This window comes from Pedobacter sp. Leaf176, assembly GCF_001424305.1.
In the GTDB taxonomy this organism is placed as follows: Bacteria; Bacteroidota; Bacteroidia; order Sphingobacteriales; family Sphingobacteriaceae; genus Pedobacter.
The window spans coordinates 461,372-519,042 of the sequence record NZ_LMPD01000003.1; the positions used below are offsets into that span (position 1 = coordinate 461,372).

Sequence of the window (57,671 nt, forward strand, 5' to 3'; positions counted from 1 at the left end):
TTTTGATTTATATATTGAAGAACCGCTCGTAACCTTTCGTTTTTCGGAGACAGCAGGCCTTTAAGTTTTAGCTCATGTCCTTTTGCCAGATCGGGTAGATCTAAGAACGCCAGAATAAAGTTAAATAAACCCTGGTCGCCCAGTATGGTGATCGTTTGCTTTTGTTTGCTAATGTAGCGTATGGTCTCTAAAATAAAATCATTCGTATTCAGAATCTTAAATCTCTGATCTACGTATTTTGGAAAATAAAGAAGAAACATCTTTACCCGGATATTCTTACTCTCCAGCCTATGATAAAAGCCCGCCGGAATGACTGCAATATGTCCTTCCGGCAAAAAAAAATCATCATTTTCTAATGCGATCCTTAATGTGCCCTTAAGCGAGTAGATTAGCTGATGGTGATGAGGGTGGGCATGGTTCTCAATATTCAGATATTCCACATCTGTCGTTATGGTTTTAATAGTGTGCTCAGTTAAATCTAAATCAACCATTTTGTCCTTTTTTGTCAAAAACTTGTCTGTTATTGCACCGTAAGATAAAGAAATAGAACCTAGTTTTATCCTATTAATCAAATCAAATATGGAAAACACTAAGAAGTTATCTGACTTTCTCGGAGCACACTTTATCTACACTTATGCCAACGGGTGGAAATATGAATTATACGTAAAAAACGAGGACACAATAGATTATAGAATCCACACCGGAATGGTTGGAGGAAGGTGGGTGAAGGATCAAAAAGCAGATATTGTGGAGTTGACAGCAGGTATTTTCAAACTATCGTGGACCGAACCCACGGGCACGGATGTAAGCCTGGATATCCTACCAAATGAAAATAAACTACACGGCGTAATATTTTTTCCAAAATGGGTGCACGAACATCCCGAAATCACTGTCAGATTCCAAAATGACTTTTTAGACCTGATGTATGAATCGCGTTTAAAGTACGACACCTATCCAAAATATGTGGTGCCTGAATTTGGTAAGATCACATTTAAAAAAAACGAGGGAATGAATAACGAAAAAGTAATCGCTGTAGCACCTTATGATGGAATGATCGAGGAAATAGAAAATGGCAAATTAACATTTAATTAGAAAATATATGAAAAAATTGATTTTAGGGCTTTTGCTTTCTCAGTCCTGTTTTGCTCAGGATTTACCGTTAAAAGATATGATACAGTCAAAGCAAGAAGAAATAACCGTTAGTGTGAAGCGCGGACAAATTGATATGCTAACCGGCGTGGTTTATGGACAAATCTTATCAACAAGATCTGCCAGGCAGTTAAAAATGACCATTCTCGTTCCCAGGAACAATGATCTTAAGCCCGCTATTGTCTATTTTCCCGGCGGGGGATTTACGTCTGCCGACTATGACAAATATTTTGAAATGAAAGATGCACTGGCCAGGGCGGGTTTTGTTGTTGCCGCTGCTGAATACAGGGTGATTCCTAACGTTTATCCCGCATTGGTAAACGATGGTAAGTCGGCAGTAAGATATCTTAGGGCACATGCAAAGGAATTGGGCATAGATCCCAATAGGATTGGCGTTCTTGGAGATTCAGCGGGAGGATACGTTTCTCAAATGGTGGGCAGCACGAATGGCGAGAAAGAACTTGATAAGGGGGAATACCTGGACCAAACCTCTGATGTACAGTCTGTTGTAACCTTATATGGAATCAGTAACCTCCTGAATATTGGTGAGGGATTTGCTCAAAAAATAGTCGACGTACACCATTCGCCAGCGGTAACTGAAGCCTTGATATTAAACGGAACTGCATTTGGCGAATTCCCTGGAGCGTCCGTTACCTCCAATCCTGAAAAGGCATTAAAGGCAAGTTCAATGGGGCATATCAGGAAAGGCCTACCTCCTTTTTTAATTATGCATGGCACCGCCGATAAACTTGTTTCGCCACAGCAAAGCGAGCAGCTTTACAATGCGTTAATTGGTGCAGGTAACAAAGCACAATATATTGTAGTTAAAGGAGCAGACCACGGTGGATTAATGTGGTTCCAGGATGATGTAATAAACAGAGTGGTAGACTGGTTTTTAAATACACTGGGAAAACCCAAGCCCAATCCTGTAGAAAATAAGCCGAAAAAGTCTAATTTGTAAATCGCTTAGGAAAAGATTTGGCGAACGAAGATTGAATTGTAATAGTCTATTATTCCGGCAATTCTAATCAAATCAGGGAGTTCGCGGTTTACCCGATTAGAAAAATGTTAACTAAGTCTAGGATATCTGATCGATATCCTAGACTTAGTTAACTTCATTAACACTACATCATGGGCTTTGCAAACCCAAAAAGTTAATGTTTCATTAAGATGTAATCGGTCAGAATTTGCCCGGCTTCCCTTTTAGTAAAATCAAGGTCTTCTGTTCTGGTTGCTACCTGCCCCATTTTCAAATCGGGGAGATTCATTGCCCTGCGTAATAGGTTATCCCGGAGTAAGCTCTTTGTTTCATTGGCCTCACGTTGCTTTCTTAATTGCTGCTCATCCAAAACGACCATCGTTATTGCTTCGTTTTTCCTGAACTGAGCAGCAAAATCTGCAAAATATGCATTTGCCGGACTCTTTTGCGCCCTTAAACGGTGTAGTTTTTGCAGCTGCGGTATCGTGGTGGAAAAACCTCCTATTGCTGTGAAACCGCTTTTTGCAATAGTATCCCATGGCAACGCAGCGGGTTCGGTGTTTTCACCGTAGTTTGCTATTGGTATGAGCGAAGGCAACTGTATGTCTGGAATTACGCCTTTAAGCTGGGTTGAACTTCCGTTGATCCTGTAAAATTTACCTACGGTGAGGTTAAGCTGACCGAGCAGGCCTAAGGATCCCGCAGCGACCTTGGCTTTATTGACAAGCTTATCCAAATCAACGGGGGTCTGCACGGTTCCTTTTCCGTAAGACTGCGTACCAAGAATAATTCCTCTGCCATAATCCTGGATCGCACCTGCAAATATCTCTGATGCAGAAGCACTGAAACGATCTAAAAGAACGGCCAATGGCCCATCGTATGATATGCTGTTATCTTCATCATTATCTATCCTGACTTCATTCTTACTATCCCTGACCTGAACCACCGGCCCATTTCTTATGAAAAGTCCGGTAAGCGAAATGGCCTCATGTAACGACCCTCCACCATTATCCCGCAGATCGACGACCACGCCATCAACCCCAGTCGCTTTTAAAGTATCCAGAATCAATTTTACATCACGGGTGGTGCTCTTGTAATTGGGATTGCCAGACTGAAAATCAGCGAAGTCAAGATAAAACGATGGTACCTTGATGATACCAATTTTTACTTCCTTTCCATTGGAGAAGTAGGTTTTAACTTCTTTTTTTGCAGACATCTCCTCCAGAATGATCTTTTCTCTAATCACCTCTATAATCTTCGGCACATCAGAATTACTCTTTCCCTTCGAAAGCACCTTCAGCCTGACTATCGTACCCTTTAACCCTCTAATCAGATTAATGGCGTTATCCATCCTCCAGCCCACGATATCCTGAAACTCGCCTTCTTTTCCCTGCGCAACGGCAAGTATTCTGTCTTCGGCTTTTAACAAGCCGGTCTTGTAAGCAGGTCCTCCAACAGTAATAGACTTGATGGTGATGTATTCATTTTCAGAAGCCAGTGTTGCTCCTATTCCTTCCAATGCTCTGGCCATTTTTATTCCATACTCTGCAGATTTGGAGGGTGTAAAATAATTCGTGTGTGGATCTATAGCTCCCGTAAAGGCATTCATCAACATCTGAAAAACGTCCTGGCTATTGAGTTTATCTGATTGGTCAAGAAAATTTTGGTAGCGCTTTCTTAGTACCTCTTTGTTTTTAGCAAGATCCCCACCAGCGAGCTTCAGGTTCAACAAATCGTATTTCACACGCATTGCCCACTGTGCATCCATTTGTTCCGCAGAGGTAATAAATGGCAAATCCTTTCGGTTGTAGGTATAAGTTTCCTTTTTGCTTAGGTCAATGTTACCATCAAGTAAAGAAAGCGCATAAACCCACCTATCGTTGTAACGTCTTCTAAAAGTGTTAAACATAAAAAAAGCATCATCCAAATCCCCTGTTATAAGGTCGTCATCCAGTTTGGAACGCAGCTTCTCGAATTCAGAGACGTCGGTATTCAGCAAATAGATGTGGGTGCCGTCCATACTTTTCAGGTAACGATCAAAAATAAGTGAGGATACCGAATCATTAAGGGTAACCTTTTTATAATTCGCAGTTGTAATCATTTTGACAACCAACCGGCTGACGTTGGCCTGGCTATCATCTGGTTTAAGGTCAACGTAAGGTTGATCTCCTTTAAATGAGATCAATAAGAAAAAGGCCAGTATTGGCACTAAGATGTATGCTTGCTTTATTTTTTTATTCATAATGTAATTTGTTGTACTGATCAGCATAAAGGGCTATGCTGTTATTGAGTGCTGGTAATTAATGTAACTACTTGATTTCTTATGTATGTTTTACGGAAACAATTCCCTGAGTTTCTTTTCCAGGGCAGCTCCCCGAAGGTCCTTTCCAATGATGTTCCCATTGGGATCAACCAATAAACTGCTGGGAACAGCTCGTAATCCATAATATGTGCACAATTCATCATTCCAGCCCTTTAAGTCCGACAACTGAGTCCAGGGCATCTTTAACACGCCCAGGGAAGCCATCCATTTATCCCGGTCTCGGGCTTCATCCAGAGAAATACTGATCACTGTAAAGTTATGCGCTTTAAGCTCCTCATACATCCTGATCAGCTCGGGGATTTCCTTACGGCATGGCACGCACCAACTTGCCCAAAAATCAATCAATACATACTTACCCTTGAAGGCAGAAAAGCTTACAGGATTACCTTTTTCATCATTTTTGGTGAAAGAAATCACTTTTTCTCCCAGCGCACTTCTTTTCAGTACTGCAAGACGTTCAACAATCCGGATTCCTTGTGCAGTTGCCTTCGTGCTCCTGCTCAGCCCATCATACATCGAACTGACCTCTTCATAACTTCCCGTGCGCCCATGACTTTCAATCAGATCTAAGCTAACTGCACTTTCTGGATGGTTTGAAATGAATTCCTTGGTAAGCAATTTTTTACGGTCTCGAAGTAATTCCAGTTGCTTCTCTAACTGTCTTCTTTCGTTTATGCCAGATTGATTTTGTTGCCCGAGAACCTTCTCAGATTCATATAAAGGCAGCAGTGTATGTGTGAATGCAACAAATTCGTCATTGGTTCTTGAGCCTGTGATCTGAAGATGGTCCAGGGAATCTCTCCGTCCATTAATGCTCATTTTACCCGGCTCAATGAACAAATATATTGCCCTGCCTGGAAAAATCATGGTGATTTTCTGTGCTTCTGTCACCTGCGCCTCCCAGGTAAACTTACCGTCGAGCACTTTAAGGTTATCAGTTTTTGGTATACTTCCCTGATAATAATTAATAATCACACTTGAGTTGCCTAGAAAATCAATCTTCGCGTCTAGGCGAACCTGTGCAGACAGTCTGAAAGCAAGGCTACAAATAGCAATTAATGCACAAATTAAAAGAAATCTCATTATAAGTTTAGGTTTAAAGCCAGGCAGCTGTCAAACTGCTGCCTTTATTTGTTAACACTTTTTTCCAAAAGGGATTTTATTGATGCCACAGGAATGGTCGTTTTAATTACCATCTGTAGATTAACCTGCGGACGATCCTGTGCATAGATAGAGTGCGTTGATGACACCATCGCGACCATGTTGCCGCTCTCATCCAATATTGGCCCCCCACTGGATCCCTTAGCATAATCTGCACTGATCTCCATCCTGTTCCCCATAAACCCAACTTTATTATTGGCAGTATTTCTGGTTACTATGCCTTTGCTGTAGTAATACGCATAGCCATCTGGATGGCCAATTGTGTAAACTGTCTCACCCACATCCAGGGCAGATCCCAGTGGAATTGGCGATAGCGGTTTTTTTGTCACGCTAACCCTAAACAAGGCTGCATCTGCTTCTTTACTATAGTTTAAAATCTTCGAAATCGGGTAAATATCACCAGAGCTGGAAGCTACAAATGTAAGGCTGTCGCTAGCAGAAAGCGTCACTTCAGGCTCCAGAAAATCCCTCATTACGTGCCAGTTGGTAACGCATAGACCGTCGCTACTTAACGCAGTAGCTGTTGCAAAAATTTCGAGGTGTGCCGGTTTCGCGTTTGTTGCACTGAAATATTTACAGATCATTAGCACCCCCTCTTTACGTAAATGCATCACCTGGGCGGGAGTAAGTATCTTATTACCGGCTTTGGGAAAGTTGCTGGTCATTGAACGCACATCAGACTGCATCAGCGTTTGTCTCCGGAGCTCCGAAGATTTCAGCAGGGGCCTGATTTTATGTTCCGTGTTGAGGTTCTGTTCAACATCGATCAACAATTGCTTGTAATCCACGTAATCAACCTCTTTTTGCGCGCGCACAGATAGGGTAAATAGTTGAACAAAAAACAAAATGCCAAGCGAAACCAAAACTGGCCCGTTGATTTTTTTGCAAAAAAAACTTGTGTTCTGCATGCTATCTTAAAGTATAGAGGAAAGCTTATTTTCCAGTTCAATTCCACGAAGATCTTTTGCAATAATTTTCCCTGTTGGATCCAGCAAGAAGTTTGCTGGTAGCGAGTTGACGCGGAAAAGTGTGGCGACATTTGTTTCCCAGCCTGCCCCCTGCTCCCAGGTGAGGCCATCCTTGGCGATTGCGTCCATCCAAAGTTTTTTCGCATTTTCTCCTCTCTCCAAAGCGACACCAAGAATGGTAAAGTTTTTGCCTTTAAATTTTTCGTATGCTTTTATAAGGTTAGGATTTTCCCTTCTGCACGGACCACACCAGCTCGCCCAAAAATCTATCAGAACATACTTTCCTTTGAACGAGTTGAGGCTTATATCCTGATCCTTAGAATTTTTTAATGTAAAGTCTGGAGCTATGCTTCCAATCGTTAAGCCTTTGGCTTCCTCTAATTTTTTTGCATAACCTTTTCCGAATGTGCTTTCTTTTAGCTCAGTACTAAGACTATTGAACAGCGCTGAAGCCTTTTCTAAATACTGGTCAGGGCTGACAGCAGCACGCAAGGTATTTAAACTAACTAATGAGTTCGGGTGCTTTTCAATAAAGCCTATCTGCATCTGAAGTTTGGCCATCGCCATAGATTGATAAACCTCGGTGAGCTGCTGTTGTTGCTCCGGTTTGCCCTGCAGTTTTTTCATGTCTGCATTTAACTGCGCTTCAGTTTTTTTGAAAGGGGCGAGCAAAGTAATTAATTCCTGCTGATCTTTATTCAACTGTGTTCCACCTATCTTGGCCCTAAACAGTGAATCAGGGGTGTTTACCTCTATCGTACCATTTTCAAGATAAATCGCCACCTGGTCTGGACTGGGTTTGGAGTTAATCTTTTCTCCATTTTGTGCAAGCATTAAAAATGCCTTCATTGGATTGGTAACATTGCCGCTTATCAAGAACTTGCCATCGTTCTGCACTTTGGCAGAGTCGAAATTGGTTTTTCCTTTATCCTGATAAGCCAGTTGTACGGTTGCCGGAAGCTTAACATTATTGATCGTTCCTTTGACAGTGTATTGTTGTTGCGCTAATGCAGTAAAAGGCAAAGCTGCAAGCAGCGTAATAATAATTTTCTTTTTCATCGTTATATAATTTTTTTTAATGGTAATGAAGCTATCTGATTCATCATCCTACTGTGCGGTTTGCAAATCATGATGGTTTCATAGAAATTTAGTTATGTTATTTATTAATATCAGAGGTGGCTAAAAAACCGCCTATCCATATCAAAAGAAAATGGTCTTTAGTTTTCGGTTGAGGTCATCTCCCCGCAAGTCTTGGGCAATAATCTTTCCGCTGGGATCAATCAGAAAATTTGCTGGTATCGCACTGATGTTGTAAAGCTTTGCAACTGCACTTTCCCAGCCTTGCAGATCTGATACCTGTTCCCAAATCAGGCCATCCTTTGCAATGGCGTCTTTCCATTGCTGTCTTCCTTTCGTTCCCTCGTCAAGCGATACACCCAGGATATCGAAATTCCTGTTTTTGAAAAGATTAAAAGATGCGATCAAATTTGGATTTTCCCTCCGACAAGGAACGCACCAGCTTGCCCAAAAATCCAGGAGTATATATTTCCCCCTAAATGAGGAAAGTGAAACTTCCTTACCATCTGGATTTTTTAAGGTAAAGTCTGGCGCCAGACCACCTACTTTAATCATCCTGGACTGCTTAATCGCATTTTTATAAACGATTCCGTTAACAGAATTTTGCACTTGCTTACTTAGGGTATTGAAAAGATCAGCGGCCATCTCAACGTCTTTGACCGGATCAATATTGGCAAATAGCATGCTTAAACTCACTAATGAGCCTGGGTGCATTTTAACAAAGTCCTTAATTTGTGCTAATCTGCGGACCTGTAGCTTGGCATATTCAGATTTGATCTTCTCCTGCACAACCTTATCTCCATTAGCGTTGTCGTATTCTTTTACCATTGTCGTGGTCGCCTTCTTAAAGGGTTCCAAAAGGTCGATCATTTGCTGTTGTTCATCATTAAGAGGCGTCCCTACTACATTCGCATATTTTAATGAATCAATAGCATTTACTTTAATCTCTCCCTTTTCAAGATAAATCGCAACCTGATCCTGACCAGCCAGTTCACTGATAGGCGCCCCTGTGTGGCTCAATAAGAGAAAGGCTTTCATCTTGTTCTTCTGGGAACCTTTAAAAACGAACTGGTTATTTTCCAGGACGGCAGAGTCCTGTTTCACCTGCTGGTTTACCTTATAATTGAGGTAGGCTTTAGCCTTTGGGGAAACTTTTTCTACGCGGAGCGAAATGGTATAATCTTCCTGTGCCAGTGCAGCGAACGGCAGTAATGCCAGCACACCCAATATGATTTTTTTCATCATTATATTCTTAATATTTTTTCTATGGCTAAATTCCGTCGAGTTGATTGAGCTGCTGGGCCAGCTCCGGATGTGATGGCATCGGTAAATTCAGATTTAAGACTTTACCCATTTTATCCAACAGGATAAAGCGTGGAACGGTAGTAATGCCGAATGCCTTTTCAAAAGTTTTATCTTTCACCATCCATTGGAGGCCGGCCAATTTTGCCAGGTACGGCCCTTTCCATTTCCAGCTTTGTGTATCTATCGAAATGCCTACGAAGGTGATGTTCTTGTCTTTCAACTTTCTCTCCAAATCGACCAAATGTGGTTGCTGGGCGCGGCAGGGGTAACACCAGGTAGCCCACACGTCAATAACCACATACTTTCCTCTTAGGTCGCTTAATTTCTTACCATTTCCTATATGTCCTGTTGTATCCCTGAATACAATATCGGGAACACTATCGCCTACCTTTAACAAGGTAGTGTCAGCAGTAAGTTTATTTATGTTTTGGGCCTTTGCCTTAATCGCATATCCGCTCAACAGCAAGGCTGAACAGATGATAATGGCGACGATTTTTATGATTTTCATATCTTTAGTTTTAGTTGGCTAAGAAGAAACGGATATAAACCCTTGCGGAATCATTGGCTACCGGCGGAACGCCAAAGGGGGAGCCTGTGTATGTTTTGAGTTTTACTCCCATAACGTACCAGCGTTGCTTAAGCATGAGTGCTTTGTTGGGAAACTTTAGAGTCAGACTATCTTTACTGAATAAAGATTTGGCTGTTACAGTGGTCAGGTCCTTCACAAGGTTGTAAGCGGCACCAGGTACGGGCACAGGCGCAGGCACACCTGTGAATTTCTCCTTTGTTATGCCCGCCCTAACTTCATCATCGGTAAGTGCGATACCCTGCACCCTAACATCGTTTGCAGGGAATTGGGTGTTCAAGGTTAACCTAAACTTTACTGAGTCAGGTACGGTAGTATAGTAAAGTGATAATGCTCCGCTGGACAATCTTCCTGCCGTGACACCACCGATTATGCTGGCACTGGACATTTTCGCTTTAAGTTCGCCTTTGGTTACGAATACTTTGAAAAAGAAAACTGAATAATTAAGTTTAGCACCGTTGCTTGAAGAAAGAGTTACCGGAACAAGATATATTGTACTGTCTTTTAACTGACTTCCATCATTCAACAAGACATAGAGCGAATCTTTGGTTTGTGTCGAGCCTGAAGTAAGGTTAAATACACCCTTATTAGCCACAGTAAATGCTTCGGCAGAAATGGCTGGATTAGTTTCGCGATAGATGAGGTTATATTGGGCAACGAGGCTGGGATCGACTACTGCTGTGATGAGATCATCAGATTTAACGCGCTCCTTTACACCAATCGGTACGCCCTTATAGTAAGGTGTAAAACTGTAGTTGATGCCATTTAAAGCTACCACATTGCTACCCTGTACATAAGAAACCATTCCGCTGCTCATTCTAGATTGCAAATCATCTGCCTCACTCATTTCCTTTTTACAGGCAGCGAGGGTTATAACCGCTATAATAATCCCCAGCAGGCATTTTGGGATGAAAAAATTTGATAAACTGTGATGGTAGTTTTTAGTTGCCATGATTGTTTTTAATTAATGGATCAAATGAATAGTGGCTTTTATCTTGGATTCTGAATGATGTTAGGGTTTGCAGCCAAAACAGTAGGACTAAATGGCACCAAATAACGAGGAGAGCCTGCACTCAGTGTAGCTATCGGCACACCCGCATTATTCAGGCGTCTGATATCCTGTTTCAATGCAGCATCCTTATTTAATCTCTTGAGATCGAACAAACGCAGTCCGCCGTGATAGAACAATTCCCGTCTGCGTTCATCCAGTACATAACCTAACGTGTTGGCCGCGGTGTAGGTACGATTGTCTACGATTGAGGTTGGAAGACGATTTGCACGGAGCCTGGCTAGCAGGGTTCCCGCAGCAGCAAAAGATCCGCTACGTGCCAGGCATTCTGCCTTTATCAGCATTACTTCGGGTACACCAACGCTATGATCGAAAAACATGCCCAGTCCCAATGCAAGGCGGTAGGTGGCAGGAGAAAATCTTGAAGGTGAGAAAAACTTTTTGGTGTATCTCAAATCAGACGTTGTTAACGTGGATGTTAGCGTTGCGCTCGGCATAATCGTATTGACGTAAAACGAGTAAAAAGCAAGGTCGAAAGATGCCCGACCTAACAGTATCTCCGGGTTTGAAACCAGATCTGGCAATTGCGAAGGATTAAGATAAGTGGTCGCATTATAATTTTGTAAAGCACTCTGGGTGGCAAGCGTTGAATCTGCATAATTCGATGCGGCAACATAATCGCCCTGATATAAATAAGCTCTGGATAATAAAGCGTAACCTGCTGACTTGCCGGGATGAATAACATCTGACCCTTTACTACCTAGATAAGGATTGCTAATGGCAGCTTTAAGGTCTGCAATGATCTGGCTATATACCTGTGCTACGCTGGCACGGGCTGGCAGGGTATTCGTGCCCGCAGAAAGGACAAGTGGCACACCATTATCTGTTGTGGCCGTTGCCGGATCATAAGCCGGGCCGTAGGCATTTACCAGCTGAAGGTAATACCATGCCCTGTTGATGAGTGCCTGGGAAATGACTACACTTTTATTTTCAGGTGTATTAAACTGATCGGCGGGCGCAGCATTTACCCTATCCAGGATCACATTCATCTGCAGGATGCGCGTGTAAGTGGAATTGTACATCACATCTGCATCAGAAGGATTCCAAATGAGACTCTGCCAAAGGTAACTTCGCTGATAGAAGTTGGATGGCGCAGTTACCTGGGCATCAGAAAATGTGAGGTCGTCGCTCATGATGTCCAACAAGAAGAAATGGCATAAGCTTAATGAATCGCTGTTCAACATCTCTTGAAAGTCCTTGATAGTAGTCGGATTGATACTGGTAGAAGAAGGCGATACATCTAAAAATTTTTTGCAGGACTGAAGCGAATAAAGGCCAAAGATTGCAAGGAGAAAAAATAGTGTTCTTTTATACATCATTATATTTCTTTAAAAATTAACACTTAGGTTACAAGAGTAGATTTTCGGGAGCGGCATGCCAATTCTTCCATCCACACTAACAGTCGCTGGGTCGATCTTATATTTGTTGCTTGCCCAGAAGGCCAAATTTTGAACCTGGAAAGTCATCGTCATGTAGCTTAAACCGTATTTTTTCAAGCGTTTTTCCGGTATACTGAACCCGACCATCACCTCAGAAAGCCGAATGTTATCAGCAGGTATAATACTGTTGCTGGAATAACGCGAAACGAATTCTCTATAAGTATTAGCCCCGGATGTACTGATTACAGGTATATCTGTGAAAGCTTCGTCACCCGGTTTACGCCATCTATCCGCTAAAAGACTACTGTTCTCCTGAAAATTTCCGGGATAGGGTAAATAGTACCTCATAACGTGACCTAGATTGAAGGTCACGGCAACACGGGCGAAAAACTGATTGAGTTTAAACTCTTGAATAAGGCCACCTGTCCAGGGTGCTTTTGTGACCCCCTGGCGTATCAGAGAAGATACGAGTGTTGCGCTATCTAATACTGCTGTAACCTGTCCGTTACTGTCAAAAATTTGTGGATTACCCGTATTATTTAAGCCTGCCCATAGTGGCGCATAAATACTGCTGACATCGTTACCCTCCCTTAGGGCAACCGTATAATCATTGGTTGCAGTGAAGCGGGTTAGCGGCACATCATTTGCTCGGTTGGTATTGCGAGCGCCATTAACAGTTAGGATGTAGTTAAAAGCAGCTGTTTTGATCAGTTGTGTATTAAAGAAAAACTCTACCCCCCTGTTGGTGATGCTACTAAAGCTCACCTGATTGGAAAGTCCGGTACTCGGATCTGTCAAAACGCTCAAGTTATTGTTTAACCCATTTGATGTTTGGTTATAATAACGCAAATCCATACTGTACCTATCTTCGGCAAAGGCTATCTTGCCATGCGCCTCAAATAGCTTACTTTGCGCAGGAAGTAATCCGAAATCGCTACTTGTTGCCTGGGTGTAGGAGCCATTTGTCGCGACGTTGGTACTTTGCATAATGGCTAGTCCCTGATAGGGGCTGATGTCCTGAAAAAGCATATTAAAGGAAAGATCATTAATCTTGTCCGATCTAAAAAAGCTTTCTTTGCTAATGTTGTAATTCAAGCTTCCATTAAATTGCTTATTACCTTCGGGCGATTTAGCATAGCTGAAATGCGCATCCAACAATCGTTTTCTTAAAAACAAATCAAGCCCTGCGCTCAGGTATTTAAGTGTTCTACTGCCTCTATCAATTGTATTGGATGTTAGGTTTGATGAAAGATCGCCATTAATTAACTGCGTGTTATAGGCTCCGTTGGCTACAATAGTACTATCAGCAAATGCCAACGTAAGTTTTTGATAATAAAGTTTTGAGCTCTGCCCTTGTTGCTGTGTAGGTATAGCGCCGTCTACAATAATGGCGTAATTGTTCCAGTAGTTCTGAAGATATCTTTTGTTGTTATACTTACCCGGTAGGTTGGGCATTTGTATGCCATTAGTTCCCACAGAAACTAAAACATCTTTTAAAAATCTACCTGCGTCCTTAACTACACGTCCGGTTACATCACCTGAATAAGATGAAAGTGTGGAATAGGTTTCTGATTGTCCATAAAGCGGATTTAAAACGGCTGTATATAGCCCATACGCCTTGATCCTGTCCGAAAAATTATAAGTGACCGATGCATTACCATTTAAGTTCCGCACTACTGAGGTATCTCCAATAGTATTCTGCGTCAAAGAAGCCGGGAAGGCAGTGGATGACGTTCCCGGAAAAAGTGCATAAAAATTTCTGATGGCAAGCTGCGTTGGATTTGTTGCCAAATAAATAGGTGTACTAGTTTTTGTCTTGTCATTGTACCCGTATAGAGTGCCGTAGGAAGGCATACTTCTTGTGATGCTTGCACCTCCGGCGCCCACACCAATGCTAATCGAGTGCTTACCGATAACTTTAAGGTAAGTCAAACCGGTTCTCAGGTTTGCATCATCAACTGTCCGTTCACTTTCTCTCATAATGTCCCCATAAGGAACATAAAAGTTTACACCAGAAGTGTTCAACTGCCCATAGCTGTTTGCAAATTGCCTTACGTAACTTGATTCAGCACCAAATAGGGTTCTGGAGGTTTCCACCCGATGGTTATATAACATAGATGTAGCCCACTGTAGACCAGGAAGCAATTCCCAATTCATATTGAAATTAGACTGCTTACCCGCAGAAACAGAAGAAAGGTTGTTCGCCCTCGCATCTTCCAATAAATTCACTCCAGGGTTTTTGTATCCACGGGATTGAATAAGCTGATTGGCAGAAGTGGAGAGTGTGGTGTAATCATACACATAGTTGCCTTGCGGATCTAAGAGCATTTGATAAGGGTCGATACCAATGTTGTTCGAAGAAAAAGAGTATCCCGATTTTGTCCTTTTATCAGAAAGGTTAATCAGCCAACGGATCCGAAGCTTGTTGTTTAACAAATTAAAGTCATTATTAACCCTTAATGATAACTCATCGTTCCTGCTGTTTATATTGTTGGTTGTACTTCCTATATAGTTCCCTAAAGCGGTGAACCTGTAGATGCTATTTCCCCCACTTACTGTTAAGCTATGGTTCTGGCTGAAAGCATCTTGCTGTAACAGTGCTAATTGGTCTTGATTATCCAGACGGGATAGAGAATCCCATTGCAGGTCAAAGGAGGAGGCACTGATTAGTCCGCTTCTCTTTTTATTGAGCAGCTCCCTCGCAAAAGAGAGGCCGAACGTAGAACTGCCATAGGCATTCTTTGTCAGCTCATCCAGTTCACTCAGGTAATTCAGATAAGTCGGTGTATTAGCCAACCTCAAATTTTCCCTGTTAAATTTTGGTGCGGGGGATAGATACAGACTAGTGGTATAGTTAAACTCTAATTTACCAGCTTTCGCCGCCTTCGATTTGATCAATATAGCGCCGCCCGCTGCTCTGGCACCCCATTTAATCAGTTCTTTAGGATCTTTTATAACTTCAATGGATTCGACATTGTTCATCGGATAATTGGCAGGGAAACCATCCTGAGGAAAACCGTCTATCACCACAAGCATATTAGATACATTGCTACCAAAATTGCTGGCTCCTCTAATCTCCGGCACTAATGTGTTGGAAATTGTAGTGGTCACATTCAATTTATTGAAATTGCTGATAGAGGCAGGAATGTTTGTTCCTTTTAGAAGGATGTCAATAATCTGTTGTCCCTTTGTCTTACCCACAATGTTTAAAAAGTCCTCAACCGAAGAACGCATAAAGCGTCCATAAGGCTGTCCATTTAAAAACTGCACGTAATGGTCTATACTCGTTATAGTTTTTGTGCTTGTGTTAACTATCTGTAAGCTCAATCCAGGAATGGTTCCCTGCAACACCTGAGACAGGTTCATGTAACTCCTGTTTTCAAGATTAATAAATCTTGTAGGATTCGATAATACATTATTGCTTTCAATCTTAACTTCCGCTAGATCAATTGTCTTGTTCGAGCCATTCTCCATCGTAATAGTCAAAAATGCGGTGTCGGCATATAGCACATTTTTTCCAACAAATCCTGTTGCGGACAAGACAAGAATCCCTTGGTTGCTTCCCTCTATCACAAATCGACCATTATTGTCCGATAGCGTGCTTGTATTTAACTTTGGTTCCTTTATACTTACATTTTTTAATGGGATCTTATGTTCGTCCATCACTAAACCCCTGATAACGATCGCATCCATCTTCTGGCTCATGACCTTTTGATTGGGCTTTACGTTTTTTGAAACATCCCTTTTAACCAGAATGGTATTCGCTGTGATTTTATAGGTTAGCGGAACGTTCCTTAATATCTGGTTCAAAGCTTCCTTCAACGATTTATTGCTGAGATTGACTGTTAAAGGCATAATGCCGTTGATATCCTGACTATCATAGAGAAAAGTAAGTTTAGATTGTTGCTCAATCAACTTAAATATCTTCTCTATATCAACGTTTTTTTCTTGGATGGTAATCTGCGCCTGGCTTTCGCTGGTGAAAAGTAGAGCAGAAAGGCATAAAAATATCGTGAGTAAATTAATCCGCATAGCATACCTCCATTATAACCATTTGATTTAGAGTTAATTTTGAAATTTCATAAAGAGAGGAGCTTATTTTTTTTGCAAAAAGTTGCAATACCCCAGGCAAGGGTTCATATAAACCATTTAAATACATATTTTTGTGGTGTTTAGGTTAAACTTTAAGATTGATTGCCAAATTGCTTTTAATGGGTTAATCTAGATTTGTGCCGGGTAAGTGCTTCAACACTTCCCGGTTTTTCCTATTAACCAGAATGGACTGATTGCCGGACACTGAGGTACTTTTAAGATAATTCTTCATTTTTGTTTGTTTGTTTGGTTTAGTAGTTTGGTTGGTTATTTAAGAAATTAAGTCATTCCCTATTGCTTAATTCTTGACGATAATTTTTCGGCCCTCGATGCTGAAACGGACATTGAAAAAGGTTAACATCTCCAAAAATTCCGAGGCCTTAACATCACGTTTGATCTTTCCTGAAAACTTTCTCCGAGGTATTTGGCCCTGATACTCTATGTCGACATCGTACCATCTGGCCGCCTGTCTCATGATGGTTTCGATGTCAGCATTGGTAATTTGGAAAAGACCAGATTTCCAGGCGACCACTTGTCCAATATCAGCAGACTGAACCCGGATAGGACCCGAATGAGTATTAACGGCCTGCTGGCCAGGCTTCAATAATGCGGAGAAACCATTATTTAGCTGACGGATCCGGACCGCCCCTTCAAGCAGGGTCGTTTTAGTATCTGGCTCATCAGAATAACTGTTTACATTAAAATGCGTACCTATTACTTCAACAATCTGTCCTCCGGATTTAACATGAAAAGGCATCGACTTATTCTTTGACACCTCGAAATAAGCCTCTCCGGTGATTTCCACCTGGCGCTTATTTCCGCTAAAATGGGCGGGAAATTTTAGTGAAGAGAAAGAATTCAGCCAAACTTTACTCCCGTCTGATAATACCACCTGGTATTGTCCGCCCCTAGGGGTAGATATCGTGTTATAGGAAGTCTGACCATTTGTATCTGTCGCTTCAGCCCCAGAAATATCGTAAACAATCTCTCCAGAGTGCGTTTTGTTTACCTTGACACCACCTTGATTGGAAAGCATACCATTTTGCGCACCACTCAGATCAATAGTAGATCCGTTGCTTAAGGTAAGAATGGCTTTATCACCACCTGGATTAAAATCATTTTCTGCCAGCTGGGTATATGGACTTTTTAAATTAACCAGCTTATATGTGAAAATTCCGAGGCAGATTAACAACGATGCAGCGGCGGCATAACGCCATATTCTAACTGCCGGTATCAAGCGTTTCCAAAGGCTTTTTTCCTGAATCGGATTAATACTAAGCGAAATCTGCCTGTACATCTTTTCCTTTTGTCCTTCAGAAAAGGGATCTGTTTCAGGTACATGATTGAGATACTGCTCTTGCATCATTTGCAGGAGTTTCTGCTCTGATTTTTCCCGGGAAATCAGCAACATCAATTCTTCACGTTCTGCATTGGTAGCCGTCTTATCAAAGTACTGTTTGAAAAGGTGGGCAAAGCGTTTGTCTGGCATAAAATTTTATAGTGGCATTTTTTTAACACCATCATAACACTAAAGACACATGAACAATTGAAAAGGGGTAACCGAAAGAAAATATTTTTAAAAAATAAACAGAGGAGTGGTTAAAATGAGAATTATAACCGCATCATCTGCAGAAGAAAGTTCGTTTTTTATAAACTTTAATGCAAGCTTGATGTGCTTTTTCACAGTTTCAGGCGACAAACCTAATTGTTTTGCGATTTCATCGTGTTTTATACGATCCTCACGACTCATCTTGTATACTTTTTTCTGCTGAGGAGGTAATTTTTCCACTGCAATTTCCAATAATACCCGAAATTCTTCAATTTGAACATCATTATCCGGGGAATCGATCTCATTTTCAAACTCTTTTAACCACTCTATTTGCCGCACTTTGTCGTTGGCACTTTTTCTAAGATGGTTTAAAGTTTGATTTTTTGAAAGAATAAAGAGATAATAGGTGAAATTATCAAGCGTTGGAAGCGTTTCCCTTTTAAGCCAAATTTTGACAAATACATCCTGAACAATTTCTTCTGTAACTTCTAATGATTCTGTCATTTTAAAAACGTAATCTCCCAGCTTCCGGTAATAGGCATCAAAAAGCCTTGCGAAGGCGCGTTGATCACCCTTTGCAACCAAAGCAAGCAGATCAGATTCGAATTTTACAGTAGTAAGGGCCAATATTGATGATGATGTCTAAAGTTAACCAATTTGCGAGTCGAATTTACAAAAAGATTGCTGACATTCACATTTTAAAGCTTTATAACCGAGCAGCATACCTCAAGGCTACGCTGATATATTATTTGTTTGGCTAAGTGAACGTCCACAAATTAAAACCACCTGGAAGTAGAATTATAACCCGGTTGAAAATAGTTAAGATCCTCTATTTAACAACTGTTGCTCAGAATATTTTTTTTATGAAACCACTAGTTGTCCAGTAGTAATAATCGCCTGACTGCTTGTCAGGAAACGTCTACATAAACATTGGGGTGGTTGAATAAATGACAGGACTTATCGCATAAGCCTTACCTGGTAAATATCGGCAATTTTCGCTTCCTTATTCGCTTCAAACCTGACAGTTATTTCCTTCTCTAATAAAGATACCGGAATCAAAATATCTTTGGAGAAAAATGTGGAGCCATCATTGCCATTCATTACAATTTGCTTGATAAGTTGACCATTGATCAATACATTAAAGTTTCTATTTTTATCGGCTCCATATAACAAAATCCTAAGTTTTCGGGCTTCCAGATCCTTATTCCTCAAAACATAACTGAACCAACCAGATCCACTTCTAAAATGCTGCTCCTTAAAAGTACCATTATCTGTTTTCTCGCCTTTAAAATTGTGGTCAGATTCTGGTTGTTGCTCACCAGTATTTACCACATCAATGGTTGCCAGCTCCAATTCCTGCTTCTCATTTTCAGCAAGCTGAATGGCTTTCACACGTTCCGGCAAGCCCTCTACTGAAGTGAAAGGAAAATAGACTACATATCGTTTCTCCTCTAAATTATAAAACGGAACAAGCTTCAAATTTTTGTACTTATTTTGGTAAATAAGAGGTGATGCACTGAAAGACAATGTTTTGTTTGATGAAGATTTTACCTGGTTTGCAAGCGTCGTTTTACTTCCGGTTACCAAGGGCGCTTCGTTCATCGCCAGAAGCGTTCCTGAAGCAATGTGGCCCATGCGGCTTCCATCTGCAATCATATTCGGCTGAGTAAGCGTATCCAGTGCTGCTGCCAAAACTACCGGACCGTGTACAAAGGCAACCCAATCAGATCCATCGGGCATAAATTCGGCTGAGGTATGCATCGGTAGGATCACTTTAATCTTGTCGCCTGTTGACCATAGTCTATTAATAGCCAGATATCCATTTTCCGCATCTATCACTTTTACAAGCTTTCCATTGACAAATACCTGCATTTTACTCTTTTCCACCCAGGCAGGACGGCGTATTCTCAAGTCAAATTTTTGTTTCTTTTTCAATGAAAGTTCAAACACGGTAAAATCTGTTTCCGGAAAAGATGTTTTTTGAATAAGCTGGATCCCACGATCCTTCCATTCCAGTTTTGATGCGATGAACAGGTTTACATATAGGTTTCGTTCATCATGGGCATAAATCATTTCACCGTATTTACCATGATTCTCCAGTCCCGATCCTACACAGCACCAAAAACTTTCCTGGGGATTTGAATATGTTCGGTAATGCCCCGGACGCATAGGTGTGAAATACACGAATCCGCCTTTGCTGCGTTGTGAGGTTAGAATATGGTTATATAAGGTTCGTTCGTAGTAATCCAAATAGGTATTAGATGGATTAGATAGAAAGAGTTGCTTTGTTAACTTTAGCATATTATAGGAGTTACAGGTTTCCGGACCTTCCCTTGATTCGAGCATTGATGAAAAGTCATTTGAAGGATGAAAATGTTCGCGAACGCTGTTACCACCGATGGCTACTGTCCGATGATTTACAACTGTTTTCCAAAAAAAATCTGCAGCCTTGCCCATAGCGGTATCACCATCTGCCAATGCGATTTGCTCAAAACCAATCACCTTGGGGATCTGAGTATTAGCATGCAAACCGTTTAAGGCATCTGTATGATTTTCAAGGGGATTCAAAATCGATTGATCTGAAAATTGCCTGGCCAGCTTAAGGTATTTCCTATCTCCGGTAATCGAATATACATTGGCAAAAACCTCATTTAATCCTCCATGTTCGCTCTTCAAAAGTGTTTGAATCTGCTGATCTGTTAACCCTGACACCAAATCAATGCACCAATCGGTAAGCTTAATGAGCATTTTTTTTGCTCTGGCATTTCCAGCAACTGCATAAGCATCATATAGGCCGGCGTAAATTTTATGAATGTTGTACAGGGGAACCCACTTACCGTTAAGTGAAAAACTTGATGACTTTATATTTCCCGATTTAATTTGCTCCCAGATTTTTTTTCCTTCAGGAACTCCGGAAAGGTAGCCATTACCATTTTTGTTCTGGCATTTCTCCAGTTCATCAATCATGTAATCCAGTCGCTGCTTCACTTTTAAATCGCCTGTTGAGGCATACATTAATGAGAGTGCCGAAACATAGTGCCCCCCAATATGCCCATCCAAACCCGTATTTTCCCAATTTCCATAAGCACTTGATTTGGGAGTCAAACCTGCCTCAGCCAGGTAAGGTGCCAAAAGTTTATCGGCATCAAGAGAGAGCATGTAGGCTTTGTCTGTCTCTTGAGCAGCCAAGAAAGGACTTTCCAACAAACGGACATCAGCTAAATTAAATGCGGTAAGTGTTTTCTGTGCCAGACAACTTAAGGCAACAAATAAAAAACACATAAGGGAAAAGATAAATTTCATTATTTTGTTAATAGTAAATAATTATAGGTTAATCAACATTGGGTATCAGTAGTTTGAGCTGACACGACTTTATCCAGGGAGAGGTAAAACGGACATTAATCTCTTCAAATGCTTTTCCAGTCGCTTGAATATAAACAATCATCTTTCCGTGGAATACCCTTTGCTTATTATCAGTATAATTGCTCATATCCGAATTGTTTCCAGCTTCCATTCCCAGTAATCTGGCATTACCTATTATTTCACAGATAATTTCATCATCCGAATGCATAACAGGGATACCATCATCATCCACAATTTGAAGTTCAATTTGCACAATCCCGTCCTTCCTTTCAAAACTGACTCCTTTACTATTAACGATCTGAATTGCCGATTGACGTCTACTGGATTGCAATTTTTTACGCGTAATATCCATTCCCTCTTTGTCCATCCCAATAACTTCTAAACTTCCCTGTGCATAAGCAATGTCCCAAAAAATAATCCCGGTTTTAGTATCGTAAGGTTTGGTTTTCCCAACTATTTTCCCATTAAGTTCCAGCCGTGCTTGCTGTGTATTGGTATAACACACTACTCTGATTTGTTGCCCCTCCTGATAATTCCATATTGGCCAGGCGTCCATAGATGGCGCTCTGTTTTTCTGTTTTCCCTGTTCCGACTCAAGATTAGACCATACATCATTTGCAGCTCCTCCGCCTGCCAGGGAATAGGTTCCTAAAAAGGCCATTGGTTTGTCAGACCATAAGGACTGCCGAAAGTAGCCACGGGGTTTGATAAAGCCTCCGAAATCCAGTAAACCAGAATAAAACCCTCTTGATGGCCATCTTCCTGATTCGCCCAGATAATCAATACCAGTCCAAAGAAACTGTCCGAATATATATTCGTTATCAGTTACAGCCTTCCATGCGTCGAAATCATGCCGGTTTTCACTACCAAAAATTACGCGTTTGGGATAGTGCTTGTGGTCCTGAGCATAGCGGCTTTCCGTGTAATTATATCCGGCAATATCCAAAGTGCCGGGATAATCTGTTTCGTTTGACATTGCAACTCCTGCCAGTCCGGCTGTTACCGGGCGGCTGGCGTCATATTTTCTCACAACAGCGGATAGCCTTTTAGCGATTTCACCCAATTGCGACGCATCTGGTGCATCTTTTTTATAGCCTCCGAAGATAGGTTGGGTAAAACCACCTTCTTTAGTGCCTGCTAATACTGGATGTGAGTATGGGTCGTTGGGATAGTCCACCTCGTTGCCGATGCTCCAAGCAAAAATGGAAATGTGATTACGATCGCGCTTTACCATATCTGCAAGGTCTCGTTCTCCCCACTCCTTAAAAAAATCGTTTGACCCCTGAAATCCAGGCGTACCTACATTCCATCCCTGAAGCCATTTTCGCTTTGCAAATTCCCATTCATCAAAAGCTTCGTTCATGACCAGTAAGCCCAGCTCGTCGCAAAGTTTATACAATAATGGGCTTTGCGGATTGTGGCTGGTGCGTATCGCGTTGACACCGAGAGATTTCAATGTAATCAATCTGCGGCGCCATACCTCTGAGTAAAATTCTGCACCGAGAACGCCAGCATCGTGGTGCAGGCATACACCCTTTATCTTCATCCATGCACCGTTGAGTGCAAAACCCTTGTCTGCATCAAACGTAAATTGCCGAAAACCAGTCTGTACAGAATTACTGTCAACTACTTTTTTGTCCTGAATAATCCTGGTGCGCAAAGTGTAAAGAATCGGTGTCTCAAGGCTCCACAATTTAGGCTCATTAACAGTCAAATCAGATTTGAACTGGCTGCTATCGCCAGCTTTCAAAGAAACTTTATTTGTTTTCTTCGTCACTACGAAGCCTTTATTATCAACCAGTTCCTGTATTATAGAAAAATAACTGAACTTTTGCGAATCGTTTTTCACCGCAGTCTGCAGGTGCAGAATGCCCTTTTTAATCGTGACCTCCGGGTAAATATAAACGCCCCATTGCTGCAGGTGCAAAGGGTTCGCCTTAATCAGCCAGACATCCCTGTAAATTCCTGATCCGGTGTACCAGCGTGAATCGGCATCTAAGCGATGGTCTACCCGCACGTCAATCTGATTTTCCTCACCATATTTGACATAAGCGGTAATATCATAACAGAAAGATATAAAACCATTAGGCCGCTTGCCCACTGATTTTCCATTAACAAAAACCTCACTTCTATTATAAACACCTTCAAAATAGAGATATATTTTTTTCCCCTGGTCCTGCTTCGATAACTTAATCTTCTTTTGATACCAGCCAAGTCCTCCGGGCAAATAACCTGAAGCACTCGCTGAGGCCGGACTATGTACCTGTTTTACACTCCAATCATGGGGCAATTGAACAGCCTGCCATTGATCTCTTTCATAGTTGGCAACTGAATTTCTATCCATATCGCCCAGATGAAAATGCCAGTCTTTATTTATCTTTTCCGCTTGACCGAACCCGGGTTGGCTAAAAAGCATTGCAGGATTGAAAAAAACTACAGCCAGGAAAAAAATTGAATATTTAATTGATCTCCTCATATGTCTTTGTTTTTAATTTGTAGGTTTTACTGGTATAATATTTCCTTCTTGGTCAAAAAACATGGAATCCATACAAACTTCGCGGTTAAAGCCCGCAGCGTCACCCATTTTTATTCCATCAGGAATGGGGAATCTATGGTAAATGATGTACCATTCGTCTTTCCCAGGAATTTTCAATACTGAATTGTGCCCTGTACCATAAATGCCTTGCGATGGATCTTTCTGAAGAATAAGATTATTTTCGGCGATTTTTATGGGGCCGATTGGAGAGGTAGAAGTTCCATACCGAACACGATAATTTTCGCTTCTGGTATCCTCCTCAGACCACAGGAAATAGTAGATTCCTTTACGGAAAAATACATAAGCTCCTTCTCTAAAAGTCTTATCTGTTTGAAGTACTTTTGTGGTACCAGCTTTTAAAGAAACCATATCATTATTAAGCTCCGCAACTGCTAGGTAACCGTTTCCCCAATACAGGTAGCTTTTACCAGTCTTCGGATCGGTAAATGCGGCAGGATCGATTTCCTGCCCCCCCTTTACCCCTTCCGGTTTACCACTGATTAGTGGTTTACCAGAATCCACAAACGGACCAGTTGGTGAATCAGATACAGCAACGCCAATTTTCTGAGCGACTGTAAAATAATAGTAATACTTATAATTGCCATTCACATTTTTCTCAGCGATTGTGGGTGCCCAGGCATTTTGCTTTGCCCAGGTAACATCTTTTTTTAAATCCAGAATAACGCCTTCGTCTTTCCAGTTCAGCAGGTCTGTAGAAGAGAAAGTTTTAAAGTAATTGCCACTCCAGCCATCAAAACCATCACTCGTTGGATAAATGTAGTATTTTTTGGTTTTATTCGAGAATAATATATCCGGATCAGCATACGAGCCTTCCAGTATTGGGTTTGTCTTTTTTGGAAGTTGAAGACCTTCAGGGAAACCCCAGCGGTTTACAAGTGCTGATATTTCCTGTCTTGACAGTGAAATAATATTTCCATGGCGGGGGTGAAAATCCATATTCACCTTATGATCAATCACTCTGAACTTATCGAGATCACAGCTCTCGCAGAACTGGTATTTCCCCTTTCCATATACATCATACATTAAAATGTATTTATCTGATTGGTTAAGCTTGAAAACTGCCGAACCTTCTACTGCATCCCGGGTTTGTTGTTTGTATCCAGGCTGCTCGATCCAATTCCCACTAGTAAGTGAATCAGTTATAGCGAGTTTAATTCCATTTCCATTCCCTTCGGTTTTATAAAACAGATGAAACAAACCATTTTTGTTAATAATATCGCCATCTATACAAGCTTTGGCATTTTTAGGCGAGAATAAAACTTTAGGCGCTGAAACAAAGCCATCAAATTTATCATTTGCATAAGCATAATAGATGATATCGGGCCCGTTGCCATGTTTCATGGACCAATATACCATATATTTCGCTGTTGCTGGATCATAAATTGTTTGTGGTGCCCAAACTCGTTTTAAATTTTCATGTCCTTTAAAACTATCTTGTATATTTATAATGGTGTGCTTCCAATTTATTAAATCCGATGATTTTAGCATAATTAATGCCCTATTTGAATCCCATCCTTTTGAGGAGGTCATATCAGTAAGCACCATGTAAAACGATTTTCCATCCTCACCGCGAAGGATGTGAGGATCTCTTACCCCTCCTGTAGAGCTGATTTTTTTTGAATCTAATACGGGCTGATTTTTGTTTAGCGCATAGTAAGTATAACCATTTGTACTTAGTGCGAAACAGATTGATTCATCGCTCACTGCATTCCCCTTAAAATAGGCAAATAAATATCCGGAAAAATCTTTCTCTATTGGCCCTGATTTATATTCTTGGGCAAATAAGTTTCGGCTGAGGGTTAAAAGCAGAATACAAAGGAGGGTTAGACGGTAAGACGGAAGTCGTTTCATCGTTAGTGCAGGGTATTAAGTTGTAATGTGGTTAATGATGGGTGCGGATCTTCCCCGCACCATTTAATATTATTTTAAAGCTATTTTTTGTACCTGGGTATAGTAGTATTCCCCGGCCGATGTCGATTTTATACCTAGTCTGGCGTAGATGTAGTCTAGTGATTTCAGATTATCAGGTAAAGCGCCTGAAGAAATCTGTAATTGCTGTCCTAGTACCACGCTGTTTAGCGGCGCATCAACCCTAACCTCTCGCTGAACCTGATCTGTTAAGATCGATTTACCAAGATATAGTCTAACAAATTCAAGATTCGCGGATTGAACAACCTTGTTGACAACCAGCCTTGCAATTATATTATCACCAGATTTTTGATAAGATTCCCCGCTAATCGTAAAGTATGGTGTAACTGGGACTTCAAGGTTTGTGTTACCTCTAACTTCCACCCTTATCGTATCTGATGCCTGTTGTAGCCATGGTGCATCAGCCCTGCGTACCAGTTTATATTGACCATCAAAGAGCTTAGCTGCAAAACTACCATCCTGATTGAGATAGACAGTAATCGGCGATTTAAGCGGATAACCATCTTGCCAGAGTTCCAGTTGAGGTCCATTATTGCGCACAGGTACTGCCCGGCCCTGGTACACAACTTTTCCTGAAAGGGTTACCTCTGGCGCCTCAAAATTATCATATTCACATCCGGACATCAATATGCTGCCGGAAATTGCCAATATCATTAAAAATTTAAATTTCATAATCGTTAAAATTAATTGAATGGATTCCTTACAATCTTTGGGTTGTTGTTTAGTACGTCCTGAGCGATAGAAGAATAATAGTTGGCCAGGCGGAAAAACCTTGCCCTGCGAAAACGGCTGGGTCTCATGCGCTCATATATATATTTTCCATTATCCGGATGGCCTGGTCGAACTACTCTATATCCGTATAGGCCTCTAACTACCGCATTCGGGTCACTTTCAGAACCATCCCAGACAATATGCGCGATACGCCATCTTTTTAAATCAAAATATCTATGGTCTTCAAATGCTAGCTCCACGCGACGTTCATTCCGAATAATATCTGTAGTCAATGCAGTTAGGCTATTGGCCGGGAATCCGGCACGTGCCCTGATGGAATTAACATAACCAAGGCCTTCAGCTCTGCCCAGTTCGAATGCAGCCTCTGCAGCATTCAGGTAAACTTCTCCCAAACGAAACCATGGCCACCAGTTTGTGGCACTTGTACCTCTGGTACTTGCTGCTGATGCGTCACTAACAAACTTCCGAATATAAAACCCGGTATTACTTACATCCATCGCATCATCCTTTGGTCCGTCAAATCCGGTCCAAAGCTGTCCATCAGTATAATTTTTGCCAAGTTCAGCGGAAGTGGTTAGCTGATAGCTTCCGTTGTTCCAGACTGCAACCCCAGCTTGTATCCTAACGGGATTATTTTTAAAGTTTGTACCCGGATAAATTACAGTACCATATAATCTGGCGTCCCGCCCTGCAAAAATATCGCCAATACCTGTGTAAGCAATGTAATTACCGGAAGCATCCTTATCACGTAGCGTGCCTTTTGTTCCATCAAGATAGCTGAAGCTTTCGACAAAGCTGAGCGAAGGTGATATTGTTGACGAGGATTCGTTGTCTTCGGTCATACTCTTGATGATGTTATCATAGGCAAAACGATGCACTTTGACACCAGGTGCGAAGTCTTTAGCGAAGATCACTTCACTCCCTGTTTTTTTGTTAAGCATATCATAAAAGTTCGCACCTTTGTCTGGATTTTCATTAAATAGTGCATAAGGTCCGCTGATGATTGCCTTAGATGCGGTTAACGATTTGTTATAATAGTCTGCAGCCATTGTTGCAGGGATGCCAACCTCCCCACCAGGAGTGGATATCGGATTAGGCATTAAGCTATTGTACTTAGCTATCGATCCCGCATAAAGCATCGCCCTGCTCTCTAATGCAAGAGCAGTATATTGATTAGCCCTTGTTTTGCTCGAATTGTTTGCGGTCAGGTCTGCTTTGATCTCTTCCAGCTCACGATAGATAAAATCGTAAACTTCGTACTCTTTAGCCCGAGGCACCTGCAATGGCGTTGGATCACCACTAAAATCGTAAATTAATTGCTTGGTTACCAATGGTACTCCACCCATTCGTTTTACCATTTCGAAATAGACAAAAGCCCTTATAAAACGGAGTTCAGCCCTGAACAGGTTTTTTTGTGTTGCATCCAGCCTTACGCTCTGCGTTTCCAGATTTTCCAAAGACAGGTTGACATCTCTGATCAGTCCGTAATCCCAATAGCGACCATAATCGTCGCCGAATTGGTAATCATTCCGCCAGTTTTGGTCACGATGGCCAGACCACATGGCGTCATCAAGTTCTGTCATTCCCCCCGTATTGAAAACACCATGTAGGGTAGGCAGTCTGTTATAATAATTGGCCAGTAACGAAGTCAGCAATTTAGGATCATTCCACAATTGTTCGTCAGTAATGGTACTTTTTGATTCCCGGTCAAACCATTCATCGTGCTTGCAGCCACTTGCGACCAAACAGGCCAGCAAAGCAATACATATATAAATCTTTTTCATTTTTGTCAATTTTAAAGTATCGGGTTAAAAGGTTACGTTAAAACCTGCCATAAAAACTTTTTGCTGAGGATAAACTACTGCCGCTGCAGCTTCAATTTCAGGATCGATCTGAAAATCCTTTACATTATCAAAAGAGATCAGGTTTGATCCGTTTACGTAAAAGCGAATTTTCTGTGCTTTAATCTTCTGTGAAAACTTTTGAGGCAACGTATATGCCAATTCTAAATTTCTCACACGAAGGTATCTCACGTTAGTTAGCCAAAAATCACTATTTCTGCTGTTTGGCCCAGTATTTCCGTTACGAATGGCAGGATAGTATCCGGGCACCCAAGCACTATTAGGATTATAAGGATCTTCTCTGTGCCATCTGTCCTCCAGCAAATATGCAGGAGAGTTCCCTCCGCCATGAAAGGCGTTTCTTAATTCATAATCCTGATTCCAGGACTGCATGGCGCCACCGGCGAAATCTATATTCAGATCTATTCCTTTATAGTTCAAGCCAATTCGTCCACCAAAAGTCATCATTGGCGCCCATCCTGTAGGATAACCGATAGGGCGTTCATCCATTCCATTTATCACGCCGTCACCGTTAACATCCGCATAAATAAAGTCACCAGGTAATTGTGTTCGATTGTTGTTTCCATCATTATTAACCGGATAGTTCCGGATCTGTTCCTCAGACTCAAAACGACCAATCACCTGATAGCCCCACCAAATACCGCCCCAACGATCTTCAGCTGAGTTCCTGTACTCATTCAATGAATTACTAAAGCGTGGCTTGTAGGATTCAATCGCCCTGTAACGCGAGAAAGTAAAGTTACCGCTAACTGTATAATTCAATTCTCCTATCTTACTAGTATATGTAGCGATACCTTCGAAACCATAATATCCGTTTTTATTTAGGTTTTCGTTTGGTAATCCGTATCCAATTTCACTAGGCAAAAGCACATCATATTTTTGCGCAGGGTAGCCGGTACGTATTATTTTAAAAGCATCTGCAGTGATTGTCAGTTTGTTATCGAAAAGGCCTAGATCAACTCCAATATTGTAATTGGTATTTTTTACCCATGACAGATTTCTTACAGGAAGGGACTTCGGCTGAATACCTGGATAATAAGTACCATTAAGTACCGCATCTCCAGAACCAAAGTTATAACCAGCCAGATAGCCATGCATACCAACCCCTTCTTCTAAACCAGTCTGACCAATGGAAGCTCTAATTTTCATTTCATTAACAACGCCTTTCAAGGGTTTAAAAAATGACTCGTCAGAAATACGCCAGCCTACACTCGCCCCAGGGAAAAGCCCCCATTCATTGCCCTTGTAGTACAGATATGAACCATCATAGCGACCAAGTACTTCAACCAGGTATTTTCCTTTATAATTGTAATTAAAACGACCAATATATCCAGCTCTGGCTTCGTATGACCAGTCATCACCTAAACTGTTAAGTTCAGCAAGCTTCATCAGCGGAATATAATTGTTGGTTGGATTGGAACCCAATCCAGAGTAGGTTCGGTCCCAGTCTGATCGTTCGTACCCTACTGTTGCTGAAAAACTGTGATCGCCAAACTGCTTGGCATAGTCTATCTGGAACTGTGCAAACCGAGATACCGCTACCCGGTCGGTCTTAAATCTCCATCCAGCATCAGCTCCACCGGTCCTGTTGTAGCTGTTGTTTTCATATCGGTATACATCATAGGTGTACTGGAAACCATCGAATTTATTATTTGTATAGTTGTAAGAAACAGTTCCTTTCGCAGATAAACCAAACTTTGTTTTGTAAGAGGTAGTCAGATTTACGTTTCCGCTAATGTACTTGTTGTCTTTATAGCCCACTATATCCCTACTGAAGAGTGCCGGATTATACGCAAAATCATTCACGTGATTGGGATAAGCCGTATTCCCGTTTGCATATGCCGGAACTGTAGGTCTGTTTCTAAAAATGGCAAGTATTGAAGAAAAATAACCATCTCCCCCCGGAAGTCCTACGTCCTTTGTGGCTTCCTGTCTTCCGGAAATCTGCGCACCAACAGTTAAGCCCTCCAGGATTGTCGCTTCCATATTGGCCTGCAAGTTTGTACGCTTGTAAGAGAAATCCTTGATCATCGCATCCTGATCCAGGTTACCCACAGAAAGAAAATAGTTAGAGTTCTTTGAACCGCCGGTAATATTCGCATTAATATATCTTTGCGGAATATTTTTACGAATGATCATGTCGTAGTAGTCATTATTCTGATATCCCGGTTCGGTTCCTGCCTGCCATTTTGCAAGTTCTGCAGGGGTATAAACTGAAGAGGGGTTTCTGTTTTCATTTTGTGCGGCTTCGACCAATCCTCTGGTATATTGGGCGGCATTCGCCATTGTCGGGAAACGGGTGAGATTTTGCCAGCCTAAATAACCATTAACATTGATCTTCGCAGTTTCGTTCTTACTACCTTTTTTTGTGGTTATCAATACGACGCCTCTTGCAGCACGAAATCCATACACCGCAGCTGCCGCATCTTTAAGAATAGAGATGCTTTCAATATCCTCCAAATTTAAGGCATTAAAAATATCTGCTCCGGAGCCGTTCTGGGTACCTACCCAATCTGTTCCGGTTTGTCCGCCATATGCTACCCCATCAATTACATATAAGGGGTTTCCCATGTTTCTGATTTCGATAGCAGCGCCCCTTCCAGGTCGAGCGTCTTTTGCTCTTACAGAAATACCTTGAACCTTACCTGCTAAGGCACCGGCAGCTGTTGTTGATGAGCTTCTCACGATATCTTCTGATTTGATATTACTTACTGCTCCGGTGATATTGCGTTTGGACTGTTTTCCATAGCCTACGACCACAACCTCATCCAAATCTTTGTTGTCATTCTCCAGCACAATTTTCAGGTCACTATTGTCCCCTAAAACCACACGCTGATTTTTAAAGCCTATATAAGTAAAAACTAGAGCAGGCTTGCTCGTTTGAATTTGAAAGCGACCATTTTGGTCAGTAGTTGTGGCCTCGGCAGGCAGTCCTTCAGAAAAAACTGTAACTCCTGTAAGGGGTTCGTTTTTATCAGAGTATACCCGCCCTGAAATCTTTCGTTGTGCAAGTGCATAGTTAGGCACTACCCAAACGACCACGCAAATCAATAAAATTTTAAGGATTCTCATTTTCATATTTGGTTATTAAATTTAATGACTATCAGGTACCAAATATGCCAAAATGTAAAACGGGGAATTCACCTTCCTATGATCAAATTAACATGCCTGTTAGGCATGCTCACCGGATCTCGCTCGTTTGATTTAATCAAAAAATGCAGCTCGCCTGGTTATCGGCGCCTTACTTGTTTGATGGGCGTTATATTTGGTTTTCTTGCATCAAACTTAGGAGATTTATCGTCGCAAAGACATATACAGATTCGTCAATTTACCAATATAAATTAGTCAAAATACGCTTTTTTACAGAGTTATAGGTGTTTTTTTTGATATTCTGATGGTAGTTGACCAAATTCTTCTTTGAAGCATTGACGGAAATAAATCGGGCTGTTTATCCCGACCATTAAGGACACTTCAGTTACGTTATGTTGTCCGGATCGAAGCAACTGGGCGGCCTTTTGAATCCTTACCTTCCGAACGAGTTGATTGATGTTTTTCCCGGTGATCCCCTTTAGTTTTCTATAAAGTGTGGATTGACTCATATTCATTTTCCCGGCAAGGGTAGCGGTGTCCAGCACTTCATCCTGAATGCGACTTTCAACCAGGCTTATGAATTCCTTAACAAATGCGTTTTCTCGCCAATGTTCAGTATTCCCCTGTGGAGTTTCTATTTTTATCTGACCGGAAAGCTGAGTCCATAACGCCGCATAAATGGTTTTTCGCTTAATCAATAAATTTTCAATGCGGCTATGAAGCAGTTTCGGGCTTATGGGCTTATTCAAGTAAGAATCTACCCCCAGGAAATACCCTCGTTCCTTATCAAATTCATTATTGCTAGAGGTAAGCAGAATGGTCGGGATATGACTGGTCTCCCGTTCATCTTTGAGTTTCTCCAATAACTCAAAGCCATTCATATCAGGCATCATCAGATCGCTGACGATTAGATCAGGTATTCGGGCTTTGGCCAGGGCTAGTCCACTCATACCATTCTCTGCTGAGATTAATTCGTATTTTGAAGAGAGTACAGAAGAGAGATACGCCCTCAAATCGAGATCATCTTCTACAAGCATCAACAGAGGCCTTGGCGAATTGGCATTTCTTTGCTCTATGACAAAGTCTCTATTGACATACTGCAGAGGCAGATCTGCCGGCACGGGAACGCCGTTAGTAAGTAAGCGAACAGAAAATTCACTTCCTTTTCCTAGCTCACTTTTAACCTGAATCTTTCCGTGATGAATTCCGGCGAGCGCTTTGGCTAGAGCCAGTCCTATACCGGAACCATGCGGCACCGAATTCGGCACCTGATAAAACCTATCAAATATTTTATTTAGGTTCTCCTGGGCAATTCCACAACCAGTATCCTTTACGGTGATTAAGGTGCAGGTATTCAACTGATCTTTCTGGTATTCTAACATAACCAATATACTGCCTCTGGCAGTGTACTTGCAGGCATTAGAGAGTAAATTATCCAAGATGAGTTGTACGATTTCTGCATCAAAAGTGGTTTTAATATCTTCCTGATGAAAAATGAAATTGATATCTACCAATTTATTCGAATTAGCTTCCTTGTACTTTCTCACGATTTCTGCGATGAGTTCACCCAAGTATCCCTCACCAAGAACCAGTGGCTTATATTGAGATTCGACTTTTCGGAATTCGAGTAACTGATTAACCATCGAAAATAGCCTCGCCGCATTTTTCTGAACAATATAAACCCATGCTTTATGCCGGACGGATAATTTTTCCTCTGCAATAAGGTCTTCAAGTGGCCCAAGAATTAATGTGAGTGGTGTACGCAGTTCATGTGTGATGTTAGTATAAAAATTCATCCTTTCCATATGGAGCTGTCCGTCCTGTTCCAGTTGTAGTTTTTTCACTCGCAGCTCAGCTTCAGCATTTATTTTTTTAACATAAAAGAAAAGCACGACAAATATCGTTGCCGCCGCGATAAGAAGATAGGCGAACAGGGCCAGGCTGCTTAAGTAGAATGGTGGTGATATGTTAATGACGAGCCGTTGGTATTCTTTTGACCAAGGCTCGTTTTTATAGCGAGTCCGGATGAGCAACTCATATTTTCCATAGGGTATGTTCCGAAAGTCCAGGTTTTTTTCTGTCCCCAGAAATATCCAGTTCTTATCCAGCCCGTTAAGCTTGTAGCTAAATTCAACCATATCATTCACGGCGAAATCCATTATGGAAAGTTCGACCCGAAAGCTATTTTGCAGGTGCGAGAGGTTAATTTGCCGGGCCATGTTGGGATATTTTTCTACTTGTGCGTGATTTTCACCTGTATTGAAAACCATAAAGCGGCTGATGCATATTGGAGAAGGCGGAAGAGCCAATGGAATCTCAGCGGGATCAAAGTAGCAAATCCCCTCAGGCATTCCAAAATACAACCAACCTCTGCTATCTTTCCCTACACTATTATTGATAAAGCCTCCTAGTGGTAAGCCAAAAGCCTTATCGTAACTTAACATACGCCTTTCTAAAGGCAGATAACGCATCAATCCCCCCCTGCTTGAGCTCCAGATATTACCTTTAATGTCTTGAGCGATGGCATTTATGGTAAGCCAAGCATCGCCCTCTGGCAAAACTATGTTTTCCAATCTGCCTAATGATTTATTGGAGTTTTGCATGGATAGGCCTTCATTTGTGGCAATCCAAATATTGTTACTGCTATCCCGAAACAGGTGGTTGATGGTGTTGCTACCTATTCCTTCTCCTTTTGCAATCCTTTTGATAAACTTGCCCTCCAGGTTATAGATGTAAAGTCCCTGTCCATAAGTGCCAACCCATAAATATCCCCGACTATCTTGCACCAGCGTACGGGGAGCATAATCTCCCACCATGGGCGTTCGGGGTGCAATTTTCAGAAAACTACCTTGGTTTGGATCATAAATGAATACTCCTTCCCCAGCAGCAAAACAGATATTACCCCGTGAATCCTCAATCATTGCTCTCACTGAAGACATTTTTTCTGGAGGATGAATCGTTTTCCATTGGCCGCTTTTAGCTTCCAGGAAAGAGATGCCGCCTTTCTGCAGACCAAACCATTTATTTCCTTTACTATCCTGAAAAGCAGAAAGCAAAAAGTCATCTCCAAGCCCGCTATTCGCGGTAGTAAGCTTAGATACTTTTTTACCTAAATCCTGTTTCAATATTCCATTTCCCGCCGTTGCCAGCCACACCGCGCTTCGCCCGTCATTAAGTATACCGGTAACTGCTGCCGGTCGGTTTTCGCTTCCACTGATATTTTTTGTTGCCACTACTGAAAAAAAAGGGTTCAGGTGCGGTAGAAACGCGACCCCACTGCTATAAACTGCAATCCATACGTTTCCAAACTGGTCACGGTCAATACATTCTACGGAAGAATTGTTTACTTTCTCCAGAACATTCGCAGACAGTACTAGCGCATCAGCAACTTCACCAGTCTGTGCATAGACTGGCTTAAGTGTAAAAACCTGAGAGGGGCCTGTACCCACCCAGATAAGTCCATTTATTTCTTTGATGGAATGCACAAAAGGTTCAATAGTATTTCTTTTACGTGGTGATAAACTGATTTTTTTTATCTTTTTCGATGAGGGATTATAAACCGATAATCCTTTTCTTGTACCCAACCAGATGTTATTTTTGCTATCGCAAAAAACCGATCTGACCTCATCATCTGGTAAAAGTCCATTTGTTTTTTTACTATCAAGATGTGAAACCTGGTGATTTTTTGGGTTTAGTATTGATACGCCTTTATTAACATGACCGATATAAAGAAGCCCCTGCTGATCTTCAGCTAGCGACCAGACACTATTTCCGCCAAGCCCTGGGATATTGGTCACATTATAATGCTCGAATTTTTTAGTGGCTGGATCAAAACGCTGTACACCACGATGGTAGGTGGCCAACCAGATCCTATTCCCCTTTGCTTTAATGATATCAGTAATATCATTTGTTGCAATCGAGTTTAAATTTTTCTCCTGATGTTGGTAATAAGAAAATTTTCCTGTTTTTAGATCAAGAACGTTTAAGCCACTTGCCCGGGTACCGATGTAAAGTTGTTCATCATCGCAATAGAGAGTGTTGATCTCATTACTGTTTACTGATAGGCCGTCTGCCTTTTCTGCCTTATAATAATGCTTAAATGAATTGCTGGCAAATCTGTTTAGTCCAAGTTCAGTTGCTATCCATATATATCCGTATTTATCATGGGTGAGATCAATAACCTGCTGACTGGATAAGCCATTCTGCATGGATAAATACCTGGTTTTGTCCACTTGGCTGAAGAGCGGCGAACTGTAAGCAAAAATGAGCAGGAATAGGATAAGCCTCATCGCTATTAATAATGTTCGATCTAAATTGATAGCATAAATACTATTTCGCAACGATTACCGCCCCGCCGCCAGGCAATAGCCGGATTTTAATTTGTTTGGATTGTCCAATTTTAACGTTATCTACGTTTGGAGACCTATCGTCACGATCCGTGTAAACAGTTAGTTCATTTCCTCGAAGCATTTGAAGTGGAATGGTTATTATTTTTGCCTTTTTTTCAGCATTGACAGCGGTGATGAACCATTGATCTTTGTGGCGTCGTGCTAGTACGCAATATCTTCCTGGATAACCATCAATCAAAACCGTCTCATCCCAAAGAGTGGGTACTTTTTTCATGAAGTTGATTAAGTGAACCGGAACCTCTGTCAGGTTATTGGGTGTAATCCCAAAATTCTGGATTGGACTCTGAAATAAAACAGCAGTTGCAATCTGAAATGTTTCAGTGGTTTTTCTAATCTTTCCACCGTTGTTTTCGCGGTTATGTTTCTCATTCAACAGTACCGGACCGAAATCCATTGCACCCACAGCATTGCGAATAAAAGGATGCAAAGTTGCATTGAAAGCTTCATTATCATTGGCAATCTGAGTAAAAATTAAGTTTTCAGACGCCAATACCGCTTCACTGCTGGCGAAATTAGGATACATTCTCTCCCAGCCCCTTGGCAAGGTACAGCCATGAAATATTACAGTAAGGCCATAAGTATTCGCATCGGAGAGAATTTCCTCATACAGCTTTATGGTTTCCTGTTTATCACCCCCAAAGAAATCCACCTTAATCCCTTTCACACCTATCTTTTGCATCCAAGCCATTTCCGCTTTACGGGCAACACCAGTGTTCATCTTGTTTTTCGGTCCTTGCGGTGCATTGTTCCAGAAACCATTTGAATTGTACCATAGCGCAAGAGCAACATTCTTCTTTTTGGCATAAGCAGCAAGCTGCTCCATTTTTTCATGTCCGATTTTCGTATCCCACCAGTTGTCGATCAATACAGATTCGTAGCCTAAGGATGCCGATAAATCGATAAACCTTTTCTGGTCTGCAAAGTTGATGCTTTCATCCTGCCAAAGCAGCCAACTCCAGGTCGAACGCCCAAAAGTATAATCTGTAGCGGTTTGATACTGAGGTTTTACCAAATCAAATGCAATTGTTGTTTCCACTATTGGTTTTAACGATGCCCCTACGGTAATTGTTCTCCAGGGCGTGTAGCCCGGGAGAGCAATGGTTGGATTGGCACTTCCTATTCCATTATTTTCACCAGCTTCCGGAAAAGCAATCTTGTAATTGCCATCCGGCAAAGGCTCACTTAGTTTTGAACCGCAGTATTCGCCATTAACACCTGTCTCCGAGAGCAAAATCCATCCACTTTCTCCCACATGAAAAAGGGCAGGAAAGGTATAACCTACTCCATATTTTGAGGGTTGATCCATGGGCGCATCAACAACATATTCTTCCTCGTAGCTCGGTTTTGTCTTCATCCATCCGATCATTGGCGTAGCCTGCGGTGTCAAAAAAGTGGTTGTTCCCACTGGAAAATGAAAACCACTTATTTCATCTTCGATAGTGAGGTTAGCCAATTCACCCGTTTGTGGAATTCGGTAACGAAAGGCAATGTCATTATTGCTTACGCGAAAAGTAACCTCCAGAATATTCTTTTTTGCATTTTCAAATGAGCAAACCAACTCGTTTGCCAGATATCTAATTGTACTTTTTTTGATTTTTGTTTCCCTGTAAGTTTCATCGATCAGTTGTGTCCTATTTTCCTTACTGATCAAAGCACTGGTGAGATCGACCCCATTTCCTCTTAAGCCAAGGGGAGATTGCTTCAACATTTCCCTTTCCCCCAAAAGTACCCGATAGAATAGTTTTCCATTATCCAATGTTAATTTTACTTTCAAATTTCCGTCAGGACTCGAAATTTGAAAATTTTGTGCATCAGCACTTAAAGAACCAAGCAATAATATTAATCCGAAGATATTTTTTTTGATACTGATAATGTTGATAAAATTCATATGGCTTATGGTGTGGTTTACACGTACTTTTTACTTTCAGTCAAAATTTAACCTCTATTATTGCGATGTTGAGGCATTAAATAACGAAGAGAATTCAATCAAAAAAGGTGACTTCCTCGCTAACAAAATAAAAAGCACAAGGTAATCTGTAGATCGAAATAACATAAAAAAATATTTGGTTCCAGCATTAAGTAGCACAGCAGATCGAATTAGACCTGAAAACTTTACTGACTTTTACATGCAGGTCCAAATATATCAATTAAATTATAAATGTTATACTAACGTTTATTTATTTTAATTCCTTGAATCCTACAGATTAACTGTATATTAAGCAGAAGAAAGTAACTTTAAAAGATTTGGTCAATAATTGGTAGCTCCGCTAAAAATGCCGACTATTTTTCATCTATCACGGCATCTTTTATAGCATATACGATTCACGAGATTTTGCTTGAAAGTAAGCACCAATTTGGAGACATCCTATCCCGCCGATCGGTGCGGTGAGCTGATTAATACCTAATTTGGCCAATAGAAGTTTGTCATTGAGAGTTTAACCTCTCCCAATATCAACAAAAATTTCGCAAATTCCTGACGATACAAATGCCAACCAGGGCGCCTAAGCCGGTTACCCCTAATCAATAATCACTGACGACTCGTCTGCTTCTAAGTTTTCCACAATTATACTGCCTTCAGAACAATAAACTAATACTTCACAGTTATCGTCTTTATCGAAAACCCGAACTTTAGTGTTTACCCGGCAAAGTTTATCTGAAAGTATTTCTGCTACTTCGATAACCTGCTGCTTAAGCTTTTCAAGTTCATTCTGTCTTAATTCAAAAGCGGCTGCATCCTTCAAATATTGTTCGGCCTGGTCAGCGGTGATAAACGCTTTGGACGAATGGTCATCAAATTCAATGTCTGCTATTTCTTTGTTAGCTTCATCAACTTCTTTGTTTAGCCTTTCGAAGTTATCGAAGAGCTCTTGTATTGTGAGATCTTGCATTGCAATACAACCCGAAATAGTTAGGAATGTTTGGATAACCCTGGAACTTGGTTAGTGAAAATAGTGGTCTTTAATGGCATTCATTGTATTCTTGATGGTAATTTCAAATTACTATCTTTAATAGCCTTGACCATTATTGTAAGTTGGGCATTACTTCTTCCCGATAATGTTTTTCATGATGTTGCTTAATGGTGTCTTTGTAACTTTCACGCAAAGCATCAGACATCTATAGCATTGCCACGATGGAGGCCGATTAAGTAATAAATTTGTACCAGGAACTGGAAAAATTTTAGAAACGCACCTTCTTTTAATTTATGGTACTGAAGTTAATATAACTGTTTCAAAGGCAGCAACATTGACCGGATAAGTCAAAAATTGCTCTTGCTTCCCTCACAGATGGCAAACAATTTTTTTTTGATTATGATTTTAAGATTAGACCAAAACAAAAGAAGTAATAACTGTATGTATTACAGCATGTTATTAAAAAAACGAAGCCCTGTAAGTGTTTATTTACAGGGCTTTTACTCGTTTAATGGTACCCGGAGCCGGAGTCGAACCGGCACGGTTTCCCACAGGTGTTTGAGACCAGCGCGTCTACCAATTCCGCCATCCGGGCATGTATTGGACGGGGTTGCAAATGTATGTAACGAAAGGCTAAATCGCAAAAATATTTTCAATTAGATTTTAATTATTTGGTTTTCAACTTTTAACGATCTTTATCTGCTATAATATATGCCAGTAATAAAATATCTCTTGTTAAAAAATATCCATTTTAATAATACAATTCTGTTTCCAAGAATTTGTTGATAAGGATAACATTTGATGTACTAGTGCTGAATATTAAAATTTAATTTAACCCAGTAGTTTATTAAATATTTTAAATTTAATCAGACAAATTAACATTTATATGTGCAGCAGGGATATAGACAAAGAAGTTTGAACCCTGCCCTAACTTACTTTCAAATTCTATTTTACCACCTTGTTTTTCTATAAATTCTTTGCATAACATCAGTCCTAAACCAACGCCTTTCTCATTATTGGTACCGTAAGTAGACGCTGCCTGAATCGAAAAGATTTTTTCTTGTTTTTCCGGCGCTATTCCTTTTCCATTGTCAATTACGGAGATTTTACATTCGTTTAAAGTCAGCCTGGCGTTTACTTGGATTTTTCCGCCATGTGGCGTAAATTTTACAGCATTAGTAATTATATTTCGTACTACCAGCTGCAAAATGTCAATATCGGCTGTTACATGAAGAGCCGATGGAATATGATAAGTAAACAAAATCTCTTTTTTTGACGCATATAACTGCCCCATATCCAGGGTACTTTGTAAAGCAGTTGACAAATTAATTTCTTGCAAATTGATATTAAGACCTTCCATTTGTGTTTTAGACCAATGCAATAAATTAGATAACATCTCTACTGCACCATTTGTCGACTGTAGTAATGATGTTTCTAACCTTATCCTGTCTTTACCATCAATCCTCCTGTCGTTTAACAACCCCAGGTAAGTTTGAATATTTACCAGAGGTGTTCTTAAATCATGGGAAATGATAGACATTAACTTATTCTTTTCACTATTACTTTGTTCTAACTGTTCCTTTTGTGCTAAAATTTGTGCTTTACTTTCCTCTACAGCCAAGGCCTTTTCTACTACAGCATGCTTTTCGTTATCATAACTCTTTCTTATAAATCTAATAATAATATAAATAACTAAAACCGGTAAAGGAAAGGCTGTTACCCTGTCTATAAACTGGCCACGACCTGCAGTAAAAGGAGTTTGTACCAACCCGGGATAATAAAACTCTATGAAATGAAGGCATAAAAAACAAGTGATATAGATAAAAAGCCACATCAAATGTTCGTGATATGGAGAAATTGCCAGCAACAATAGCAAATAAGCTGGCCAAATCAAATCTGTTGAACCGTTTATACCTGAGTTCGTGAAATAATTTATCCCAAAAATTAAAATGCCGGCTATTGCAAAAAAAAATGTGCTGTGTGGTTTTGCCTTAAACCTGGAGCGATGGTATTGATAAGCAAAAAATGCACCGAATAACAAGGCAGATAAAGAACCTACATACAAACCTGAATATAAGTTGTAAATAGAATAAATGGCCGAAATAAAAATTAAGCCTATACTAATTGAATGGAAAATCCTGCTTTCTAAGGAAAATGTAGCTCTACTGCCGATTAGATCGCTCCAAACGGTTTTAATTTTCAAAGATTTGAAACCGGGTGCAATTGGAATAGTTTTAAACATGGTGTTTCTTCAAAGCCCCAACGAAATTTGAGGTTGTGTAAAAATAATTTCTCTATTAGTATTTAACCATAAATAGAGCAAATAAATATATACAATTGCTTACTAAATTAACTAACATACCGATTTTTTAATCAATATAAAAGCCTAATCAGAACGATCCTGCTTGCCACACCCTTCAGACACTTAAGGTCAGCATGGCTTAGGAATAGCTATCTAATGAAATTAAGTATACCTGACGACTGGCTAATTCACAGAAACATTTTCAATTGGATTTAGGCTTTTGCTCATCCAATTTATAATGCCCGCTCGTCCTTCAGTTTTTTATCCACAATAAAAGGCATAAAGGGCAAAAGCGAGGCTAAGAAAATTAAAACCGCTTTACCGAATTTCCATTTTTGTTCCTGCCAGGCGAGTACCAAGGTTGCCGCATAGAGCACAAACAATAAACCGTGCGCCCAGCCTGTGTATTTAACCAGTTCTTTATAATGAAAAATATATTTAACAGGCATCGCAATAAAAAGCAGCAATAGATAAGAAATACCTTCGGCTATGGCAACCTTGCGAAAAATGGAAAGAGAACTCATGTATCTGATTGTTTGTCTCGAAAGTAAGGCATACCAACAAGCTATCAAAAATTAAAAAATGATTTGACAATTTAGTGTTAAGAGTTTTGCCACAAGCACAGATTGCACAGAAATCATCAATAGCGCAAAAATTAATATGCGGCTAATAAACTGCCACGAATTTGCAGATTATTTTTACTGAGGAAGTTTTTCTCTGATTCTTGAAATGTATTTCTGCCGGTAATAAATATCTTTTATGGAAGACAAAAGATTGTCGGAGTCGGAAGGATTTTCATCAAACTGTTTAGTTAAGGTACTAAGTTCATTGTTGAGTTGTAACTCAATTGCATCAACATCGGCTTTCACTTGCTGCAACTTCTCGGCGTCGGGTTCAAATTGTAAATCCATCAGCGCTTCGTTTACATCCATCATATCCATCAAAAATGTTTGAGGCAGTTGGTAACCTTCATCAGTTTCTACGATGCCTTTTAATTCTAAAACATATTTGAGGCGCTTTTGCGGATTACTTAATACCTGATAGGCTTTGTTGTTCAAGGTTGAGAAATCTAAAACTTCCTGCTGTTTCTCTTCACTTTCATTCGCATAGAAATCGGGATGAAACTTTTTGCTAAAAGCATAGAATTTAACTTTTACTGCATTTAAATCCGGATGAAATTCTACTGGTAGCTCGTAAAATTCGAAATAGTTCGGAAAAATTTTTTGCTCGGACATGGGGTATAAGTTAAAAAGCCGCAGCCATTAGTCATTTGATAAACCAATAGTTGCGGCAATAATATAAAATTGGTTTTACTTACCGAATATTTTTAAAACATCATTACCAAAAGCAAACACCATTAAGCTGATAAGGATTACAAATCCTGCAATTTGCGCTTTCTCTAATACTTTTTCGCTTACCGGCTTACGTTGCACCATTTCGATTAACAGAAACACAACATGACCGCCATCCAGGCCAGGGATTGGCAACAAATTCATAAAGGCTAATGCCATGGAAATTAATCCGGTTAAAGTCCAGAATTTAACCCAGTCGAATGTACTCCCATAAACTTTTGCAATACCAATCGGACTACTGATGTTGCGTGCGCTCACTTTTCCGGTAATCATTTTGCCAATGCCTTTCGCATTATCTGCGAATGTGCTCCAGGCCATATTGGCACCGACAGGAAGTGCAGCGAAGAAACCGTAATTAATCGTTTTGCGTTTAACCTCATCGAAATTTGGATAGTAACCAATTGCTCCTGTTGTATCTACCTGAACATTTAACTGGATAGGCTGACCATTTCTGTCGATAGATAGCGCAACCATTTTACCTTTCTTTTTCATAACCAAAGGCTTTGCTTCATCCTGGAACGTAACAGGAATACCATCTACAGCTTTAATCTTATCGCCTGGTTTTACACCGGCTTTAATCGCTCCATACCCAGCCATTAAACTATCTGCAGTTGCTGTATAACGAGGTTCTACAAATAAACTCTTTCCGTCTGCAACCTTATTCAGAAAATCATCAGGAACTTTAATCTCGATTGTTTTGTCACCACGAATAACCGTTAAGGTGGTGTTTCCCATTAATACTTTAGAACTTTTCAATTCCTCGAAACGGATAATTTTATTACCGTTTATAGCTAAAATTTTGTCACCGTTTTTCAATCCGATATCGGCTGCCACTTTTCCAACCTGGATGCCATTTACAACAGCACTATTTGGTGTAAAGGTTTCACCATATTTGAAGGTAAGTACCCAAAAAATGATGATACCAACAATAACATTTACAATAATACCACCAAGCATCACAATTAATCGTTGCCAGGCCGGTTTGGAACGAAATTCCCAAGGTTGGGCTGGTTGGGCCAATTGCTCGGTATCCATACTCTCGTCTATCATTCCTGCAATTTTCACATAGCCACCAAGCGGTAACCATCCAACGCCATATTCAACATCTCCTTTTTTAAAACTAAAAAGTTTAAAGCCCCATGCATCAAAAAACAGATAAAACTTTTCCACTTTGATTCCAAATGCTCTTGCTGCAAGAAAATGCCCCAATTCATGTAATATTACAAGTAAAGACAATCCAAGTAGCAGTTGCCCCGCCATAATCAATCCATTCATACGCTATTCTTAATATTTTTGTGTTAGATGTTAAACTATACTTTTTGTTACTAATTCGGCCGCTAAGATACGGCTATGTTTGTCAGTTTCTAAATAATCAGTTAATTGTGGTCTCTCAATAAATTCTATATCATTCATACAGTTTTCAATAACATCGCTCATTTGCAGGAAACCAATTTTATCATTTAAAAATGCTTCCACTACGATTTCATTTGCGGCATTTAAAATGCAAGGCATATTCCCCCCCTGCTTTAGCGATTTGAAAGCTAAATCTAAGTTCCGGAAAGTTTCCAAATCTGCTTTTTGAAAACTAAAATTTGGATGGTCCAGGAAGTTAAAACGCTTAAAATTGTTTTTTAGCCTGTCGGGATAATTTAATGCATACTGAATTGGCAATTTCATATCAGGAACGCCCATTTGTGCTTTCATAGAACCATCCGTAAACTGAACGATTGAATGAATGATGGATTGTGGGTGTACGATGACATCTATTTGCTCAACATCAAGATTAAACAACCATTTCGCTTCAATTACTTCCAGACCTTTGTTCATCAGTGAAGCCGAATCTATGGTGATTTTTGCACCCATTACCCAGTTTGGGTGCTTTAGTGCCTGTTCCTTGGTAACCGTTGACAGGAAATTCTTGTCTCTGCCTAAAAATGGTCCGCCGGATGCCGTGAGGTATATTTTTTCTATCTCATTATGTGCCTCCCCAACCAGACACTGGAAAATTGCCGAATGCTCGGAATCTACAGGAAGGATTTTCACATCATATCTTGCTGCAAGTTCTGTAATATATTGCCCTGCAACGACCAATGTTTCTTTGTTTGCCAAAGCAATGTCTTTTCCCGCCTTTATGGCTTCAATAGTAGGTCTTAAACCGACAGAGCCCATCAATGCGGTTAATACGATATCGCTTTCAGGATAAGCAGCAACTTCTGATAATGCGGCCTCACCTGCCAAAACTTTAATATTAAGAAAGGCTAATGAATCTTTTACATGTAAATATTGACTTTCATCGCAAATTACAACAGACTCCGGCTTAAATTCTTTGGCCTGCTGGATGAGCAGTTCTGAATTCTTTAGTGCGGATAGTACCGAAACTTTAAAGATGGCAGGGTTATCACGAATCACTTCTAGCGCCTGTGTACCTATACTCCCGGTTGAACCTAATATGGCTATATTTTTGACCGATTGATTTATTGTTGTATTATTCAATTGCTGTTCTTCCTCTCGTATTAAAGAATTGTATAATTGTTATATTGCACAATTGTTTCTTTCTCTTGTGTTTAAAATTTATTGAGTTATTTTGTCGTGTTGCATTAAAAACAAAGCCTCTGCTCAATTAAACCTTTAACTTTTCATTTGTAAATTTAATCAGTTGATGAATTTCCTTCGGCAGGATTTCAAAAATTGAAAAAATCTTTGTGTATGTTTCGTTGTCAATTAATCTTCTGACCTTTGCTTTTTCATTCCAATCAAGACATTCCTTAACCGAACCAAAGCTGTAGTATTAAAACTTTATTTTATCTTTCTTGTGATATCTTCCAAAACCTTCAGCTAGGTTGGCAGATATCGAATCAATGGCCCTAACAAATTGTTGACCTATCGTATATTTCGCGAAGCTATCCCAGTTCGACGTAATTTCCCATATCAAATTACTAAGATGAAAGGATTTTTTGTAAGCGGTTATCTGATTCAATTGCAAATAATTCTGTTCCATTTTCTATTGTTTTAAGTTGCAACAGGGAATCATGCAACAATATAGCAATAAAACAATCAAACAATATATTTCCCCAATTCATCCGTCAACATCCTATCATTACTTAATCTTGGCACTTTATTTTGCCCCCGAACAACAACACCTTACAATTCACGTCATTTCGAGCGTAGCCGAGAATCTTTTTACTGAGAAAACCGAATTAAAGGTCCCTCCTTCTACTCAATTATCGCCTAAATGTACATTCGCCATAATTATTGCACTTACCGAAATAGATTGCCACGTCGTTCCTACTCGCAATGACGAAATGTTTAAACAATATATTTTCCTAATTCATCAGCTAGCTTCCTGTCATTGCTCAACCTCGGCACTTTATTTTGCCCGCCTAACTTACCTTCACTTTTCATATAATTTACAAAGGCATCCTTCTGCAAATTACGTATTATTAGTGGTTGAAGAATATTTCCCTCAATCAGGTCAAAATAGTAAATATTTTTCTTTTGCAATGCAGCGTCAACCTTTTTACTAAAAGCGACCATATCCTCAGGTGCTGATGAAAACTCTACAAACCATTCATGAAAAGGGAGTTCCCCCGGTTCCGGATTAACCTGAGGGGCAACTGTAAATTCAGTAATTTTTACGCCTTCTTCATTTGCCACAGACAGAAGTGCGTATTCAACTTCCTCCCCGATTACATGTTCGCCAAAAGCAGAAATAAAGTGTTTAATGCGACCTGTAACTACAATTCTATATGGATTTTTAGATACAAATTTTATGGTGTCGCCGATGCTGTAGCCCCATAAACCTGCATTTGTATTAAGCACCAATGCATAATTTTTTTCGAGTTCAACTTCAGCTAAAGACAACCTTACTGGGTTTCCACTATGGTATTCATCAGAAGGAATAAATTCGTAAAATATGCCGGCATCAGCCAGCAGCAGCAGGCTTTTATCTTTTTGCGAATCCTGGTAAGCAATAAATCCTTCTGATGCAGGATAAGTTTCGATTGAGTCGACTTTCCTGCCGATACTTTGCTCTATTTTAGCCCGGTAGGGCTCGAAATTTACGCCACCATAAATAAACAGACTGAAGTTTTTAAAAATATCTGCAATCTTTTTACCTCCAGATTTTTCAGAAAGCTTATCAAAATACATCTGTACCCAGGGTGGAATCCCGGAAATCAATGTCATGTCTTCATGAATCGTCTCTTCAACAATGGCATCAACTTTTTGTTCCCAGTCTTCGATGATATTGGTTTCATAAGATGGGAGGCGGTTTTTCTGAAGGTACTTCGGTACATGGTGCGCCACAATTCCGGATAAACGACCAACGTTAACACCGTTTTTTTCATTCAAAACCGGACTTCCTTGCAGGAAAATCATTTTACCATTTACAAAATCGGCCTTACCGGTTTCGTTGATGTAGGTTAATATGGCATTTCTGGCTGCTTTGATGTGCTCAGGCATCGATTCTTTCGAAAGCGGAATGTATTTTACGCCTGACGTCGTACCTGATGTCTTTGCAAAATATAAGGGCTTACCCTTCCAAAGTACATCAGCCTCGCCTGCAACCGAACGATCGATGTATGATTTTAAACCTTCGTAATCCTGAACCGGGACATGCTGCTTAAAATCTGAATAGTTCTTAATTTCTGCAAAATGATGATCTCTTCCGAAAGCTGTTTGCTTTGCATCATTAAGGAGCTTTAAAAGAGTTTTCTGCTGGGCGGCGACGGCATTATACTTCCATTTGTCTATCTGCCATACTGCAAATGCCGCAAAGGGCTTACTTAATGCTGCTTTGAACCCCATATTATACTGAATTTTGAATGATTGAGTGATTGAATTTTAATCCTTCTTAGACAATATTATGTAAAATGTCAGGATGTGCATCGCCCTGATACTCACTTGAGATTTTACGGTAAGCAACCGTTAAGGCAACACTTGATAAAGGTACAATGATAAATGAACTTAAAATATTTACCACAAAAGCAACCAATGGCCATTGCAAATAATTCAACAAAAGGTAAATCAGGTAACCGCCACCTAATACCACTAACAGCAATAAAATCTTTGTAAAGTTGCCCTTTGTCGTCGCCAGACTTAATTTAATCGAATCGAACGGTGTTGCATTTTTATCGATAATAAAAAATGGAAAAAATGATATCCGCAACCAGGTTATGAAAATAGCGATTACGCCCACTGAAATGGCTACATTTTTAACGATTGTAACATCAAGTCCAGTGTATATAAATGGGAAAGCTACAAGTATGACAATGAGATAAACACCAAGAATACAGCCCACAAAATATAACGTAGCCACCAGGAAGCGTATAATCTGTTGCCTTGTTGGTAAAGTATCTACAATCTTTACGTCACTTTGTTCATCATCCATTAAATGAAAAATGTATTTAAATAAAGAGAGGTTTATAGTGAAATACAACATGATGAAGATAAATACCATGGCTATACTCAAAATTTTGCTCACATCTTTTATAAAAAACGCCATCAAGCTCGATGCACTGGCGGTAATGAACATTAGAAAACATAACGTTGCGATAGAAAAATAATGTTTCCTGGTGATGTTCCATGCCTTTTGAATCACATCATTAACGGCGAAAGTGCTCTCTTTTAGATAATTTATCATTGTTGTTTAAATACCACTCTTTTAAATAAATCCTGTATAAATCCTAAGCCGTAAGCGAACAACTGGATAAACGAAGATATAATGCTCAAAAATGCAACTTTTAACGATTTATTTACTGACCATGAATGAAAAAATATCAACAAAAAGAACATTAGTAATATAAAATTACCAACAATGCCTAAAGGCAGATAGAATATATCGCAAAGGATGGTAATAATGATGCCTACAGTAAATACTGCAGGAAAAAAATGGACCAGCTTTAATTCTTTAGGGAAGTGTTTATAAATATTAATCCTGGCCCGTCCGAAAAAATGAAGTTGCTTGTAAAACTGACTGAAACTAGTCCTGCGTTTGTGGTACACTTTAGCTTCGGGAATTAAGCCAATTTTAAAGCCGCTCTCGTGAATGCGAATGCTGTATTCAATATCTTCTCCTAACCTGGTTAAAATAAAGCCGCCAACTTTTTCCCAAACCTGTCGGGAAACACCCATATTAAAGCTGCGAGGATGAAACTGCCCGACATGTTTCTTATTACCACGAATACCGCCTGTGGTAAATGGAGATGTCATTGCGTAACTTATCGCCTTTTGTACAGGCGTAAAACTTTCGTGTGCTGCGTCCGGACCGCCATAGGCATCTAAATGATGTTCGTAAAGATAATTTTTAACGATTTCTAAGTAGTCATGCGGAATTAAACAGTCTGAATCGAAAATTACAAAGTAATCGCCCTTTGCCCTTTCAAAACCAAAGTTCCTGGTGAAACCTTGCCCTTCGTTCGCCTTAAAAAAATATTTTATATCCAGTCTGTTGGCGTAACTCTCAACAATTGATTTCGCATCCTCTTTCGATCCATCTTCAATAACCAAAACCTCAAACTGTATATAAGTCTGTTTGGTTAAGGTGTACAAGAGTTCGTTAATCTCTTGCGGACGATTGTAAAGCGGAATGATGATGGAGAAAAACATGTTAAAAAAGGTAAAAGGCAGAAGGTAAAAGGTAAAAGGTCTGGGCGCATAAAACCTTACGCCTTAAAGCTTTCACCCTACACCTCCTTTTCTATTAAATATTGATTTCTTTCTGGTGCATTCCTTGTAACCAATTCAGCAACGAAACCTGTCAGAAACATTTGCGATCCTACTACAATTGCAACCAAAGCGATATAAAACAGTGGTTGATCGGTAATTTCCCTTTTATAAGGAATATGTGCGGCGATGTGATAAAGTTTAACAGCTATCATATATAGCGCCATAATAGTACCAAGTAAAAAACTTAAAACACCCAGAGAACCAAAAAAGTGCATCGGGCGTTTTCCAAATTTTCCAACAAAAAATATCGATAATAAGTCTAAAAAGCCATTAATAAACCGGCTAAAACCGAATTTGGTTGTACCATATTTACGCGCCCTGTGTTCTACAACTTGTTCCTCAATTTTAGTAAAACCGGCCCACTTCGCAATTACAGGAATGTAGCGATGCATTTCGCCATAAACTTCGATGGTTTTGATTACATCACTTCTATAGGCTTTTAAACCGCAGTTAAAATCATTTAATTCAATTCCGCTCATTTTTCGGGTAGCAGCATTGAACAATTTTGTGGGAATGGTTTTGGTAATGGGATCGTAGCGTTTCTTTTTCCAGCCGGAAATTAAATCGAGTTTTTCTTCTTTGATGCGGCGATACAATTCCGGTATTTCGTCGGGGCTATCCTGTAAATCGGCATCCATTGTAATGATGACATCACCGTTTGTAGCCTCAAAGCCAACGTTCAATGCCGCGGATTTACCATAATTCCTCCTGAATTTGATACCCTTGATTGCATCGTTCTGCAACTTTAATTCCTCTATAACTTCCCAGGACCGATCTGTACTACCATCATCAACCAAAATAATTTCGTAGCTGAAATTATTTTCATTCATTACTTTAGTAATCCAGGCGGTTAGTTCCGGAAGCGATTCATCTTCGTTATATAAAGGTATTACTACTGATATATCCATTTTCAAAATTTAAACCTCATAGGTTTTGAAAACCTGTGAGGTTTGTTCAAAACAAAACGTGCAAATTTCATCAAATTAAATGATAAAACCTGCACGTTGAAATTTTTTATAATTTGTTACAACTAAGCTTCTTGCTCAGGTAATGTATTAAACACTATAGGTTCTTTTTTCTTCAAAATTGCAGCAAGAATTAGTCCCAATACGGCGTACATTGCAACTGACACACCAAAGCTTGTAAATGAGTTTTTAAAAGTCGGCGCTAATTTTTCCTGCATGTTACCGGCTTTAGCAATGGCCTCGTCTATTTGTTCGGAAGCCATACCAAATTTCTCCATCATGCTTCGTTGCGATTCTTCAATGGCTGCTGCAGCTGTTGCTGGCAAGTCAGGATCGATTAACGTCATTAAAACTACATTGTATAATACAGAAGTTATTGCCAGAATTAAGGCTATTATCAAGAATGATTTAAAAGCCTCACCAAATGTCCAATAACCGCCTATTTCTTTGCGAATGGTTATTCCTACAAAAACCATTAAGGCTATAAAGATTATCAGAATTATAAATGGCAATGCAAAATTGGTGTAAAGCATTATTGGGTTAATGAAATACAGCGTTAACGATATAACAATTGAAACTGCTGCAAGTATAAAACCATATTTTAGGGATAATTTGGTGATTAAAGTACTCTTGTCCATGAGGTTTGATGTTTAGTTTAGTTATTAATAGTTGTTATCAATATATAAGTAGCAGAATCGAAGGATTTGTTACGGCTAAACTGAATTAATTCTTTTGTTGTCTCTGCACTACCTTCTGTATCAAGGAAAAATGCCATAAATGGAACAAACAGATCTTTCATTTCTTCGCTAACATTTAAGGTCTCTGCAGTTTTGCAAATTTCTTCTATACTACTTTCTGCAAGTTGCTGGTTGCTTATTAACTCTTCATAAATTTCGAATTCATCCTGAAATTCGTCGTCTTCAACTAACAGGAATTCTTTCAGGAAATCGCCCAATTCCGGATCTAAATCCTCATCATGGCATTCTTTAATATATAAAAGAAGGTTTAAAAGTTCGGTCCCCCTATCAATGGTTTCTTCTTCAATACTTGCCCATTCATCACTTTCAAGATAATCATCTTCCAGTTTCTGAACGTCACTGCTGAAGAAATTCACCATCAGCAAATCGAAGAAAACCTCTCTGAGTTCTTCGAATTTAGGATGTGAATCGAAAACAGCGTCAAAAGCAGTTGCTTTGTCTAAGAAATTAACATCCAGTTCAAAAGCCGCAATCAACTCCGTTTGAAAATTACCGGCTTCAACTTTTTCCGTTTCAGCATATTTATTTATTGCCGCGCTCAGCGCTTTTTTTACTCTATTGTCCATTTTTGTAGTATCAAGTATTTAGTATCAAGTATCAAGGCCTGCCATGGTTTTCAGCATAGCCGCAGTGCTTTCAGCTTTAGTCTTTCTGCTTTCAGCTTTCCTGGTATTGATTATTATTATAAACTAAAGTTACTTTCCCGGCAAGTTCTTTTCCTAACAAAGGGCTGTTCGCTGATTTCGATTGGTTTGACGATACATCAAAAACCCATCTTTTATCGACTGCAAAAATTGTAAAATTGGCTTCCTGCCCTTCTTCAATCAACGGAACGTTTAAATTTAATAATTTACGCGGGTTAATGGCTAATTTTTCTGCAATAAGACTTGCATCTAATCCTGCCTTCAACACCAGAGGAAGAACGGTTTGCAAAGCAATGATGCCATAATGTGCAATTTCAAATTCTACATTCTTAAACTCAATTTCTTCCGGACGGTGTTGCGATGTGATGGCGTCGATTGTTCCATCTTTTAAACCTGCAATTAATGCTTTCACATCGCTTTTGCTCCGTAATGGCGGTTTAACTTTGTAATTACTATCAAAATCCATCAATAGCTCTTCTGTAAAAACCAGATGATGCGCCGTAACATCACAAGAGATTCGAACACCTTCTTTTTTTGCCTTGCGAATTAAAGCAACTGAGCCCGCTGTGGAAATGTTGCTGATGTGAATTTTAGTTTCATTGTATTGGGCAAGGAAAATATCGCGGGCAATATGCATTTCTTCAGCTAAGGCAGGTAAGCCTTTCATGCCTAAAAGCACCGAATTTTTACTTTCGTTTATCTGAGATTTTCCGGCTATCGATTTATTTTCAGGATAAACCATTACCAAGGCATCAAAACCTTTAGCATATTGCAATGCACGACTCATAAAGCCATCATCCTGAATCGCCCGGTCACCATCAGAAAAGGCTACAGCACCCGCCTGCTGCATGTCAAAAAGTTCAGCAAGTTCCTTTGCTTCACGGTTTTGACTTAAAGCACCAATCGGGTAAACATCAACTAAATTGTTATTCGCTTTATTGATAATATACTCAACCTGAGATTTTGACTGAACGACCGGACTGGTTTGAGGCAAAAGTGCCAGACCTGTAAACCCCCCTGCTTTGGCCGTTGCCGTTAATGTTTGAATATCCTCTTTAGTTTCGAAACCAGGGTCGCCGGCAACACAATTTAAATCGAAAAGTCCAGGCGTTAAAAATGCACCTTCAGCATCGAAAACATTTTCATCTTTTTCCGCTGATAAATTACCGATGCTTTGGATTTTCCCATCAAGTACCCTAACATCACATTGCTGTTTATTAAACTTACTCTGCGGATCGGCTATCGTTACATGTTTTACAAGGAGATTCATATTGTTCTTTTTGTGTTGTTAAAAAATCGGATGAGCAGTATTTCTGCTGCAATAAAAATCAGCGACAAAATTAGACAAAGTTTCCATAAAGTCTGCCCGATTTTATTTGCCCCGGAAACTAACTTAACTGCATCTTTATCTGTATCGTAGATTTTCAAATTAGCTTTTCCTGCAAGATTATCAAGTTCACTTTTACTTAAATAATGCATGTCAGATTCCGACCGGCCAATATTAAAACTATAAACCGCAAGCTGCGAATCGGCCAGCTTCAAATTGTAAAAACCTGGCACTTTAACCTGGTCAGCAACATAAATAAAGGTTTTACCATCAACCTGTCTAACTTCAGGAATGGCCTCAAAATTTTTTGAGTCAAGTTTCAGCATTTGGTTTTTACCCAAAGTGATGTTTTTACTTTTCAAAGTTGTTTCGTCCCCAATGGTGTGATACAAAGTGTTTTCAATGCCGCTGCTTAAGGCCAGGCGATACATTAACGGCACAAAAAACGGATGCCGTGCAAGGTTGCCGTCTGCGCTGTTCAAACTGGTTGCGGATAGGTAAACAAAGCCGTTACCTACTCCATATTTCGCAAAAAATGATTTCCCGCCGGGCAAGCCCAATAGCATTTCTTTGTTCGAAGAATTATTTTCTATAAAGTTGAAATAACGGTTTACAGATGGTAAATCCAGGTTCCTGGGAATCGCTTCAAAAACAGTTTTAAAAATCGGATTCTGCAGGTCTATCTTATCTACCTTCGTGGCAGATGTATTCAAACTTTGAATAACAGGCAATGACAAGTCACTTAAAAATGCATTGTAGGTTTGTACATCTGCATCTAAATCCGGGAATATAACGACTGATCCACCAGCCTTTAGGTAAATTTTTAATTGTTGAGCCAAACCGCTGGATGGATTTCTTAATCCATTGAGTATAATTATACCATAATCAGCAAAGCCACTGTAAATAATGTTGCTTTCAAAATTTTCATTGAGTTTATAGTATTTGTCTGTTGCAAACAGCGTTTTAATGTAATTGCCGACATTCGGTCCATTTATGCTTAATACAGGAAAGTTCAAGTCAACTTTAAAACTAAAGAATAGGGAGTCATCAAAAGTTACAGGGAAATCTTTAATACTGATTACACCTTTTTGCCAACCAGCCGCCAGGCCTGAAAAACTTAAAGTGTCTCTTTTTATTTTTCCAGCGGGAATTGTAACGGAACTTAAAGCTTTCTGTTGGTTATTAATAGTGAGTTTTAAAGGTATACTTACAGCATCTTCTTCAGAATAATTTTTCACCTGAACCACAAGCTTTTCATTTGCACCCGGTTGATGGTTTGGCGACAATGCCCAAACGCTGTCGACCGCTACATTGGGTAAAGTTGTTGCATTAAGTTTTAAAAAAGAATATTGAATATTAGATTTGGTTTCCAGCTTTTTGTTAGCGGCGATGTTTTTCTGAAAATCACTAATGATAAAGCTGTACTTATTAGACGAGCCTGTGAACACATTATTCTGGCGGTTTAAAATCTGTTGAAGATTGCGGGTGGTAGCAGAAATTTTCACATCATCCAACGCGTTTAAAAAATCGTCCTGATTTAATAGGCGTTGGTGTTTACCTTCAAAATCGTTGGTTAGTAGCTGAAATTTATCGTTCAAACCGAACGCTTTCACCAATTCTTTTGCCCGTCTCTTAGCTTCATCAAGCAAATTACCATCCTTGTTAACCGCCTCCATACTGTAGGAATTATCAATATAAACACTTATCGTGTTATTTAACAAGGTTGTTTTTTTATCTGATATAGGAATATAAGGTTGGGCGAAAGCCAGGACTAAAAAGATGATGGCTAAAATTCTTGATAGAAGAATCAATAGGTTTTTGATTTTCTCTTTCGATGAGTTTTGTAACTCAACCTGTTTTAAAAGCTGAACATTTGAGAAATAAACTTTTTTAAATTTCCGGAAATTGAACAAATGAATAATAACCGGAATTGCAACCGATAATAGTGCGAAAAGAAAGCCCGGATAAAGGAAATTCATTAAAAACCAAAGATAGAAAAATTATGGAAAGCGGCGAATATCGATTGTAATAAACTCAGTGAACCGCAAGCTGCTCCAATACTTCCGATGTTTCGCTTCCGGTGTCGACTGTTTTAACCAAAACACCATTTTTATCAATCAAAAAATGACTTGGGTAAGCATTTACCTTTAATTTCTCTGTCATGTATTTTTCCTGGTTGGGAACAGTTGCGTATTCGAATTTTGTTTTACCCAAAAAATCCAGCAGTGGTTTCTTGTCATCAATCGCCAGACTAATAAATAATATATCTTTTCGATTTTTATATTTTTCGACCATCTCGTTTAATTCGGGCATCTCCTGTACACAAGCCACGCAACCTATAAACCAGCATTTAAACAAAACGATTTTACCTTTTGTGTTTTCTGAAGAATAATTGACACCATTTACATCATTAAAATTAAATGACGGAATAGGTTTGCCTTCCATTTTAAAATAACGAAGCTGAGTTTTGGCGTAATCGGCAATAACCGCCCCACCATCTTTTTTAAGATGAGCAGGAATTTTGACCAACTTGTAACTACCGCCTGGATTTTCTGTATGGATTAAAAGCGGTAAGAACTTCCCTTTAGTCAGTTTTAGCAAAAAAGCCTCCTTTTCTATGGGTTTATCATTTTCATCTACAGGCAAAAAATCGCGATATAGCTTTACATATCTTGCATGGTAGTTCCAATAATGCTCAAAGTCAGAAGTTATAGAAGCCAAAGCGTATTCGGGCGTTCCCACTTTTGGCATATTTTCTTTTACAGATAGAACTTGAGTGGATTCAGGTTTAGGTCGGTCTGAATTTGGCTTTTGCAAACACGAGGAAGAAAATAACACAAATAAAAGGAGAATGGCGCATAGATTTCTCATAACTATGTTCTGAACAATTAAGAAACAAGCTACAAATAATATATTAAAATAGAAAAATAGTTAAATTAATAAGAAAATCCAGGAAACTCAATGTTCACGATTTTCCAGGTATCGTTATGCAAAGCAAAATACAGTTTAAAAGGGCCGCTTACAATCTTGGATTGTTTTTGGATAACATCCCTATAACCTGCAACACCTTCAACAAAACCCATCCCCTTTTTATCACTTAGCAGTTCAAAATTGACATCGATGATATCATACCGGCCTCCAACATATTCATCAGATTTACCAAAAATCCCTTTCAGCCTGCCAATGATAATGCCTTTGCCGATCACTTTATTTCCCGGGAGGATAAAGAAATCATTCAGTTCTTCAGTAATAGATTTTGACTGCTTAAACCAGGCATTGATAAATCTAATGGAACTATTTACGATATCAGCCTGATGGTTAAAAGTGGAGTTATCCTGCATTGTGCAAATCTACAGCTTCTATCTAAATTTCTTCATGGCCGTCCAAAGTTTTTCGTCCATTTCATAAACATCGGGGCGGTATTCGATTCTGCCATTTTGAGGCCATGCGGTATAATAGGTAATTAATAATGGAACCGCTTTTTTCGGACCAAACCAAGCCGGTTTCAATTGGAAGGATTTTAAAGTATCAGCCTTCTTCGCCATGCGTTTACGGTACCAGTTCATATGTGTCGTATCAACAGGAAGCAAATCAACTTCAACCCTCAATTTATCGTAAGAATAGTTATCATTTAGTAATTTTTCAGCAAATTCCAAAGGCTTTTCTACGCGTACACAACCGTGACTAATTGCCCTGTTGGCTAAATTAAAACCATTTTTATTGTTGGTATCGTGGAGATAGATACTGGAACTATTATCAAAGATAAACTTGAATTTACCTAAAGCATTACCGCCACCAGAACCCTGTTTAAATTTAAAAGGGAGTTTATCTCTTGAATAGCGGCTCCAGTTAATGGTATCCGGCTCACCAATAAGTTTATCTTTGTAATAAACATTTATATTGCTATTAGATAAATAATAAGGGTCTTTTCGGGCCATCCAATAGATTTCACTTTGTGCAATACTTACCGGAATGTTCCATATCGGATTTGCCTGAATTGAATTAATTTTACTGAACAACAGAGGCGTTTCGTGGTTTTTAGGCTTGTCGTCTAAATTGCCCGATTTGGCAAAGGCTTTCATTTTTTCTTCGTAACCATTCTCACGTTTTCCACCGACGCAAACTTTCATTGATATAACAGTATCTTGTTTATCAAACCATGTAAGCTTAAAATCAGGAATATTTACCTCAACATAGTTATCACCAGTCTCTGGCATTTTCCATCGGAACCGTTCCATATTCAACGCTAAAATTCGCTTTTCAACGGCATTATTAGTTGACAAATAAGCCTGTTGCAAGCCTTTATACTGTGCTGATTTAGGTTGAACTGCGTTTAATGTGTCAACCAGATTTTCCGACGCTAATAATTTCGACATCCCTAAACTATCCGGGCGCTTAACTTTAATGTAATACCTTGAAAAAATACTACGTGGATTAACGACACCGAACTTCAAAAAATTGGTATAATTTAAATACGCATTTGCGCTCAAAATTTCCAGTTTAGCGATCACGGGGTAAGTTTCGTCCACCGTTTTAAATTTATTGGCGCCAAGTTCTGAAAGCAATGATTTTATCTCCTCAGCTTTAAATATTTTTGGATTGATGCCATGAACTGTACTGTTTTGTAAAAAATTCACAAGCGAATCCAGATTACCATTGGTATAGAATTTAGTTACCAATCGTGGCTCATCATTATTCTCCGAATAAAAAGCCTTAATGGTTTTTGGGTTGATAAAATTTACAGAAAGCTCAGCCATTGTTTTCACAAAAACGCTGTCGTAAGCTACAGTATCGAAATCTTTATAAATTTTATTATTAAAATGTTCAGAAAGAACTTTGCCAATTTCTGGAGGTGATTTAAACCAGTTGCAGGCAGAAATACAAATTACAATGGGAATGATTAGAAAGCGGAAGTTCTTCAACACGTAAATTTTAATAAAAAAATAAGCTAATGGAATTTTTAAAACAGCATAATGGCAAATTAAGTGCCATTATTTTTTGATTTACCGTTTCAAACACTATATTTGCCTGCGCTTATCAGCTAACGTATTGATACTGGCATAAATAATTTATGAATTTAACTTTGAAACATCACTTACATTTACATCA

The 57,671-nt window shown here is 39.7% G+C and carries 40 protein-coding genes and 1 tRNA gene (1 of these 41 cut by a window edge); 2 read left to right on the plus strand and 39 right to left on the minus strand.

Annotation, left to right across the window (positions count from 1 at the left end; all coding sequences use genetic code 11):
- Positions 1 to 491, minus strand: partial view of an AraC family transcriptional regulator gene (locus ASF92_RS10765; protein ID WP_157263834.1) — the 5' portion only. Its footprint begins 301 nt before the window's first position; only the first 491 of its 792 coding nucleotides appear in the window; it begins with the start codon at positions 489 to 491; its stop codon lies beyond the left edge, outside the window.
- 88 nt (positions 492 to 579) lie between these two features.
- Here ASF92_RS10765 and ASF92_RS10770 point away from each other — a divergent pair, with 88 nt between their 5' ends.
- Positions 580 to 1,092 carry a phenolic acid decarboxylase gene (locus ASF92_RS10770; RefSeq protein ID WP_056092236.1) on the plus strand — a complete coding sequence of 171 codons (513 nt, stop codon included), beginning with the start codon at positions 580 to 582 and terminating at the stop codon, positions 1,090 to 1,092.
- A 7-nt stretch (positions 1,093 to 1,099) separates the two neighbouring features.
- The gene (locus tag ASF92_RS10775; RefSeq protein WP_056092239.1) at positions 1,100 to 2,110 is read left to right on the plus strand and encodes an alpha/beta hydrolase; all 1,011 of its coding nucleotides are present in this window, start codon (positions 1,100 to 1,102) and stop codon (positions 2,108 to 2,110) included.
- Positions 2,111 to 2,303: 193 nt separating this feature from the next.
- On the opposite strand, the gene ASF92_RS10780 is transcribed toward ASF92_RS10775, so the two are convergent.
- The 38 genes from ASF92_RS10780 to ASF92_RS10965 form a co-directional block, all read right to left on the minus strand.
- Positions 2,304 to 4,370 carry a carboxy terminal-processing peptidase gene (locus tag ASF92_RS10780; RefSeq protein ID WP_056093265.1) on the minus strand — a complete coding sequence of 689 codons (2,067 nt, stop codon included), beginning with the start codon at positions 4,368 to 4,370 and terminating at the stop codon, positions 2,304 to 2,306.
- 90 nt (positions 4,371 to 4,460) lie between these two features.
- The gene (locus ASF92_RS10785; protein WP_056092242.1) at positions 4,461 to 5,534 is read right to left on the minus strand and encodes a TlpA disulfide reductase family protein; all 1,074 of its coding nucleotides are present in this window, start codon (positions 5,532 to 5,534) and stop codon (positions 4,461 to 4,463) included.
- 44 nt (positions 5,535 to 5,578) lie between these two features.
- Entirely contained in the window at positions 5,579 to 6,520 is a 942-nt protein-coding gene (locus tag ASF92_RS10790; protein ID WP_056092245.1) for a serine protease, read from the minus strand.
- A 6-nt stretch (positions 6,521 to 6,526) separates the two neighbouring features.
- Positions 6,527 to 7,639, minus strand: coding sequence for a TlpA disulfide reductase family protein (locus ASF92_RS10795; protein ID WP_056092248.1), 1,113 nt, complete (start codon positions 7,637 to 7,639; stop codon positions 6,527 to 6,529).
- A 141-nt stretch (positions 7,640 to 7,780) separates the two neighbouring features.
- Entirely contained in the window at positions 7,781 to 8,902 is a 1,122-nt protein-coding gene (locus ASF92_RS10800) for a TlpA disulfide reductase family protein (RefSeq protein ID WP_231729795.1), read from the minus strand.
- Between the two features lie 25 nt (positions 8,903 to 8,927).
- Positions 8,928 to 9,470, minus strand: a complete 543-nt coding sequence (locus ASF92_RS10805) for a TlpA disulfide reductase family protein (RefSeq protein ID WP_056092253.1) — start codon at positions 9,468 to 9,470, stop codon at positions 8,928 to 8,930.
- A 10-nt stretch (positions 9,471 to 9,480) separates the two neighbouring features.
- Complete coding sequence (locus ASF92_RS10810) at positions 9,481 to 10,500, minus strand: DUF1735 domain-containing protein (RefSeq protein WP_056092256.1); 1,020 nt, start codon at positions 10,498 to 10,500, stop codon at positions 9,481 to 9,483.
- A 38-nt stretch (positions 10,501 to 10,538) separates the two neighbouring features.
- Complete coding sequence (locus tag ASF92_RS10815; protein WP_082489537.1) at positions 10,539 to 11,936, minus strand: RagB/SusD family nutrient uptake outer membrane protein; 1,398 nt, start codon at positions 11,934 to 11,936, stop codon at positions 10,539 to 10,541.
- Positions 11,937 to 11,945: 9 nt separating this feature from the next.
- Positions 11,946 to 16,028 (minus strand): SusC/RagA family TonB-linked outer membrane protein, encoded by a 4,083-nt coding sequence (locus ASF92_RS10820; protein WP_056092262.1) that lies wholly within the window; start codon positions 16,026 to 16,028, stop codon positions 11,946 to 11,948.
- 358 nt (positions 16,029 to 16,386) lie between these two features.
- Positions 16,387 to 17,577 (minus strand): FecR family protein, encoded by a 1,191-nt coding sequence (locus ASF92_RS10825; RefSeq protein WP_056092265.1) that lies wholly within the window; start codon positions 17,575 to 17,577, stop codon positions 16,387 to 16,389.
- A gap of 87 nt (positions 17,578 to 17,664) precedes the next feature.
- Complete coding sequence (locus ASF92_RS10830) at positions 17,665 to 18,264, minus strand: RNA polymerase sigma-70 factor (protein WP_056092269.1); 600 nt, start codon at positions 18,262 to 18,264, stop codon at positions 17,665 to 17,667.
- A gap of 330 nt (positions 18,265 to 18,594) precedes the next feature.
- Positions 18,595 to 20,940, minus strand: a complete 2,346-nt coding sequence (locus ASF92_RS10835) for a glycoside hydrolase family 127 protein (RefSeq protein WP_157263838.1) — start codon at positions 20,938 to 20,940, stop codon at positions 18,595 to 18,597.
- Positions 20,941 to 20,968: 28 nt separating this feature from the next.
- Positions 20,969 to 23,476, minus strand: coding sequence for a sugar-binding domain-containing protein (locus tag ASF92_RS10840; protein ID WP_056092274.1), 2,508 nt, complete (start codon positions 23,474 to 23,476; stop codon positions 20,969 to 20,971).
- A 12-nt stretch (positions 23,477 to 23,488) separates the two neighbouring features.
- A complete protein-coding gene (locus ASF92_RS10845; RefSeq protein WP_056092277.1) occupies positions 23,489 to 25,408 on the minus strand; it encodes a family 43 glycosylhydrolase in 1,920 nt (639 codons plus the stop codon).
- 69 nt (positions 25,409 to 25,477) lie between these two features.
- The gene (locus tag ASF92_RS10850) at positions 25,478 to 26,158 is read right to left on the minus strand and encodes a DUF3823 domain-containing protein (protein WP_197413279.1); all 681 of its coding nucleotides are present in this window, start codon (positions 26,156 to 26,158) and stop codon (positions 25,478 to 25,480) included.
- Positions 26,159 to 26,169: 11 nt separating this feature from the next.
- Positions 26,170 to 28,002 (minus strand): RagB/SusD family nutrient uptake outer membrane protein, encoded by a 1,833-nt coding sequence (locus ASF92_RS10855; RefSeq protein WP_056092282.1) that lies wholly within the window; start codon positions 28,000 to 28,002, stop codon positions 26,170 to 26,172.
- Between the two features lie 24 nt (positions 28,003 to 28,026).
- A complete protein-coding gene (locus ASF92_RS10860) occupies positions 28,027 to 31,152 on the minus strand; it encodes a TonB-dependent receptor (protein ID WP_056093267.1) in 3,126 nt (1,041 codons plus the stop codon).
- Positions 31,153 to 31,448: 296 nt separating this feature from the next.
- On the minus strand, positions 31,449 to 35,459 hold the full coding sequence (locus ASF92_RS10865) for a hybrid sensor histidine kinase/response regulator transcription factor (RefSeq protein WP_056092285.1): 4,011 nt from the start codon (positions 35,457 to 35,459) through the stop codon (positions 31,449 to 31,451).
- A 40-nt stretch (positions 35,460 to 35,499) separates the two neighbouring features.
- Positions 35,500 to 37,467, minus strand: a complete 1,968-nt coding sequence (locus ASF92_RS10870; protein ID WP_056092289.1) for a glycoside hydrolase family 97 protein — start codon at positions 37,465 to 37,467, stop codon at positions 35,500 to 35,502.
- 628 nt (positions 37,468 to 38,095) lie between these two features.
- Positions 38,096 to 38,467, minus strand: a complete 372-nt coding sequence (locus ASF92_RS10875) for a hypothetical protein (RefSeq protein ID WP_056092292.1) — start codon at positions 38,465 to 38,467, stop codon at positions 38,096 to 38,098.
- A 533-nt stretch (positions 38,468 to 39,000) separates the two neighbouring features.
- A tRNA-Leu gene (locus tag ASF92_RS10880) sits at positions 39,001 to 39,083 on the minus strand.
- 267 nt (positions 39,084 to 39,350) lie between these two features.
- Positions 39,351 to 40,730, minus strand: a complete 1,380-nt coding sequence (locus tag ASF92_RS10885; RefSeq protein WP_056092295.1) for a sensor histidine kinase KdpD — start codon at positions 40,728 to 40,730, stop codon at positions 39,351 to 39,353.
- Positions 40,731 to 41,023: 293 nt separating this feature from the next.
- Positions 41,024 to 41,314 carry a DUF3817 domain-containing protein gene (locus tag ASF92_RS10890; RefSeq protein ID WP_056092298.1) on the minus strand — a complete coding sequence of 97 codons (291 nt, stop codon included), beginning with the start codon at positions 41,312 to 41,314 and terminating at the stop codon, positions 41,024 to 41,026.
- Between the two features lie 174 nt (positions 41,315 to 41,488).
- Entirely contained in the window at positions 41,489 to 42,025 is a 537-nt protein-coding gene (locus tag ASF92_RS10895) for an iron-sulfur cluster co-chaperone HscB C-terminal domain-containing protein (protein WP_056092301.1), read from the minus strand.
- A 75-nt stretch (positions 42,026 to 42,100) separates the two neighbouring features.
- Positions 42,101 to 43,417 (minus strand): RIP metalloprotease RseP, encoded by a 1,317-nt coding sequence (gene rseP / locus ASF92_RS10900; RefSeq protein ID WP_056092304.1) that lies wholly within the window; start codon positions 43,415 to 43,417, stop codon positions 42,101 to 42,103.
- Positions 43,418 to 43,447: 30 nt separating this feature from the next.
- Entirely contained in the window at positions 43,448 to 44,635 is a 1,188-nt protein-coding gene (locus ASF92_RS10905) for a 1-deoxy-D-xylulose-5-phosphate reductoisomerase (RefSeq protein ID WP_231729796.1), read from the minus strand.
- Positions 44,636 to 44,930: 295 nt separating this feature from the next.
- Complete coding sequence (locus ASF92_RS10910; RefSeq protein ID WP_056092307.1) at positions 44,931 to 45,140, minus strand: four helix bundle protein; 210 nt, start codon at positions 45,138 to 45,140, stop codon at positions 44,931 to 44,933.
- A gap of 308 nt (positions 45,141 to 45,448) precedes the next feature.
- Positions 45,449 to 46,948: a GH3 auxin-responsive promoter family protein gene (locus tag ASF92_RS10915; RefSeq protein WP_056092309.1), complete on the minus strand. Its 1,500-nt coding sequence runs from the start codon at positions 46,946 to 46,948 to the stop codon at positions 45,449 to 45,451.
- Between the two features lie 46 nt (positions 46,949 to 46,994).
- Entirely contained in the window at positions 46,995 to 47,783 is a 789-nt protein-coding gene (locus tag ASF92_RS10920; protein ID WP_056092313.1) for a hypothetical protein, read from the minus strand.
- Positions 47,780 to 48,748, minus strand: a complete 969-nt coding sequence (locus ASF92_RS10925) for a glycosyltransferase family 2 protein (protein ID WP_056092315.1) — start codon at positions 48,746 to 48,748, stop codon at positions 47,780 to 47,782. Before ASF92_RS10925 ends, ASF92_RS10920 begins: the two co-directional genes overlap by 4 nt.
- A gap of 77 nt (positions 48,749 to 48,825) precedes the next feature.
- The gene (locus ASF92_RS10930) at positions 48,826 to 49,776 is read right to left on the minus strand and encodes a glycosyltransferase family 2 protein (protein WP_056092318.1); all 951 of its coding nucleotides are present in this window, start codon (positions 49,774 to 49,776) and stop codon (positions 48,826 to 48,828) included.
- A gap of 122 nt (positions 49,777 to 49,898) precedes the next feature.
- Positions 49,899 to 50,471, minus strand: coding sequence for a DUF4199 domain-containing protein (locus ASF92_RS10935; protein ID WP_056092321.1), 573 nt, complete (start codon positions 50,469 to 50,471; stop codon positions 49,899 to 49,901).
- Positions 50,472 to 50,488: 17 nt separating this feature from the next.
- Positions 50,489 to 51,157 (minus strand): hypothetical protein, encoded by a 669-nt coding sequence (locus ASF92_RS10940; RefSeq protein WP_056092324.1) that lies wholly within the window; start codon positions 51,155 to 51,157, stop codon positions 50,489 to 50,491.
- 91 nt (positions 51,158 to 51,248) lie between these two features.
- A complete protein-coding gene (locus tag ASF92_RS10945; RefSeq protein WP_056092328.1) occupies positions 51,249 to 52,505 on the minus strand; it encodes a dihydroorotase family protein in 1,257 nt (418 codons plus the stop codon).
- The gene (locus ASF92_RS10950; protein ID WP_056092331.1) at positions 52,502 to 54,541 is read right to left on the minus strand and encodes a BatA domain-containing protein; all 2,040 of its coding nucleotides are present in this window, start codon (positions 54,539 to 54,541) and stop codon (positions 52,502 to 52,504) included. Before ASF92_RS10950 ends, ASF92_RS10945 begins: the two co-directional genes overlap by 4 nt.
- 55 nt (positions 54,542 to 54,596) lie before the next feature.
- A complete protein-coding gene (locus ASF92_RS10955; protein WP_082489539.1) occupies positions 54,597 to 55,433 on the minus strand; it encodes a TlpA disulfide reductase family protein in 837 nt (278 codons plus the stop codon).
- A 65-nt stretch (positions 55,434 to 55,498) separates the two neighbouring features.
- The gene (locus ASF92_RS10960; RefSeq protein ID WP_056092339.1) at positions 55,499 to 55,903 is read right to left on the minus strand and encodes a hypothetical protein; all 405 of its coding nucleotides are present in this window, start codon (positions 55,901 to 55,903) and stop codon (positions 55,499 to 55,501) included.
- An 18-nt stretch (positions 55,904 to 55,921) separates the two neighbouring features.
- Positions 55,922 to 57,487 carry a L,D-transpeptidase family protein gene (locus ASF92_RS10965; protein ID WP_369817091.1) on the minus strand — a complete coding sequence of 522 codons (1,566 nt, stop codon included), beginning with the start codon at positions 57,485 to 57,487 and terminating at the stop codon, positions 55,922 to 55,924.
- Positions 57,488 to 57,671: the final 184 nt, after the last annotated feature.

What these genes read in the sequence shown, in the direction of transcription:
- ASF92_RS10770 (WP_056092236.1), top strand. Translation starts at nt 580, where the DNA reads ATGGAAAACACTAAGAAGTTATCTGACTTTCTCGGAGCACACTTTATC.
- ASF92_RS10775 (WP_056092239.1), top strand. Translation starts at nt 1,100, where the DNA reads ATGAAAAAATTGATTTTAGGGCTTTTGCTTTCTCAGTCCTGTTTTGCT.
- ASF92_RS10780 (WP_056093265.1), bottom strand. Translation starts at nt 4,370, where the DNA reads ATGAATAAAAAAATAAAGCAAGCATACATCTTAGTGCCAATACTGGCC.
- ASF92_RS10785 (WP_056092242.1), bottom strand. Translation starts at nt 5,534, where the DNA reads ATGAGATTTCTTTTAATTTGTGCATTAATTGCTATTTGTAGCCTTGCT.
- ASF92_RS10790 (WP_056092245.1), bottom strand. Translation starts at nt 6,520, where the DNA reads ATGCAGAACACAAGTTTTTTTTGCAAAAAAATCAACGGGCCAGTTTTG.
- ASF92_RS10795 (WP_056092248.1), bottom strand. Translation starts at nt 7,639, where the DNA reads ATGAAAAAGAAAATTATTATTACGCTGCTTGCAGCTTTGCCTTTTACT.
- ASF92_RS10800 (WP_231729795.1), bottom strand. Translation starts at nt 8,902, where the DNA reads ATGATGAAAAAAATCATATTGGGTGTGCTGGCATTACTGCCGTTCGCT.
- ASF92_RS10805 (WP_056092253.1), bottom strand. Translation starts at nt 9,470, where the DNA reads ATGAAAATCATAAAAATCGTCGCCATTATCATCTGTTCAGCCTTGCTG.
- ASF92_RS10810 (WP_056092256.1), bottom strand. Translation starts at nt 10,500, where the DNA reads ATGGCAACTAAAAACTACCATCACAGTTTATCAAATTTTTTCATCCCA.
- ASF92_RS10815 (WP_082489537.1), bottom strand. Translation starts at nt 11,936, where the DNA reads ATGATGTATAAAAGAACACTATTTTTTCTCCTTGCAATCTTTGGCCTT.
- ASF92_RS10820 (WP_056092262.1), bottom strand. Translation starts at nt 16,028, where the DNA reads ATGCGGATTAATTTACTCACGATATTTTTATGCCTTTCTGCTCTACTT.
- ASF92_RS10825 (WP_056092265.1), bottom strand. Translation starts at nt 17,577, where the DNA reads ATGCCAGACAAACGCTTTGCCCACCTTTTCAAACAGTACTTTGATAAG.
- ASF92_RS10835 (WP_157263838.1), bottom strand. Translation starts at nt 20,940, where the DNA reads ATGAAATTTATCTTTTCCCTTATGTGTTTTTTATTTGTTGCCTTAAGT.
- ASF92_RS10840 (WP_056092274.1), bottom strand. Translation starts at nt 23,476, where the DNA reads ATGAGGAGATCAATTAAATATTCAATTTTTTTCCTGGCTGTAGTTTTT.
- ASF92_RS10845 (WP_056092277.1), bottom strand. Translation starts at nt 25,408, where the DNA reads ATGAAACGACTTCCGTCTTACCGTCTAACCCTCCTTTGTATTCTGCTT.
- ASF92_RS10850 (WP_197413279.1), bottom strand. Translation starts at nt 26,158, where the DNA reads ATGAAATTTAAATTTTTAATGATATTGGCAATTTCCGGCAGCATATTG.
- ASF92_RS10855 (WP_056092282.1), bottom strand. Translation starts at nt 28,002, where the DNA reads ATGAAAAAGATTTATATATGTATTGCTTTGCTGGCCTGTTTGGTCGCA.
- ASF92_RS10860 (WP_056093267.1), bottom strand. Translation starts at nt 31,152, where the DNA reads ATGAGAATCCTTAAAATTTTATTGATTTGCGTGGTCGTTTGGGTAGTG.
- ASF92_RS10865 (WP_056092285.1), bottom strand. Translation starts at nt 35,459, where the DNA reads ATGAGGCTTATCCTATTCCTGCTCATTTTTGCTTACAGTTCGCCGCTC.
- ASF92_RS10870 (WP_056092289.1), bottom strand. Translation starts at nt 37,467, where the DNA reads ATGAATTTTATCAACATTATCAGTATCAAAAAAAATATCTTCGGATTA.
- ASF92_RS10875 (WP_056092292.1), bottom strand. Translation starts at nt 38,467, where the DNA reads ATGCAAGATCTCACAATACAAGAGCTCTTCGATAACTTCGAAAGGCTA.
- ASF92_RS10885 (WP_056092295.1), bottom strand. Translation starts at nt 40,730, where the DNA reads ATGTTTAAAACTATTCCAATTGCACCCGGTTTCAAATCTTTGAAAATT.
- ASF92_RS10890 (WP_056092298.1), bottom strand. Translation starts at nt 41,314, where the DNA reads ATGAGTTCTCTTTCCATTTTTCGCAAGGTTGCCATAGCCGAAGGTATT.
- ASF92_RS10895 (WP_056092301.1), bottom strand. Translation starts at nt 42,025, where the DNA reads ATGTCCGAGCAAAAAATTTTTCCGAACTATTTCGAATTTTACGAGCTA.
- rseP (WP_056092304.1), bottom strand. Translation starts at nt 43,417, where the DNA reads ATGAATGGATTGATTATGGCGGGGCAACTGCTACTTGGATTGTCTTTA.
- ASF92_RS10910 (WP_056092307.1), bottom strand. Translation starts at nt 45,140, where the DNA reads ATGGAACAGAATTATTTGCAATTGAATCAGATAACCGCTTACAAAAAA.
- ASF92_RS10915 (WP_056092309.1), bottom strand. Translation starts at nt 46,948, where the DNA reads ATGGGGTTCAAAGCAGCATTAAGTAAGCCCTTTGCGGCATTTGCAGTA.
- ASF92_RS10920 (WP_056092313.1), bottom strand. Translation starts at nt 47,783, where the DNA reads ATGATAAATTATCTAAAAGAGAGCACTTTCGCCGTTAATGATGTGATT.
- ASF92_RS10925 (WP_056092315.1), bottom strand. Translation starts at nt 48,748, where the DNA reads ATGTTTTTCTCCATCATCATTCCGCTTTACAATCGTCCGCAAGAGATT.
- ASF92_RS10930 (WP_056092318.1), bottom strand. Translation starts at nt 49,776, where the DNA reads ATGGATATATCAGTAGTAATACCTTTATATAACGAAGATGAATCGCTT.
- ASF92_RS10935 (WP_056092321.1), bottom strand. Translation starts at nt 50,471, where the DNA reads ATGGACAAGAGTACTTTAATCACCAAATTATCCCTAAAATATGGTTTT.
- ASF92_RS10940 (WP_056092324.1), bottom strand. Translation starts at nt 51,157, where the DNA reads ATGGACAATAGAGTAAAAAAAGCGCTGAGCGCGGCAATAAATAAATAT.
- ASF92_RS10945 (WP_056092328.1), bottom strand. Translation starts at nt 52,505, where the DNA reads ATGAATCTCCTTGTAAAACATGTAACGATAGCCGATCCGCAGAGTAAG.
- ASF92_RS10950 (WP_056092331.1), bottom strand. Translation starts at nt 54,541, where the DNA reads ATGAATTTCCTTTATCCGGGCTTTCTTTTCGCACTATTATCGGTTGCA.
- ASF92_RS10955 (WP_082489539.1), bottom strand. Translation starts at nt 55,433, where the DNA reads ATGAGAAATCTATGCGCCATTCTCCTTTTATTTGTGTTATTTTCTTCC.
- ASF92_RS10960 (WP_056092339.1), bottom strand. Translation starts at nt 55,903, where the DNA reads ATGCAGGATAACTCCACTTTTAACCATCAGGCTGATATCGTAAATAGT.